Consider the following 57,671-nt stretch of genomic DNA (forward strand, 5'->3'; position numbering starts at 1 on the left):
TTATTGCGGTGTTTTTCAAATGTCAAGTGTTTTCTTGAATTCATTTAATTATTTTAATTACCAGTTTGTGTTATCTTAGCTTGATGACATTGGCCACGTGGGTGGCACTATTTCTTATTTATAAAACTAAATTCAGATTGTCTTTATGGATAAATTTTGATATAATTCTAAATAGAGAAAAGCAAAAGACATTAATATTGAATTTTAGACAATAATTGCGGTTTTTCAATAGAATATTTAGTTTTTAATTATACTAATATCTTTAGAAATCAACAATATTTTTGCTTTAATAAAGGGGGAGATATATTTGGATTTAATATCAATTATTGGGATTGTTGTAATTACATTCTTCATGTTATTCGGAATATTAACAACTGGATCTATTTTCACTTTCATTGATATACCTTCCATACTTATAGTTGTAGGTGGAACAGCTGGAGCATTAATGTTAAGTGCTCGAAAGAAAAATGTTCTACAGTTAACGAAATGTATAGGAATCGTATTCAAGGAAAAGACATCAAATGAAAGTGAAATTATTAACAATTTGGTTGGTTGGGCTACAAAAGCTAGAAAGGGCGGTCTTCTAGCGTTAGAAGAAGAAATACCTAAAGTAAATGATGATTTTCTTAAAACAGGGTTAATGATGATTATTGACGGTTCAGAACCAGAAGTTATTAAGCGGGTTCTTTATATAAAGCTGAAAGGAACCGCTGAAAGACATGGTAATAATAGGGGGTTAATGGATACAGGAGCATCATTAGCACCAGCATTTGGTATGGTAGGTACACTTATTGGACTTGTAAATATGCTTAAAAGTTTATCTGATCCATCTACTATAGGACCACAAATGTCTGTTGCATTAATTACAACATTTTATGGTTCATTAATAGCAAATGTATTCTTTATGCCTATGTCAAAAAAGCTAAAGTCGAAAACATCAGCTGAGATATATCAGAAGGAAATGATAATTGAAGGACTTATGAGTATTCAAGCTGGAGAAAATCCTAATGTTATAAAGCAAAAATTAATGGCCTTTTATAATGAAAAAGAAAATAAGGGTATAGAGATAGTAAGTAGCAACTAAGAATAAAACATAGTAATAAAAATCTGTATATAAAGGAGTCTAAATATGGATGAAGAAAATAATTTTTCCACAGAGGACGATCCAATATCAAATGAGTGGCTTGCAACCTATGGAGATTTAGTTACACTTTTAATGTGCTTCTTTGTACTCTTATATTCTATGGCTGTTATTGACGAAGGTAAGGCAAAACAAGCTATATCTTCTCTGAATAAGATGGGAATATTATCCCAACAAGGAGATATTAATTCATCATTAAGTGACTCAATACTAGAAGGCACGGCGATTATTAGTGAAGAGCAGCAACAAATGGATAGCATACATTCTGAAGTTAAAAAAATTATAGAACAAAAAAATTTGCAAAATGAGGTCGAGGTTATAAATGAAGCTAAAGGCGTTTTAATTAGATTTAAGGATGATGTAATTTATGACGTGGGAAGTGCGGATTTAAAACCTGGCGCTAAAGTTATTTTGGCACAGATTTCAGATGTATTGAAAAAATATAATAAAAATATAAGAGTAGAAGGTCATTCGGATAATCTACCTATACAAAGTGGTAAGTACGAAAGTAATTGGGAACTTTCATCAGCTAGAGCGATAAGCGTAGTAAAGTTCTTAACTAGTGAGCTTCCATTGGACAAGCGTATAAAAGAACAAAGCTTTGAAGTTTCTGGTTATGGAGAGTTTAAACCCATAGTGCCAAATGACACAGATCAAAACAGACAAAAGAACAGGAGGATAGAAATGCTTATAATTAAGTAGTGCTATCACTTAATTAATAAATTTGATCAAGTATTTAGAAAATTGAAACAATACTTGTAATTCACGTAAAAGTGAAGTATAATTAAATTTAATATTTACTGTTTTATTAATAAGATATATTAAAACATTAATGCATTTTAGCTCAATATGATGAATAATCACATTGGGCTTTTTTATAACCTTTTTCCAAACTAGCAAAACAAATATTGTAAAATAATCGTGAAATTATAAGGAGTATGAAGATATGGTTATTCATGGTAAGGTTTTAATTGCACAAGGTGGAGGACCAACTGCTGTTATTAATCAATCGCTAGTTGGAGCTGTGCTTGAGGCAAGAAGATTTGAACAAGTAACAAAAGTATATGGTGCTATAAATGGAGTAAATGGTATGGTTAATGAAAATTTTTACGATTTAAGTCGTGAAACAACTCATAACCTAGAACAGGTAGCTATGACTCCATCATCGGCGCTATTAGCTACAAGAGATAAGCCAGATGAAAAATATTGTAAGGAAATACTACGTGTGCTTAAGGCACATGATATAAGATATTTCTTTTATATTGGAGGAAATGATTCATCGGATACTGTTAGAATAGTAAATCAGCAAGCTAAAATTTCAGATTATGAACTTAGAGCCATTCATATACCGAAAACTATAGATAATGACTTAATGATTAATGATCATACTCCTGGATATGGATCTGCAGCTAAATATATAACAAATGCATTTATTGGAGCAAATCTTGATAATAGAGCATTACCAGGAATCTATATAGGTGTTGTAATGGGGCGTAATGCAGGGTTTTTAGCAGCTTCATCAGCACTAGCTAAGAAGTTCGAAGATGATGGTCCACATTTAATATATTTGCCAGAAAGGGTTTTTAGGATAGAACAATTTTTGGTTGATGTTAAAAATGTTTATGACAAATATGGTAGATGTGTAATAGCTGTTTCAGAGGGAATTCAAGATGAAAAGGGTATACCGATTATTTCAAAACTCATGGAAAAAGTAGAAAAAGATGCTCATGGAAATATACAACTTTCAGGTTCAGGAGCACTAGGGGATCTTTTATCTAAGTACATCAGAGATAATCTAAATATTAATAGAGTTAGATCCGATACTTTTGGTTATTCTCAAAGATCTTTTATGGGATGTGTTTCAGATGTAGATAGAAATGAAGCTAGAGAAGTGGGAGAAAAAGCTGCACAGTTTGCACTGTGGGATAATGTTGATGGATCAATTACTATACATAGAACGGGTAATTATTCGGTAGATTATAGACTTACTCCACTAGAAGCAGTGGCAGGAAAGACAAAAGTAATGCCAGATAATTTTATTAATAGTACATGCAATAATGTAACTGAAGCATTCTTGTCTTATGCTAGACCTTTATTAGGTACAGATATGCATTATGCTCACAGACTTAGAGCTCCAAAGGTGCCAAAAATTCTAGATAAATAGGTAAAGTATTTAAATTTAATATTAAAAGTAATAAGGGCTGTCTCAAACTGAGTTTTCGAGACAGCCCTTTAAAGTGGATTAAAGACTATTTAAATTTTTGAACTAGAGATTATATTAGCTTTAACCTTGTTATATGCATAATCTAAGGAGGAATCTAAATTATTGTTATTCTTTCCTGGTTCTAAAAATCTGTACAAATGTACTCAATTAGATAATTCGCACTTATTCTATCTTATGATAGTTTTAAGCCTTGGTTGTACCAGTGATATTTCATAGGCACTTCTTCCATGCAAATATTACTATACTTCCTACAACCGTATTTTAAAATTTTATAACTAAAAGATTTATTCAACCCTCATTTCTAATAAAATATACGCTTCCTGTTTTCACAAAAGATACATACATTTGTGATTAAATATTCCTTTTAAAATCACTAATTTGCTTTTAATCTATTTTCTAAAACTTCTTTAACCTTCTTATAATTTGTATATAACGTAATTTCCTTATCATATTTTCTTTTTAATATATTTTTACTTGCATTAGTATCCGAATGACTTTTCCCACATTTAGAACAAGTAAATACATTATCATTTCTCACGCCAAACTCGCCACTGGATACTGCAAATAAATATTTATATCCTTTATCTATTCCTATAACATTGTCTTGATTATTATTCTCTTTAGATTTTACTTTTAAAGGACAATGAATTTCTACCTTATTCTCTATTATTTTAACTGTTAATGTATTATTTCTAATATTACTATCAGTTAATCTAACAGGTAATCTTTTTCCTTTCTTTACGCAGGTTATATTTATATGTCCATTTTTATATGAATATAAACCTGTATCTATTGAAAACGTAGCATCTTTTTTAGAATAAGGTATATTTCCTTTATATTTTCTTGTATATCTTTTAATCAAGTTGTTAAGATATTCAAAACTTAATTCTTTGTTTTGAAATATTTTAGGAATATTGAAAATTTGATTAGCTAATACTTTATAATAATAATTATCAAACTTTAAAATGTAGTTAATATAATGTCTATCTTCATTTGATAAATTATCATTTACTTTAATTTGTTCTCTAATTCTTCTTTTAATATTAGACCATTGAGATTTTATATTTCCCATAGCTTCACTTAAAGCTAACTTCCAATATCTCGCAGGTAACTTCCACTGCTCTGCAAGGTTAGTTTTTACCCATTCATCTCTTATTTATCTTTCCTTACCCAATAATGGAATACTATTGATTCCACTAAATCTTGAATAAACATAGTTTTTAACATTCTTATATTGATTTGCTATGAATTTTAATTCTTTTAAAGTAACTTCGTCTAATTCATAGGAATATTGTTTAACAGTTTTTATTATAGTACCCATTATCTTCACCTCTTTATATTTTATTATTATCATAATGCACCTATTTTATAGATACTTTTTTTATGATATAAAATATTTTAGTGAGGTCATATAAATGGCTATAAGCAAAATTTATATAAGTATTAAAACTACTATCCTAAGAGTGATAAATAAAAAACCTAAAATTAAAAGCCGATAAAGATCATTGTTCTGTAAGTAATTACGTTTATACTTTAATTGTTAAAGATTTAGAAAATAGTTGATTATTATAAAACTTTAAAATACGGTTGTCTAAATTATCTAATCTACATTTATACATTATTTTAGAGTGTTCACATAAATTCGTTAATTCTATGCAGTTCTCTTATGAACTTCTTATACTTTCATATAAGCACAGACTATATCACAATCCTATTTCTCTATTGCACAGTAGGCTACTATTGCAACATAAACATCTATTGTAAAATAGGGATAATAGGATCCTCCCCATTTCCCCACACTTGCAGGTACGAGATTTCTCTCTAGTCGTTGAACTTTACTCTATTCGAGTCTTAGCTGCTGATTACCCATTATTACAACTTTTACAAAATTGTTTAATGTTTAGGATTTAACCTTGCACCATACTAATTATTTTTTCTACTTTCGTCACCATCACGCTTGATTTTGTTTCATATCTACGTTGTGGTTAATTAGTCTTTAGGGACTTCCAGCAATTAAAGGAGTTTTGGCGTTTATACAAACGCACTCTACGCTCTTTACGAACGTAGGGAGCTTAGTTTAAATAAAATATTACATTTGTACATGTTTGAGTACATTTGTGTATATTTTATACAACTATTGAGTTGCTCCACCTTGTGCAGAAAAGGCACTACCGCCACCATTGCCATCTATTAGGGTTATGGCATCTTTTAAAAGTGAGTCCATGCTAATTATACTCAAATCTTTTGAGCACATAAATAAAAGATTTGATTTATCCTCAGATTTTACCCCAAATAAAACTACAACCTTTGGAAATGAAACTAATTTTGTTGCTAGGGTATTAGTGTATTTTAAATCTCCATTATCATAAATATCTTTAAGAACCTTAATGCCTCCTAGTTCTTTTGCAGACCCTAACATATTTTGAACCTCATAATCAGCAACTTCTGCCTGTAAAGCTCTTTTTTGAGTAAGAGCTTTATTAAGGTCTCCTGAAAGTCTTTCAACTTCGGATAAAACTACAGTATTATTGCAACCTAGTAGTTTACACATTTTCTCCATAGACTCATGTTTTAAAGCATAATCTGAAACAGCCCTTGAACCACACATAAATTCAATTCTTATGCCAGTTTTATATTTTTCAAACTTTGTAATTTTAATTAACTGTACCTCAATAGTAGAACGGGGATGTATACCACAGCAAGGATTTAAGTCAATATCAGCTATCTTAACTATTCTAATTTTTTCACCAGCTTTTACAGGGATTTTTTTAAGCGATAATTTTTTAAGCTCAGAACTAGTAGGATACAATATTTCTATGTTAATATTATCTAAAATTATTTTATTAGCTTTTTTTTCAGCAAGCTTTAAGTCTTCACGTGAAATAGCTTTATCTATATCGATGCTTGAAGATTCCATGCCAAGGTGAAACCCAATGGTAGTAGCATTAAACAAATCAGAAAGGCAAGCAGAAAGTATATGTTGTCCCAAATGGTGTTGCATATACTCGTATCTTTTTTCAAAGTCTATAGTGCATTTAACCCTGTGAATTTTTAATGGTTTAACGGAAACTACATGATATATCTTTTCATCTTCTTCATACACGTAACTTACTACAGAACCATTTATGTGTCCAGTATCACTTGGTTGTCCGCCACCTTCAGGATAAAAATAAGTTTTATCCAGTTCAACATGATATTCATTTTCTTTTTCAATTACATTTACAACTTCAGCTGTAAACTCTTTTTCATATGGATTTTCGTAATATAATTTTTCCAACTTTAAGCAACTCCTTTTACTACAAATACTATCATTTACGTAGTTTTTGTCTTAATCTATATATTGTAGCATAAAAGTATTGTTGCAGAATATAAAAATATGGATGTACTCCTATTAAAAGATTCTACTCCTTTTGAACATTATCCATAGTTACATCTGTAATGTGTGCATTTTTAAGTTTCTGCTGCTTAACAAAGAATATTCTAAAGACAAGCCACGCAACTAAGGTACTACCAGCTGCAAATATTGTAGGAAGATTTAAACTTATAGAAGTTATGAAACCTGCAATAATTGGAGGTATAGCTTGAGCAAGAGACATAATAGATTGATTTATGCCAAGGATTTCGCCTTGCTTATCCGTGTCTGCTAAATTAGAAATAATAGCTGTGCTGTTTGGTTGAGTAAGTCCTTGAAATATAGCTATAAAGGGAATTATAAAATAAATACCGATAGCTTTACTAGGTATTAATAGCATAGGGAACATTAAAGCCAATAATATTATTGAAACACTTAAAATGCTCATAGGGGTAAATTTTTTAGACAAAGGGCGTAAGAATATACCTTGAGACAATGCAATCCATATACCCATGTAAGCAAATAAATCACCTATTTTTGACTGGTTAAAATGAAATTTACCTATTAAGAATACTTGAAAAAACTGGGTAAAAAAATTAAAACCTACAGTTAAAAGAAATCCAACTAAAAACATTGTTCTTAAATCTTTATAAGTAAAGGCTTTTTTAATATTTTTAAAACCTGTTAATGCACTAACTTTAGCTGATTTTGTTGCATTAACTAAAGTTTCTGGAAAATATAATAAAACTAATAATATGTTTATTGAAGTTAATATTACTGAAAGCCAAAATGGTGTAGCATAAGTGAACCAACTCACAATAGTCGGATCTGCAAGCTTACCACCAATATAAGGTCCAATAATAAATCCTAAGCCAAAAGCCATACCAATAAGGCCGAAATTTCTAGATTTTGTTTCGGGAGTACTAATGTCAGCTATGGCAGATTGTGCAATAGATATATTACCACCAGTAAAACCATCTAAGATTCTACCAATAAATAAAAGGTAAATGTTATTATAGATTATTCCAAGAGCAAATAAAATATAGCCAAGTAAGGTTCCAAGCAAGGAAACAGTTAATAGCTTCTTCCTTCCCTTTTGATCGGCTAAACTACCTAAGATAGGTGCTCCGAAAAATTGAGCTAATGGAAAAGAGGCTATTAAAAATCCGTATATTAAAGTTCTTGTTGAAAAATCATAGCTAAAAGGTAATACCGCAGATCTTGGATCTAAGAGAACCGCAGGTAATATGGGAATTACAATTCCAAGACCTAGCAAGTCTAAAAATACTGTAAAAAAAATAGGTATAATAGTTAAGTTTTTATTTTTCAAATTTGTCACTCCTTTATAAAATATTTGTTATTAAATAAGAGATTTTATTTATATATAGTATAATGAACAATGTTCATAAATGCAATATATATTTAGAATTATTTTAAAGTTTCTTACATTATAGAAGTAGTAATTATTTAATAGTATAATTATTATATTATCATTAAATATAATAAAAGTTTCCATTATTGATTAAGATAATACATGAAAATTATAAAATAAAACCACAGTCTGTTATACAAAAATTAAAGAAAGAAGAGTGAAATATGAGTATTTTAAGTAGAATTTATGGTGAAACAAAGGAGCAGGTTTCTGTTAATATTTTTACTCTTAAGAATATAAATGGGGTAGAGGTTACCATAACAAATTTTGGTGGGATAGTTGTATCTATTAAGGTTCCAGATAGAAAGGGAATTTTTAAAGACGTTGTTTTGGGTTATGATAAATTAGAAGATTACCTAAGTAATGATTGTTACTTTGGTGCAATAATTGGACGTTATGCTAATAGAATTGAAGATGCAAGGTTTCTTTTAAACGAAATAGAATATAAGGTAGGAAAAAATAGTGGAAAACACCAATTGCATGGTGGTTTTGTTGGTTTTGATAAAGTAGTGTGGCAGTGGAAAGTCATTGAGGTAGATAGGGGAGAAGCACTACAGCTCACCTATACTAGTAAGGATTGGGAAGAGGGTTTTCCTGGAGAACTTAAAGTTCAGGTTACATACATGTTAACAGAAGATAATGCACTTGAAATCGAATATTTAGCAGTTTCAGATAAAGATACAGTAGTGAGCTTAACAAATCACTCTTACTTTAATCTTTTAGGAGAAGATACTGGAGATATCTTATCTCACGAACTGATGATAGATGCTGATAGTTTTACTTTAATAAATGAGGACTGTATTCCAACTGGACAAATTTCAGCTGTGGCGGGTACTCCTTTTGACTTTACAAGGTTAAAGGCTATAGGTAAAGATATAGAGGTGGAAGATGAGCAGCTTAAAAATGGGTTCGGATACGACCATAATTTTGTATTAAAGGTTAGTGGTAAGATTCCCGAGAAATTTGCAGAATTATATGAAGAAAGAAATGGAAGACTTATGGAGGCATACACCACAATGCCTGGCGTACAGTTGTATTCCGGTAACTACTTAGAATCGTCTAGAGCTTATACTAATAGAAGTGGTGTGTGTTTAGAAACTCAATATTTTCCAAGTTCAATGAATCATATAAATTTTCCGTCACCTATACTTAAGGCAAAAGAGCAGTACAAGCATAGAACTATTTATAAGTTTTCAGTAAAGTAATCTTATCGAAGTGAAGGGTGCAATTATAAGTTCATACAATATTAGGAAGGTATTTTATAATTAGTGTAGAATATATTTACATGTGGGGGTTATATTGTTAATGATAATTTTAAAAAGATGAAAATTAAGGGGGTTGTAACTTGAAAATTACTATATTAAAAATATTAGACATGTTAAAAGAAAAAGGTGTTGATTATGCAGATATAAGAATGGTAGATAGAATATCTGAGAATATTTCAACAGAGGATTTAAAAGTTCAAAGTATTTCTAATACAAGAAGTAAAGGGGTAGGTATTAGGGTTATATTGGATGGTTCTTTGGGGTTCGCTAGTACTCAAGATTTAACTAAACTAGAGGAAGTAGCATTGTATGCACTTGAACTTGCAAAGGCTAGTAGAATGATACAGACAGAAAAGATAAGAATGGCAGAGAAAGATATGGTAATAGATAATTATGTAACTCCAATAGAAATTGATCCATTTACAGTTTCAAAAGCAGAAAAAATAGAACTTCTTTTAAAAGCTGAAGAGGAAATGAGAAAAGGCGCTAATTTATCTAGAACAGTAGCTTCAATGGATTTTCAAAAGGAAGAAAAGATTTATGCAGATACAGAAGGTAGCTATATAACTCAAACTCTTTATGAATCAGGTGCAGGTATTGAAGCTATGGCTTCAAATAAGGAAGATGTCCAAGGAAGAAGTTATCCTAATTCATTTAGGGGAAATCATGCTACTGCAGGATATGAATATGTTAAATCCTTGAATTTGGTTGAAAATGCTGAGCGTATTGGTAAAGAGGCAGAAAGCATTATAAATGCAGAGGAATGTCCAAGTGGTCATTTTGATATAGTAATTGATGGTTCACAATTAGCACTGCAAGTACATGAGAGTATAGGACATCCTGTGGAACTAGACAGAGTTTTTGGTTCAGAAGCTGCTTATGCAGGTATGAGCTTTGTAACTGTGGATAAATTAACTGAAAACTTTAAGTATGGCTCAGAGTTTGTAACTGTAGTTGCAGATGGAACTATGCCTAGGGGACTAGGTTCTTATGGATATGATGATGATGGGGTAAAAGCTCAAAGAACTGTAATTATAGACAAGGGTATATTTAAGAACTTTATTACTTCAAGAGATACAGCAGTGAAGATTAATCAAAGATCTAATGGCACAAACAGGGCTGATGGATGGCAAAACATGCCTATAGTAAGAATGACTAATATAAGCTTAATGCCTGGAACTTTTGAACTTGAAGAACTTTTTGCAGGTATAGAAAATGGCTTGTACTTATGTACAAATAAAAGCTGGAGTATAGATGATAAGAGGGTTAATTTCCAATTTGCAACGGAGCTTGCTTATGAAATAAAAGCAGGAAAACTTACAGGTAAGATTTATAAAAATGCTATCTATACAGGGATAACACCTGAGTTTTGGGGAAGTTGTGATGGAGTTTGCAATGAAAAATACTGGACTCTTTATGGAACGCCAAACTGTGGTAAAGGTCAACCGGGACAAGTGGCCCATGTAGGTCATGGAACAGCTCCTGCAAGATTTAGAAATGTAAAGGTAGGTGTTAAAGATGTTAAATAAAAAACAAGCCTATGAAGTGATAGATAAGGTATTAAGCAAATGTAAATACTATACTATGGTATCAATAATGTGCAAAGAGGAAGGACTTACTCGTTTTGCAAATTCACAAATTCATCAAAACGTATATAATTCAGAGGACAGTGTAACTATTACAATTCTTCATGATAAAAAGATATCTACAGTTTCAACAAATCTTTTATCGGAGGAGGAATTAACAAAAGCAGTTTTGGAGGCAGAAGAAAATTTAAAGTTCTTACCAGAAGGCGATGTAGAACTTCCACAGCTTGAACTACCGGTAGAAATTGCTTCCGAAGAATATGATTCTAAGCTAGGGGACAAATTCAACATTTTAAATAGAGCAAAACTAATAAAAGAAGGCGTAGATTTATTAGAGGAAGGTTATATTGCAGCGGGGGCATTATCCCTTACGAGTTTAGCTATATGTATGGGAAATAGTAAAGATGTTAGAAGATATACAAGAGTAGACACAATAAGTTTTAATGCAGTAGTTATGCATACAGATGGTGCTTCAGGTTATGCAGAATATGTTACAAATAAATCTGAAGAATTAAATGTAGTAGAGCAATTTAAATATGCATATAATAAATGCAAAATGGGTGTTAATCCAATATCCATTGAGCCAGGTAGCTATGATGTAATTTTAGAACCACTAGCTGTAGGAGATTTATTACTATACATGAGCTTTATAGGATTTAGTGCAAAGGATGTACGAACAGGAACAAGCTTCTTAACTGGAAAACTCGGGGAGAAAGTTTTTGGAGAAAATATAACTATAAAAGATGATGTTAAAAATGAAAACACTATGCCTCTTTACTTTGACCTTGAAGGCTATGAAAGAACCAGTTTAAATCTAATTGAAAAGGGTGTAGCTAAAGAACTTTCCTATGATGCTCGGACTGCTATTGCAGACAATGTACCACCAACAGGACATTCCTTTGGTTATGGAGGAGATGGTGGTATACCTATAAACATTGTTATGGATGGTGGAGATGATACCGTAGATGGACTTATAAAATCTACGAAGAAAGGTCTTCTTGTATCAAGATTCCACTATATGAATATTGTTGACCCAAGACAAGGCTTATTAACAGCACTCACAAGAGATGGATTATTTTTAATCGAAGATGGAAAAATCAAAGGTGCTGTTAAAAACATGAGATTTACAGAAAGTATGCTACATGCATTTAACAAAGTCACAGGAATAAGCTCTGAAAGAACTAAGGTTCCGGGTGCAATGGGCTTTAGTTATGTTCCTACATTAAAGATAGAAGATTTTCATTTTACAAGTAAAACAGAATAAAAAAAGACCCCTAGCGGGTCTTTTTTTAGGATAAAGGGTGGGGACGGTTCACAACCTATGGTATAATCTTAATAAAATAACTTGCATTTAAGTGAGTTAATAATTGTGAAAGTATATCATTAAGTGTAAAAGTGAGTTTAAAATCGGAGGTATTATTATGAAATTTGAAAAATCCTGTGGAGCAGTAATTTATAGAAGAGAAAATAAGAATTTAGAGTTTTTAATCATTAGTCACAATAGTGATGGACATTGGGGATTTCCAAAGGGTCATGTTGAAAAAGGCGAGAACGAGGAAGAAACAGCACTTAGGGAAATATATGAAGAAGCTGGGCTTAAAGTTGAGCTTACAAGTGGGTTTAGAGTATCAATAGAGTATCCAATAAAACAAGAAACTATGAAAGAAGTTGTATTCTTTTTAGCTAAAACAAATCAGGAGACCGTGAATATTCAATTAGAGGAAGTACAGGATTATAAGTGGTTAAATTTTAAGGAGGCAAAAGAAATAGTTACGTATGAAACTAGTGAGATGGTTTTGGAAAGGGCCTATAAATTTATTTCTAATTTGAGAGATTAGGAATAAGAATGTAGTTAGAGGGCGAAAGTGCAATATATGATTTGAATATCTAATAAGTAGGGGGCTGCAATGGAAAGAATAAGTAATTACTTTAAGCCATATAAGGGCTTACCACTAAGCATATACATAATATTTTTAGCTTCTATAGTTAATAACATGGGGAACTTTGTTGGGCCTTTTTTAACAATGTTTTTGACTGTTAGGATTGGAATTAACATTGGGATCGTTGGAATTATAGTTGCAGTAAATGCAGGTCTAGGACTTATAGGTACAATGATAGGTGGCAAGCTTATAGATAGTATAGGAAGAAAAAAAGTACTTGTAGTGTTTGGAATTGCATCAGGGGTGGGATATGCCCTTTGTGCATTTACAAATAATCCAGTGATAATTACAGGAATACTAATGGTGTCAAGCTTTGTAGGGGGCTTTTCACATCCGGTGTACGGTACAATAACTACAGACCTAACAGAAGGAGAGCAAAGAACTGCAGCGTTTTCACTAAGTTACATGGCAATGAATATTGGATTTTCGGTAGGACCACTTTTAGCAGGTTTTTTATATAAGAATTATTTAATGTGGTTCTTTTTAGGCGATGCAATTACCACATTTATATCTATAGCACTGGTATTTATATTCGTTCCTGAGACTAAACCAACTAAAAAAGAGATAGAAAAATCAGAAATTAAAACTTTCGAAAGTGCTGAAGAGGGAAGCTTAATTAATGCTCTTGTGAAAAGACCTACATTATTAATATTTTCATTTATTATAGTTATATATTTTATAGTTTTTTCACAGTTTACCTTTGGACTATCAATTCAAGTGGTAGATATTTTTAAAGAAAATGGGGCAACTATATTTGGGAGCCTTATGACAGTAAATGCAGTAATGTGTAGTTTATTAACAGTATTTATTACCTCTATAACGAAAGATATTAAGGCAGCTTTATGTATATCTATTGGAGGCATATTATATGCAGTAGGGTTTGGAATGATGTTTTTTATAGATTCTTACTATATGTTTATTTTATCAACGGCTACATGGACTGTGGGTGAAATACTTGTTGCAACTAATACAAGCGTATACATTGCAAATCATACCCCAATTACTCATAGGGGAAGATTTAATTCTGTATTTCCTATAATAAGAAAACTAGGATTTATGATTGGACCAATGATGGCAGGTTTTTATGTAAAGTACACAAGCATAAGAAACCTATGGGTTTTAGTGGCTGCGTTAGCTTTGATTGGTTCATTAATGATGTATAAGCTATATAATGTAGACAAGGTAAAAAGTAAGGTAATTCAAACATAGTTTTATAATTAACTGAAATTCTCCATGAGATAAAAAAATAGCATTATTGGTTAAGGATTATTATTAGTTAAGGCTTTAGTAGAAATGCATGGAGGGAAAATATTTTTGATTATCTAAAAGAGTTTTTCACCCTATTATGGGCATTATAATAGTGCAACAGTAAAAAATGCAACTTGAAAGCTTTGCATTTACCACATTTGCCATACTGACAGGAGGAATTATTATGATATTAATTAAAAATGCGGAAGTCTATGCACCGGAGTATTTAGGAAAAAAGGATATATTAGTAGCTGGTGGAGAAATTGAAGCTATTGAAGAAAATATTGAAGTGCCAAATACCTGGGGTTATATTAAGATTATCCATGCTGATGGAAAAAAACTTCTACCAGGGTTTATTGATTCCCACGTCCATATTTGCGGCGGAGGAGGAGAGGGTGGCTATAAAACAAGGACACCAGAAATTCAGCTTTCAGAACTTATTGAAGGTGGGATTACAACTGTTGTTGGGTGTATTGGAACAGATGGAGTATGCAGGGATATGAAATCATTACTAGCTAAAGCTAGAGCACTCGAGGAAGAGGGCATCACTACATATGTTTACACAGGCTCTTATAGAATACCTGTGAAAACCTTAATGGATAATATTCAAGAGGATATATTGTTAATAGATAAAATTATAGGTGTAGGAGAAATTGCCATATCTGACCACAGATCAAGTCATGTTACCTTTGAAGAATTTATTAAAGTAGTGACAGATGCTAGAGTTGCAGGAATGCTATCTGGTAAAGCTGGAGTTGTAAATGTTCACTTAGGAGATGGAAAATTAGAACTTAGTTATTTGGATAGGATGGAAAAAGAAACGGATATTCCTTTAACACAACTTGTTCCAACACATATAAACAGAAGCTCCTCTTTATTTAAAAAATCTATAGAATATGCTAGAAAGGGTGGGTTTGTTGACTTTACAACAAGTACTACAGGAAGATTTTTAGAAAGTGGAGAGATGAAATGTAGTAAGGGCCTTAAAATCATGATGGATGAAGGTATTGATATTGGAAATATATCTTTTACATCAGATGGGCAAGGTAGTCTACCTGAATTTGATAATAGTGGAAAGTTTATTGGTCTTGGAATTGGATCAGTTAAATCGCTATATCATGAAGTAAAGGATGCAGTACTTCATGAAGGGGTTGACCTCGAGCATGCAATAAAAGTAATTACTTCAAATGTGGCAGATCATTTAAAGCTTAAGAGTAAAGGAAGAATTTCTGTAGGAATGGATGCTGATATTGTAATTGTGGATAGTAAAAGCTTAGATATAACCTCTGTTATAGCAAAGGGAAGAGAAGTTATGTTTGAGGGTAAAGTATTAGTAAAAGGAACCTTTGAAAAGTAACATTACTTTAGACTATATTGAAGAATTATGAAGGAAACTTGCCACTTGCTATGTGGGTGGCAGGATTTTATCACACATTGCAGATGGCGATTTAAAGGAGAAAATTTATGAAAAATAAAAGAGTATTATTAGCCAATAGTTTATTGGTACTAGCCTTATCCTTATTTGTTTTAATACCTATTCTAGCAAATCACATATTTAAATTAAATGGCATTATAAGCGGGAATGTTTCATTGCTACTTTCTGGAGGCGCTAGTGTTCTAGTTTTTGGTGGTATTTCCTTATTATATTGTAAGATTACTAAGAGAAAATTTGTACTTGTAATGAATCTGAAGAAAATTTCTATTAGACAAGCTATTTTAGTTGTTTTTGTTGCAATTGGTACCTATATTTTTGCGGTGGGTGTTAACGCTATAAGTATGCAGTTATTTCCTATAGCAGTAAAGGATAGCCAGGCAATATCTAAATTGCTAAATAGTAGCTCTACGCTATTAGGTTTAATAGTGGTAGTTTTGATCCCAGCATTCTTTGAAGAAGTATTTTTTAGGGGAGTTCTTTTAGATGCCTATGAAGGACTAAATAAAAAGTTAAAGTATTTTATATTAACCTTAATATTTGCAACTTTCCATGGAAATGTAATGCAAATTATCTATGTAATGTTTTTGGGTCTTATTTTATTAAAGGTTAGAGAATATACAGGTTCATTACTCGGGAGCATAACACTTCACGCAGTAAATAATGCAATATCTTTTACTTTAAGTAAGGTGGCAATGTATGTGGCTAAACTTCAAGCATCTGGAATAAAAGGTGTTGCTGTAGAACCTAAAAAAACAGCTGAGGCAATGAATATTAGCCTACGTCAGGCGTTAATTACAGCTATAATATTTTTTCTTATAGGTGGCAGTATACTATATATAAATCTAAGAAAGCTTAAGGAATATAAAGAGGCAAAGGAAGCCTTAGAATTTATTGAAGAAGAATCTGTAGTAATTAAAGATGGGAATTTAATAAATGTAGGTGAATATATACCACTAATCATATATTTTGTAGCTATAACTGTAGTAGTTGTTTTGAGCTATTAAATCATCATCTGCGATGCTGCAATATTAACAACTTTGGAAGCAGATTTAGATTGCCACCAAAGTAACCTTTCTGGGCTAGCTAACTTCCACTTATAGAAGAAGGTAGACTTGAAGCTTCCAAAATGTTGTTAAAGTGTTTATAAAAAACATAAATTTTAACGCTAGCATTGTGGATTAACAATAACTGATGTATAATTATAAAAATAAATAATTATTTTAAATTCGTATAACCCTAAGAATATGGTTTAGGGGTCTCTACCAGGAACCTATAATTCCTGATTACGAAGAAGATACTATTGTGTGTATCTTCTTTGTGGTCAGGATTTTTTGTTTTTTTGATAATTAATAATAAAATAAAAAGACTTACAAGGAGGGAATTATGAAGTTTGAGAATTTACCGAAAATTGAATTGCATTGTCATTTAGATGGGAGTGTAAGACCAGAATCAATAATTGATATAGCGAAAGAAGAGGGTATAAGCATTCCCTATTACGATACTGAAAATATTAGAAAAGAAGTCACTGCACCGTCAGAATGTAAGAGCCTTGATGAATACTTAAAAAGGTTTGAAATCCCCATTTTAGTAATGCAATCAAAGGGCAGTTTAAGAAGAATTACCCTTGAACTTCTTGAAGATGCTGCAAAAGAGAATGTAAAATATATCGAGGTTAGATTTGCACCACTACTTCACATAAAAAAGGGGTTAACCCTTGAAGATGTTATAGAAAGTGTACTAGCTGGTATTAACGAGGCAGAGATGAGGTATGATATAAAAGGAAATATAATACTTTCATGTATGAGATTTATGAGCGTGGATAAAGCCTTTGAGGTTGTGGAAGCTGGAAGGAAGTATTTAGATAGTGGTGTAGTTGCAATAGACTTATGTGGATCTGAAGGTGAGGGGTTTTGTGAAAAATTCATAGAACCTATAGCGCTTGCTAGGGATTATGGATATAGAGTGACTATTCATGCGGGCGAAACAGGAATTGGTAAAAATGTTCTTGAGGCAGTAGAACTTTTAGGAGCTGAAAGAATTGGCCATGGAGTATTTATTAAAGACTGTGCCAATGCCTATAATATTGTAAGAGATAAAGGAATTACACTTGAAATGTGTCCAACAAGTAACATCCAGACTAAAGCAATAGATACTTTTAAAAACCACCCAATTTATGATTTTCATAAGGCTGGAATAAGAGTAAGTGTTAATACTGATAATAGAACGGTATCAGATACAAATATGACTAAGGAGTGCCAGGTGCTACTAAGAGAGTTTAGCATTACATTTGAAGAGTATAAACAGATTTATCTTAATAGTGTTGATGCAGCTTTTGCTCCTAATGAAATTAAGGAATGGTTAAGGCAATATATTTAGACAATATAGGTGCTGTCTATAGATGATTACTAATCTATAGATAGCATCTATTTTTAAAAAACAAGTATTTGTTATATAATTATTGATGGTATTCCATAGATTTTAATAAAGTATCATTAAATAGCACAAAACATGCAATTTCAATTATATGTAAAAACAATTTACATAAAGGTAATACAGAAGAACAAAACAATCAATAATTGTTTTGAACTCTAGATAATAAATGAGGGGGAAGTAAATTATGAATAAAACATCAAAAAAATTCTTATCTTTATTAATATCAACAATGCTTGTGGGGTCATTATTAGTGGGTTGTACCGCAAGTAAAACTGAGGAGAAGAAGGAAGGCACAGTAATTACTGAAACTGAAACAAAAAAAGCTGAATCGGCTTATGTTGACGGTAGTTATATAACTGATGCAAAATGGTTATCTGAAAATTTAAAAAGCAACGACATATTGATTTTAGATGCTAGAAGTGATAAAGAATATGCAAAGGGACATATTCCAGGAGCGATAAATGTAGCTTGGCAGGGGTTTGCAAACATGGAAGGGAAGCCTGGCGACAAAGGTTGGGGAGTTGTTCTTTCTGATGATAAGCTTTCAGAAAAGTTATCTGCTATAGGAGTAGACAAAACTAAAACCATAGTTATTTACTGTGACAATAAAAATGGCTGGGGTGAAGATGGAAGATTTGTATGGATGCTTAAAATGGCTGGTATTGAAAATGCAAAAATGCTAAATGGTGGATTTAAGTTCTGGGAAAGTAGCAAATATGAGGTTTCAACAGAAGTAGTTTCCCCAGTGGCCAGTAGTTTTATAATTGAAAATTTAAATAAAGGTGGGTCTATTAATACTGAAGAGTTAAATGCTAAACTTGGCAAGGTTAAAATTTTGGATAGCAGAGAAAAAGATGAGTACGAAGGTGCAGTTAAGTTTGGTGAAGCAAGAGGAGGACATATTCCAGGGGCTATAAACCTAACTTTTAATACACTTTTCAATGAAAATGAAACATTTAAAAGTGCAGATGAATTAGAGGCAATATTTAAAGCTGCTGGCTTAAATAAAGAAGATGAAATAGTTACATATTGTACTGCAGGCATAAGATCAGCACATTTATCTTTAGCACTCAGAATGATGGGATATAATAATGTTAAGAACTACGATGAGTCCTTTTATACTTGGGCTAAGGATGAAAGTCTAAAGCTAGAAAAATAATAGCTTATATTAAAGGATGGTGAAAAACTAGTGAAACAATTTAAAAAATCAACTTATATAAAAATTGCTCTACTTATAGCTTTTGGATGTTTGTTTTTTCTTAAGCCTGTAAAAGAAATGATTTTTATGCTAAGTATGATAAATGTTGAGGCTATAAAGGGATATATTTTATCTTTTGGAGTTTGGGCTCCGGCTATATCATTTATCCTAATGATCCTTCAGTCTGTTGTTGCACCACTACCAGCTTTTATAATAACCTTTGCTAACGCAGGTTTGTTTGGCTGGATAAATGGAGCAATACTATCTTGGAGTAGTGCTATGGTTGGAGCAATGTTATGCTTTTTCATAGCCAGGTTACTGGGAAGAGATGTAGTTGAAAAACTAACAAGTAAATTTGCCTTAAAAAGTATTGACGATTTTTTTAAAAAACACGGCAAATATGCAATATTGATTGCTAGGTTGCTTCCATTCATATCCTTTGATATTGTAAGTTATGCAGCAGGGTTAACATCTATGAGTTTTTGGTCTTTTGTTGTAGCTACTGGGATTGGACAGCTCCCTGCAACAATTATTTACTCATATGTTGGGGGTATGCTAGCTGCTGGAACTAAAATGATGGTTTTTGGACTGCTAACGCTATTTGCTGTAAGCATATTGATAATATTGGTTAAAAGAATATATAATGAGAAAAATAAAGGCAATCAATATTATGAATAGCATTAAGCTATCAAAGGATATATTAGAAAGAGTAGATGCCATGTCAAAGGAATGCATTAGTTGCAAAAGATGTATGAGAAATTGTATAATGTTATATAACTACTGCGATTCACCTAAAGAACTTTTAAGTGAAATAAAAAGCTCAGGTGAAGTAAATATAGAAATACCTTATTCGTGTAACCTTTGCAATCTGTGCACTGAGGTGTGTCCAAAGGATATTAATCAAAAGGAGCTTTATTTAGAATTAAGAAGGTATACCTTTAAAAATCATAAAAAAGCAATTATGCCCTTAGGTTATAAGGTAGTTAAGTTTCATCAGAAAAATAGTTTTTCAAAAATATTTTCAGCTTCTTCAAAAAAACCAGAGGATAAATGCACTACGGCATTTATCCCAGGTTGTGCTTTGATGTCCTATAGCCCTGAAATTGTTATGAAAACCTATGAATATCTTCAAAGTGTTATTCCGGGAATAATGATTATTTCGAAATGTTGTGGGAATCCAACTCATACAATGGGGGATAAGCAGGGTTTCAAAAAGTATTATTCACAACTAGAGGATGCGATGCAAAGATTAAATGTAACTAAGATGATTACAACTTGTCCTAACTGTTTTATAAGTATAAAAAGGAATAATCCTAACTTGGAAATTACAACTTTGTGGGAAGAAATTCTTGAAAAAGGCCTCCCAGAAGGCCTAAATAATAAATACAAAGATATACATATTGCATTTAGTCTTCATGACCCATGCCCAACAAGGTATGAAACAAGCACCCATGAAGCAGTTAGGGAAGTCGCAAAAAACATGGGTATAATAATTGAGGAGTTTAAATTTTCTAAAGAGCAGACCGTATGTTGTGGAGCAGGTGCAATGGTAGGAGTAACAAATAATAATCTTGCTGTAGCGCATATGAGCAAAAGAGCAACGCAAGCGCCAACAAAGAATATATTAACATACTGCCAATCTTGTGTGGAGTCTTTGTCAAGAGGAGAAAAAAACACTTTGCATTTATTAGATTTGATGTTTAACGAGAAGGCGTATAAGGACTTTAGATTTCATCAGAAAAAAAATAATACTGCATTTAAGTGGATCAATAGATATAAAGGTAAAAGAAGAATTGAAAGGTTTGATAAATATGTTAGACACACACGGTAGGAAATATATAAGTCCGCTTTTAAAAGCTATGGCTAATTTTTTCTTAAGATTAAAAATGACACCTAATAATATAACTGTTATAGGTTTTCTAATAGGGTTATTACCATTTGTATTTATTTATTTTGACAAGTATTTAATGGCAGTTTTATTTTTATGGGTTTCAGGTTTTTTTGATGCTGTAGATGGCGAGATGGCAAGGATTAGCAATAATTCAACTCCTTTCGGAACACTTATGGATGTAACCTTTGATAGGATAGTTGAAATAGGAGTTATTTTAGCAATAGCCTTAAAACATCCACAATATAGATTGGGACTATTATTTTTGACATCTGTAATAATACTTTCCATGACTATTTTCTTAACGGTTGGTGCACTTTCTGAGAATAGGGGGAGTAAATCCTTCTATTATCAAGCGGGAGTAGCGGAAAGAACCGAAGGATTTTTACTTTTCACCCTAATGATTTTAATACCTAAGCATATTGCATTAATATCTAATGTATTCTCAATTTTAATTTTAATAACTGCTATTCAGAGAATGATAGAAGCTAGAAAGATTCTAAAATAATTTATCCATTGAGATATTACTTGACAAATAAAAGATTTAATTAATATCTTAATGGATAATAATTTAACTATTGCATTATAAAAAGAATTAGTTTATAATTAGGTCAAGTTATTGTTAACGTTAACAATAATCTATACTTGAAAAAAAGGGTGGAATTTATGAGAAAATTTATGGATGAAAACTTTTTATTAGCAAACAATACAGCGATAGATTTATACAATAATTATGCAAAAGATATGCCTATTATTGACTATCATTGCCATTTGAACCCAAAAGAAATTTTTGAAAACAAGAAATTTAAAAATATAACAGAGGCATGGTTATATGGAGATCATTATAAATGGAGAGCTATGAGAAGTAATGGCATTGATGAAGAATTCATTACTGGAAGTGCTAGCGATTATGATAAGTTTATGGCATGGGCAAGGACAATGCCAATGACTATAGGCAATCCACTATATCACTGGACACATTTAGAACTTCAAAGATACTTTGGAATTAAGGATGTTTTAAATGAAAAAACTGCTCCTGCTATTTGGGAAAAGATAAATGAATTACTAAATGGGGAAGGCTTCGGTGCAAGAGATCTAATAAAAAAATCTAATGTTAAAGCCTTGTGCACAACAGACGACCCAACAGATTCTCTAGAATATCATATAAAAATTAATAAGGACACAGAGTTTGATGTAAAGGTTTTACCGACTTTTAGACCGGACAAAGGACTTCAAATAAACAAAGATATTTTTATTACATGGGTAGCAAACCTTGAAAAAGTATCTAATATGAATATTAAAAATTATGACGAATTCCTAAAGGCACTAGAATCAAGAGTAGAATTTTTTAACCAGGTTGGATGTAGAATATCAGACCATGGTTTGGATAGCATAGCATATATGGAGGCTTCAAAAGAAGAAGTAGCTGAAATATTTGCAAAGGCATTAAAAGGACAAGTTGCATCAAGTGATGAAGAAAGCAAATACAGAACATATACATTACAATTCTTAGGTAGATTATACTCAAAATTAGGATGGACAATGCAACTTCACATTGCAGCACTAAGAAATAACAATACAAGAATGCTTAAACAATTAGGACCAGACACTGGATTTGATTCTATTAACGATGAAAAAGTAGCTTATTCTCTTTCAAAACTATTAGATTCACTAGAAGTAGATAACTTACTTCCTAAAACTATATTGTATTCTTTAAATCCAAAAGATAATTATGTTCTTAGTACTATGCTTGGAAACTTTCAAGGTTCACAGGTTCCAGGAAAGATACAGTTTGGAGCCGCTTGGTGGGTTCTAGACAGTAAAGAAGGAATGATAGAACAAATGAAAATCTTAGCTAATACTGGGTTACTAAGCAGGTTTGTAGGTATGCTAACGGATTCAAGAAGTTTCTTATCATACACAAGGCATGAATACTTTAGAAGAATATTATGTAACTTACTAGGGGAATGGGTAGAGAATGGTGAAGTACCAGATGATATGGAGCTACTAGGAAATATGGTTCAAGGAATATGTTACAACAATGCTAAGGAGTATTTTGGCATAAGTTGTTAACGTGAACAATACATAAATACAACTTGTTGTTTTTTAGGTGATCTAGTTTACATTCCATTTTTAACTTATTCGAATACTTAATAATTACTAAATATAAAATGTGTTAGTTAAGTTGTTTCCTATATGGTATTATATAAGTATTTACTAGTAGGATAGGAGTGTTTAAGAATGGTAGCAACAATAAAGGACATAGCTAAAATTGCAAAGGTTTCACATACTACAGTTTCAAGGGCGCTTAATGATAGCCCATTTATAAAGGAAGACACAAAGATTAAAATTATGGCAATAGCAAAGGAGCTTAACTATGTACCAAATTATAACGCTAAGAGTTTGGTACTAGATAGATCCTATAACATAGGCCTTCTTTTTACCACTATCAGCGATGTAACTTCATCAAGTTTCTTTTATGAAACAGTACGTGGTGTAAGTAGTGTCATAAAAGGAAGTTACAATCTAGTGGTTAGAGGAATTGATGATTATAAAGACTTCACATTAGTTAATAGCAAAAGGTTTGATGGCATTATATTGATGAGTCAAAGTAGTAGTGATGATTTATTTATAGATTATTTGATAGAGAAAAAGATTCCAGTAGTTGTACTTAATAGAGACATATATGAAAGTTCTATTATTAATATATTATCTTCAGATAAAAAAGGGAGTTATGATGCAGTAACGCACCTGATACAAAATGGACATAAAGATATAGCCATAATAGAAGGTAAAAAGGGATTTAACTCTACTGTTGAAAGAAAAAATGGATTTTTAATGGCATTAAGTGAACATAAACTTGAAATAAATAGTGAATATATGGTTGGAGGAGATTATACCATTGGAAGTGGATATAATGCCATGAAGGAGCTATTAAGTTTGAGGAAGATTCCAACAGCAGTATTTTGCTCAAACGATGATATGGCAGTGGGAGCAATGAAAGCTGTAGTTGAATCACGGCTAAGTGTTCCAGTTGATATTTCTATTATGGGGTTTGATGGTAGTCAGTTAGGTGCCTTTTTAACACCGGCTTTAACTACAGTAAAAAGACCTATTATGGAAGTAAGCAAAAAAGGTGCAGAGAAGCTTTTGAGCATTATAAAAAATAATAGTGCTGAGGGAGAAAAGATATACATTAATACAGAGCTTGTTGAAAGAGAATCAGTGGCAAGAATAACATAAGTTTGTCACTGAGCTACAAGCAAACTTAACAAATTTATGTTAACGTTAACAAAAATATACTAATGTTACTTATAAAGAATCATATTTTTAAATTATATAGTTAAAATTTTAAAAGATAAAAAGGAGGAAAAAACATGTTGAAATCTACGAAAAAAATTATGGCACTTCTATTATCTTCAACTTTGGCTTTTGGTCTAATTGGGTGTAGCAGTGTTACTAAGGGAAAGAGAATTATTCGTATATCTCACTCTCAATCATCATCTCATCCTGACCACTTAGGACTTATGGCATTTGAGCAGTATATAGAGTCTAAATTAGGGGATAAGTACGATGTACAGATTTTCCCGAATGAGCTATTAGGGCCATCTGTAAAGGCAATAGAATTAGTTCAAACAGGAGCAATAGATTTTGCTGTTGCAAGTACTGGTAATCTTGAAACCTTTGATAAGGTTTATCAAATATTTAGCATGCCCTATTTATTTGACAGTGTAGATAGCTATCATAAAGTAATGGGAGATAAGGAATTGATTACTAGTATCTTTAAATCTACAGGAATAGCTGGTTTTGAAGCAGTTACATGGTTTGAGGCAGGTACAAGAAATTTCTACGCTACAACACCCATCAGAACTCCTGATGATTTAAAAGGTAAAAAGATCCGTGTTCAACAAAGTCCTGCAAATGTAAGAATGATGCAATTGTTTGGTGCAGCTGCAGCACCAATGAGCTTTGGGGAAGTATACACAGCTATACAATCAGGAGTAATTAATGGTGCTGAAAACAATGAATTGGCACTAACGAATAATAAGCATGGAGAAATTGCTAAATTCTACACCTACAATCAACATCAAATGGTTCCTGATCTGTTGATAGGAAATCTTAAGTTTTTAAATGGTTTATCACCTGAAGATAGAAAAATATTTGATGAAGCAGCCATAGAATGTACAAAAGTTGAACGTGAAGAGTGGGATTCAAAGACAGAGGAAGCTAAAAAACAAGCAGAAGGCATGGGTGTTGAATTTATACAGACTGATGTAGAATTATTTAAAGAAAAGGTACTTCCATTACACAAAGAGTTACTTACAAAGAATGAAAAATTACAACCTATATATGATAAAATCCAAGAAATAAACAAACAAGTAAAGGGGGAGAAATAATATGGGAAGTCTCAAAATAAAGCTAACTAAAGCATTAGAAGTAGTATGCATTTCACTCTTTATATTTATAACAATTATAGGATTATATCAGATTATAACAAGATATGTATTTAATGCCCCGAGTACAATTTCAGAAGAATTGTTAACATTTTCATTTACATGGATGGCATTATTATCAGCAGCTTTAGTGTTTGGAAAACGTGAACATATGAGAATGGAGTTTGTTGCAAATCTATTTAAGGGAAAGGCTAGTATTGCTTTGGGTATCATTTCCGAGGTATTGATTTTAATATTTGCTGCTCTAGTACTTATTTATGGAGGAATGTCAATTACAAAGCTTACAGCATTACAGGTTACAGCGTCCCTAGGGGTTCCCATGTCTTATATATATGTAATAGTTCCTGTAAGTGGAGTTTTAATTGTTCTTTATAATATTCTTAATATAAATGAATTAGTTTTACAATTAAAAGCAAAGAATTCTAAATAAAAGAGGAGGCAAATAAATGGGCATAGCATTAACATCAGGACTAATAATAGCAATAGCTTTAATTATATTGTTGCTGGGAGGTATTCCAATTTCAATTGCATTGGGTATATCTTCATTACTAGCTATATTACCAGTATTAAATTTTGATGCTGCGGTTTTAACAGCTGCGCAAAGAACCTTTTCAGGAATATCTGTATTTACATTAATAGCAATACCTTTCTTTATTCTAGCAGGTAACATTATGAATAAGGGAGGAATAGCTATCCGTTTAATAAACTTTGCAAAAATACTATCAGGTAGAATACCAGGTGCAATGGCACATACAAATGCAGCAGCAAATATGATGTTCGGTGCAATTTCAGGTTCAGGTGTTGCAGCAGCATCAGCAATGGGTTCTATTATAGGACCTATTGCAGAAAAAGATGGTTATGATCGTGATTTTATGGCAACTGTAAACATAGCAACTGCGCCAACAGGACTATTAATACCTCCAAGTAATGTATTAATAACATTTTCACTTGTAAGTGGCGGAACATCAGTAGCAGCACTATTTATGGCAGGTTATGTTCCGGGAATTCTATGGGGACTTAGTTGTATGTTAGTTGCTTACTTTATAGCGAAAAAACAAGGGTATCGTAGTTCAGAGCGTGTTACTTTAAAACAAGCATTAAAAACAACAGTTGAAGCTATTCCAAGTTTATTGTTAATAATAATTGTTATCGGTGGAATTATCAGTGGTGTATTTACAGCTACGGAGGGCTCAGTAGTAGCCGTTGCTTATAGTTTAATATTATCTTTGTTCTTTTATAAAACAATAAAGGTTAAAGATTTATATACTATTTATAAAGAGAGTGCTGAAATGACAGGTATCATAGTGTTTCTAATTGGGATATCAAGTGTTATGGCATGGGTTATGGCCTTCACTGGAATTCCTGGTGCGATTTCAGCTGCACTATTAACTCTTAGTAGTAATAAAATAGTAATACTATTAATTATTAACTTGGTATTGTTATTTGTAGGAACATTTATGGATATTACTCCTGCAATACTTATTTTCACACCTATTTTCTTACCAATCTGTGTTGGTTTTGGAATGTCACCAATTCAGTTTGGTATAATGGTAACATTTAATCTATGTATAGGAACAATTACACCACCAGTAGGAAACATACTTTTTGTTGGTGTTAAGGTTGCTAAGACAACAATTGAAAATGTAATGCTAAAGTTAATACCATATTATGTAGCAATTTTTGCGGTGCTATTACTCACAACATATGTACCAAAGGTTTCAATGTGGTTACCTACACTAATGGGATATAAATAATAATAGAATTTTAAATGGTAGATAAGAGGAGGTAAATGTAATGAAAATGACATTAAGATGGTTTGGTAGCAAACATGATTCAGTTACTTTAAAACAAATAAAACAGATTCCTGGGGTTACAGGTGTTATTACAACACTTTATGATATTCCAGCAGGAAAAGCATGGCCTTTAGAGAGCATTTTAAAATTAAAAGAAGAAGTTGAAGCTAGTGGGCTTAAAATAGAAGGAATAGAAAGTGTAAACATTCACGATTCCATTAAAATAGGATTACCTGAAAGAGAACAATATATAGAAAATTATATAGAAACCTTAGAAAACTTAGGAAAAGCGGGTATTAATATGGTTTGTTATAACTTTATGCCTGTATTTGACTGGACTCGTTCAGATTTAGCAAAGATGAGATCAGATGGATCTACTGTTTTATCTTATGATCAGGACTTAATAGATAAAATTGATCCTCAAACAATGTTTGAACAAATTGATAAAAATAGCAATGGCTTTGTAATGCCAGGTTGGGAACCAGAAAGACTTGAATATGTAAAAGAGTTATTTGAAAAATACAAAGATGTTAATGAAGAAAAATTATTTGATAATCTTGTATACTTTTTAAATAAAATTCGTCCAGTTTGTGAAAAATATAATATCATGATGGCAATTCATCCAGATGATCCTGCATGGCCTGTATTTGATTTGCCAAGAATTATAAATAATAAAGAAAATATTTTAAAACTTTTAAATGCAATAGATGCAAAATTTAATGGACTTACTTTATGTACAGGATCCCTAGGTTCAAATCCTAGTAACGATATTTGCGATATAATCCGTAGCGCAAAAGGAAGAATTCATTTTGCACATGTACGTAATTTAATTCATCATGCACCAGGGAAATTTGATGAAGCAGCTCACTTATCAAAGGATGGTTCAATGGATATGTATGAAATAATGAAAGCTTTCCATGACATTGGATTTGAAGGAGCAATGCGTCCTGATCATGGTCGTGCTATTTGGGGTGAAATTGCAATGCCTGGATATGGATTATATGACCGTGCACTAGGAGTTACTTATTTAAATGGACTTGCAGAAGCAATTGAAAAGTCAACAAAGTAAAATAATAAGAAAAATTAAATACTAAGGAGGGAAACTACTTGAAATTAAGCCAAAATGAAATAAATAATAGAAAGCTTTGGGAAGGTCAAGGGTTTGAATTACCTAAGTTTGACCGAATTAAAATGATAAAAGATACTAAAGAAAATCCGGAATGGGTGCATTTCGGAGCAGGGAATATATTCCGTGCATTCCCTGCAGCTGTTTGTCAGGAACTTTTAAATAAGGGAATAATGAATACAGGTATAATAGTTGCCGAGGGATATGATTACGAGATAATTGAAAAAGGGTATAAAAAATTTGATGATTTAAATGTTTTAGTAACATTAAAAGCTGATGGAAGTTTAGAAAAAAAAGTAATAGGAAGTATTGCAGAGTCTTTATGTGTTGATACAACTAATTCAAATGACTGGAATAGACTAAAAGAAATCTTTAAAAATAAGACTTTAAAAATGGTTTCTTTTACAATTACAGAAAAAGGATATAGTTTAATAAACGGAAATAATGAGTTCTTAAAAGACGTAGCAATAGATTTCAATAATGGACCTTCAAAGGCAACAAGTTATATTGGTAAACTAGCAGCATTATGTTATGAAAGATTTAAAAATGGAAGATTACCACTAACTCTAGTAAGTATGGATAACTGCTCTCATAACGGCACTAAGTTAGAAAATGCTATTACTACATTTGCAAAGCATTGGACAGAGAACAAACTAGCAGAAGCAGAATTTTTAGCTTATGTAACAGAAGATATGTCTTATCCTTGGACTATGATAGATAAAATTACACCGAGACCAGCAGAATCTGTTATAAATATGCTAGAGGAAGTTGGATTTGAAGATACGGAATTAGTTATGACCTCAAAAAATACATTTATTGCAGCTTTTGTTAATGCTGAAGAACCTCAATATTTAGTTATTGAAGATGATTTTAAAAATGGTCGTCTTCCACTTGATAAGGGCGGGGTTATGTTTGCAGACAAAGAAACTGTAGATAAAGTGGAAAAGATGAAGGTTTGTACTTGCTTAAATCCTCTTCATACAGCTTTGGCTATTTATGGATGTTTATTATCCTACAATAAAATATCAGAGGAAATGAAAGATAAAGAGCTTGTAACATTAATAAAAAATATAGGTTATATAGAAGGATTACCTGTGGTTGTAAATCCAGGGATTATAGCACCTAAGGAATTTATAGATGAGGTAATGCAGGTGCGTTTACCAAATCCATTTATGCCTGATACACCACAAAGAATTGCTTGTGATACTTCACAGAAACTAGGTATACGTTTTGGTGAAACAATCAAAGCTTATGCACAAAGCAGTGATCTTAATGTTAAAGACCTAACATTTATACCTCTTGCTATAGCAGGATGGTGCCGTTATTTAATGGCTATAGATGATGAAGGAAATACCTTTGAATTAAGTCCTGACCCTATGCTTTCATCATTAACTAAAATAATTGATGATATTAAGCTTGGTAAAACTGAAAATGTTCATGATGTTTTGATTAAGATTTTAACTAATAAATCAATCTTTGGTGTTGATTTGTATGAAGTAGGCCTAGGTGAAAAAATCGAAACTTACTTAAGAGAATTAATAGCTGGAAAAGGCGCTATTCGTTCTACTTTAAAAAAATACTGTAACTCTTAAACATTAGAAAAGAGTTAATTTCCAGTTATAAACTTGGTGAAAGCCAGACATGGGAACTGCTGGAAGACATTTTAGCAGTTCTTTGTGGTTAATTATGAAATATATAATTACGAGGTGTAAGAATGCGTAAAATTAGGTGGGGGATTATAGGACTAGGGAACATGGCTCATAAATTTGCAGATGCGCTTAGAATACTTCAAGATGGCGAACTTTGCGCTGTAGCATCACGTTCAAAGGGGAAAGCAGAAGAATTTGGAGAAGAATATAGTGTTTCAAAATATAAATGTTACGGTAGTTATGAAGAACTGTCAAAAGATAAGGACATAGATGCAGTATATGTGGCAGTGCCAAATGTATTTCATAAAGAAATATCTATATTGCTTTTAAAAAGCGGTAAAGCAGTGCTCTGTGAAAAACCTATAGCAATGAATGAGCAGGAAACAAGAGAAGTTATAAAAGTTGCACAAGATAATAAGATGTTCTTTATGGAAGCTATGTGGACTAGATTTTTACCTGTTTATGAAAAAGTTGACTCTTGGATTAAGCATGGATTAATAGGTGAAGTACGCATGATTCAAGGTGATTTTGGAATTAGCAGATATTTAAGTCCTGAAGGGATTAAGTTAAATAAAAAATTAGGTGGAGGTGCTCTATTAGATATAGGAGTATATCCTGTATCAATGTGCCATTTTTTATTTGATTCAGTTCCAAGTGTGGTTAAGAGTATTGCACATATTGGAGAAACTGGTGTAGATATTCAGGTTACAGTTAATTTTGGATTTTCTAAGGGGAGAGTTGCCGCTTTCTGCTGTTCATTAAATGCCGAAACATCAGGAGTTTTGCATATCATGGGAACTAAGGGCAGAATAGAGCTTCCACAATATTGGAAGGGTGAAGGTGCAGTGATATTTTGTGATGGAAAATCGGAAAAAGAAGTGAACATACCACATAAATGCAATGGCTATGAATTTGAAATTCAAGAAGTTATGAATTGTATTAAAAGTGGAAAGCTTGAAAGCGATAGAATGAGTTGGAATAAATCCATTGAAGTAATGCACATAATGGATTTAATAAAAGCTCAATGGGATGTTTAAAATATAAGCAAGGGGTGTAACTATGAAAAGATTAGAAATGATTAGAAAAATAAGCGATGCAGGCATAGTAGCAGTTATAAGAGCAACTTCAAAGGAAGAAGGCATTAAAGTTGTTGAGGCAGTTAAAAAAGGTGGAATTACAGCGCTTGAAATAACAATGACTGTACCAGGTGCAGTTGAAATAATAAAAGAATTATCAGAAATATATAAAGATGATGAAAATATGCTTATTGGAGCTGGGACTGTACTAGATCCTGAAACAGCAAGAGCCTGCATTTTAGCTGGCGCAAAGTATATAGTAAGTCCTAGTTTAAATGTAGAAACAGTAAAACTGTGCAATAGATACAGAATAGCGGTAATGCCAGGTGTAATGACAGTAAAAGAAGCAATAGAAGCCCTAGAACTTGGCGTTGAAATTATAAAGGTTTTCCCAGGAAATGCTTTTGGACCATCAATTATTAGTTCCTTTAAAGGACCTCTTCCACAAGCTAATTTTATGCCAACAGGCGGAGTGTCTCTAGATAACGTTAAGGATTGGATTAATGCAGGTGCCGTAGCTGTAGGAACTGGCGGAGATTTAACAAAGGGTGCAAAAACCGGAAATTATGAATTAGTTACAGAAACTGCCGCTAAATTTGTTGAAGCAGTTAGAAAAGCAAGGGAGGAAAAATAACATGGGAAAATTTATTACTTTTGGTGAGATAATGCTTAGACTTGCTCCAGTAGGCTATGAGAGATTTTTACAATCAAAAGAATTTGGTGCTGTTTATGGTGGAGGAGAAGCAAATGTTGCTGTGTCACTTGCAAACTATGGTAAGGACGCATATTTCGTAACAAAGCTTCCAAAACATGAAATAGGTCAATCCGCAGTTAATGAACTTAGAAAATATGGTGTAAGCGCTGATATGATAGTAAGAGGCGGAGATAGAGTAGGAATTTACTTCTGCGAAAAGGGAGCGTCACAAAGACCTTCAAAAGTAATTTACGATAGAGCACACTCATCTATTGCAGAAGCAAAGAGAGAGGACTTTAATTGGAAAGAGATTTTTACAGATGCAGAGTGGTTCCACTTTACAGGAATAACTCCAGCACTTTCAGATGAATGTGCTGCCATTACTTTAGATGCAGTTAAAGCAGCTAAGGAAGCTGGGGTAACAGTAAGCGTAGACTTAAACTTCAGGAAAAAATTATGGAGTAGCGAAAAAGCTGGCAGAGTTATGGGCGAAATCGTAAAGTATTGCGATTTAGTTATAGCAAATGAAGAAGATGCAGAAATGGTATTTGGTATTAAAGCAGAAGAAACTGATATAACAGGAGGGTCTTTAAGTAATGAAGGGTACAAGAATGTTGCAAAAACACTTGTAGAAAGATTCGGTTTAAAATATGTGGCAATTACTTTAAGGGAAAGCTTTTCAGCCTCTGATAATGGTTGGTCTGCAATGTTCTATGACGGAAAAGAATTTTATAGCTCTAAAAAATATAAAATGCATATAGTAGATAGAGTTGGTGGTGGAGATTCCTTTGGAGCGGGGTTAATTTATGGTTTGACTTCAGGTCTTAATAGCCAAGATTCCCTAGAATTTGCGGTTGCTGCTTCATGCCTTAAACATACTGTAGAGGGTGACTTCAATCTTGTTTCTAAAGAAGAAGTAGAAACCCTTATGAATGGAGATGCCTCAGGTAGGGTGCAAAGATAACTATGGATGTAGTAACTTTTGGAGAATCTATGGTTTTATTTGGTCCAGATTCCTCAGGCCCTCTAAGATATGTCCAAAATTTTAATAAATCTATTGCAGGGGCAGAGTCTAATGTTGCAATTGCCCTTGCAAAACTTGGACATCAAGTAGGTTGGTTTTCAAAGCTTGGGGATGATGAGTTTGGAAGGTATATACAAACTACAATTCGAGGAGAAGGTGTAGATATATCTAGAATAATTGTGGAGCCCTTAAAGAGTACTGGTATACTATTTAAGGAAAGATTTATGCATTCTAATCCAAATGTATATTATTATAGAACAGATTCAGCAGCTAGTAATCTAAAACCAGAGGAACTAGATGAAACCTATATTAAAGCGGCAAAAATACTTCATATTACAGGAATTACACCTGCGCTTTCTAAGGGATGTAAGGAAACGGTATTTAAGGCTATAGAGGTTGCAAAAGCAAATAATGTACTAGTTTCTTTTGATCCTAATATTAGATTAAAGTTATGGACAAAGGAAGAGGCAATACCCACATTACTAGAAATTGCGAAACAAGCAGATATAGTTTTTCCAGGTATAGATGAAGCTGAAATGCTCCTTGGACTTACAAAACCAGAGGAGATTGCAAAGGGTTTTATGAATATGGGTTGTAGCACAGTAGCTGTTAAGCTTGGAAAAGAAGGTTGCTTTGTAGCTAATAAAACCAAGGGCTTATATATAGATTCATATAAATTAGAAAATCCACAAGATACAGTGGGTGCAGGAGATGGATTTGCCGCAGGTTTTCTTTCAGGAATGTTAAGGAAATTAGATTTTAAAGAATGCGGCGAGTATGCAAATGGAGTTGGGGCAATGGCGGTGCTTGTAAAGGGCGATATGGAAGGTTATCCGAATTTTGAACAATTGATGGCCTTTATTGGTAAGAAGAAAACAATTGAAAGATAAGGAGGACTAGGAATGAAGTTAAATAAAGAAACATATGCAGAATATAAACAGTACCCTGAAAAGGTACTTCAATTTGGAGAAGGTAACTTTTTAAGAGCATTTGTAGATTGGCAAATTGATGAAATGAATAAAAAGGCAGGATTTAATGGTAGTGTAGTAGTGGTACAGCCTATTGAATTTGGCTTAGTAGATAAATTAAATGAGCAAGATGGTTTGTATACTCTTTATTTGCAAGGAATAAATGAAGGAAAAGCAATAGAAGAGCACTCAGTAATTAATAGCATAAGTCGAGGAATAAACCCTTACACGAACCATGAAGAATACTTAAAGATAGCTGAAAATCCAGAACTTAGATTTGTATTTTCAAACACTACAGAAGCAGGAATTTTATATGACGAGAATGATAAGTTAGAAGATAAGCCTCAGAAAAGCTTTCCAGGAAAATTCACAGCACTTTTATATCATAGATTTAAAGCATTTAGTGGACAAAAGGATAAGGGATTAGTAATAATTCCTTGTGAACTTATTGACAGAAATGGTGATAAGCTTAAAGAAGTAGTTCTTAAGTTTGCTAAAGCTTGGAATTTAGAAGAAAGTTTTGTTTCTTGGATAAATGAAGCTAATACTTTTTGCTCTACACTTGTAGATAGGATAGTTCCTGGTTATCCAAGAGATACAATAAAGGAAATAACAGATGAATTAGGATACGTTGATAACTTGGTTAATGTTGGAGAGCATTTTCACCTTTTTATTATTGAAGGACCAAAGTGGATTGAAGATGAGTTCCCAGTAAGTAAAGCAGGACTTAATGTTAAATTTGTAGAGGACATGTCTCCTTACAGAACAAGAAAAGTAAGAATACTTAATGGTTCACATACATCATTTGTACCAGTAGCTTACCTTTATGGATTGGAAACTGTTGCACAATCTGTAGAGCATGAAGTTATAGGAAAATTTATTAAAAATACGATATATGAAGAAATAATTCCTACACTAGACCTTCCAGAAGAAGAACTAAAATACTATGCAGAGGTTGTTCTTGAAAGGTTTATGAATCCTTTTGTCAAACATTATTTAATGAGCATATCTTTAAACTCAATGTCAAAGTTTGAAACGAGAGATTTACCTTCATTATTGGAATATGTGAAAACAAAGGGAGAATTACCTAAAAGGTTAGTATTCTCTCTAGCAGCACTTATTGAATTCTATAAAGGTAAAAGAGGGGAAGAAACAATTAACTTATCCGATGATGCAGATGTTTTAGAACTTTACAAAACTGCATGGGATAATTGTGATGGGTCAGAAGTAAATTTAAGAGAAGTAGTAACTTCAGTCCTTGCGTATCAAAAATTATGGAAGATGGATTTAAACGAAGTCAAAGGCTTAACACAAGCAGTAACAGATTATTTGATAAACATTGAGAAACTTGGAATTCAAGAAGCACTTAAAGAAGTTCTTTAAGGAAGGTGAGGTATACTCATGAAAAATTTAATACAGATAAATGAAAAAGATAATATAGTGGTAGCATTAACAGATTTATCAAAGGGTGAAGTAATCTCCATAGGAGATAAAAATATAACACTAAAAGAAGATGTTAAAAGAGGACACAAAGTAGCGATTGAAGACATTAAAATAGATGAAAACATTATAAAATATGGGTTTCCTATAGGACATTCAATTATGGATGTTTTAAAAGGACAATGGGTACACACTCACAATTCAAAAACAAATTTAGATGGAATAAAGGAATATACTTTTAATCAAAAACTTATAGAAAATACTTATGAAAACAGAAATCTAACCTTTAATGGATATAAAAGAGAAGACGGAAACGTAGGTATTAGAAATGAACTTTGGATAGTTCCTACGGTAGGCTGTGTAAATGGTATAGCAGATAGAATAATTGCTAGGTTCAAAGAAATAGTAGGAAATCTAAACATAGATAATATAGAAGTATTAAAGCATAATTATGGTTGCTCACAGCTTGGCGAAGATCATATAAGTACAAGAACCATATTAGGAGATGTAGTTAAACATCCAAATAGCGGCGGAGTTTTAGTGTTAGGACTTGGATGTGAAAATAATAATATGCTTGATTTTAAAAAGTCTTTAGGAAAGTTCAATGAAGAAAGAGTGAGGTTCCTAATTTCTCAAGAGGTTTCAGATGAAGTAGAAGAAGGTGCGAAGTTACTTGTAGAGCTTTATGAAAAGATGAAATCAGATAAAAGAGAAGCTTGTAGCTTAGCGGAGCTTAAAATAGGTTTAAAATGTGGAGGCTCTGATGGATTTTCAGGTATAACTGCAAATCCTCTTGTGGGGAGATTTTCAGATTTTATTGTAGCTCAAGGTGGAACTACAATATTAACAGAAGTCCCTGAAATGTTTGGAGCAGAAACTCTTCTAATGGCAAGATCAGAAAACGAAGAGGTATTTGGAAAAACAGTTCATTTAATTAATGACTTCAAAGAATACTTTATGCAATATGATCAGCCAGTGTATGAGAATCCTTCACCGGGAAATAAAGCAGGGGGCATAACTACCCTTGAAGATAAATCATTAGGTTGTACACAAAAAGCAGGCACCGCTACAGTGATGGATGTGCTTGAATATGGGGAAGTCTTAAAGAAAAAAGGACTTAATCTTTTAAGTGCTCCAGGAAATGATTTAGTAGCAGCCTCTGCACTAGCAGCGTCAGGGTGTCAAATGGTTCTTTTCACAACAGGGAGAGGCACTCCCTTTGGAAGTTTTGTACCTACAATGAAAATTTCCACAAACACTCAAATATACAAATTAAAACCTCATTGGATTGATTTTAATGCTGGTAGCTTAGTTGAGGATATGTCCCTAGAAGTTTTAATCGAGGAGTTTATAGAATATATAATAGAAGTAGCTAGCGGAAAATTAGTTAACAATGAAAAGAATAATTTTAGAGAACTTGCTATTTTTAAAAATGGAGTAACACTTTAAAAAAGGGAGAGATTTAATATGAGTTTTAATAATGATTGTTTCTATTGTGTAAAGGATGAAAGGCTTACTGATTTAATGATTGAAATATGCGAGTTAGAGTCTTCAACATTATATCTATTTAAAGAACAAACTTATAGAGGTAGATGCATTGTTGCATACAATGGACATAAAAGTGAGCTTTTTGACCTAAGTGATGAGGAGTGTTCGCTTTATATGAAAGATGTTGCAAGAGTTGCAGGTGCTTTAAGCAAAGCATTTTCACCTGATAAGATTAATTATGGTGCTTATGCTGATAAGATGACTCATCTTCACTTTCATATAGTTCCTAAATATGAAAACGGACCTTCATGGGGAACAACCTTTGAGATGTCTCCTGAAAACAAAGTTTTGCTTAAAACTGAAGAATATGATCAGTTAATAAATAAAATTAAAGGGAATTTATAGGTATTACTAAAAGGTCTATAGCTCCCCAATGATTATATTTACGATATAAGGAGGACTTTTTTATATGAAAAAGCCATTGTTTTATTCGGAGCTTGATAAACGAAAGAGGTACATTCTAAATTGCTGCTTTTTTGTTTTTGCAGTAAATGGTCTATATGCCATGATATTAGGTTCCTTATTGCCAATGATTAGCAATGAATATGGTTTAAATAATACAGTAAGTGGGGCATTACTCTCTGCTCATCAAGCTGGTAACTTGATAGCTGGTTTTTTGGCAGGTGTTTTGCCTCTTTATTTGGGAAGAAAAAAATCAATAATGTTTTTATGTAGCTTTGTTGTTATGGGATTTTCAATAATGATTTTAACAGGAAATCCTGTTCTATTGATTTTAGGGTTTTTATTTACAGGATTAAGTAGAGGAAGCATCTCAAACTTTAACAACACCGTTGTAAATGAGGAGTCTAATGGGAGCTCAGCAGCACTTAATTTTTTACATAGTATTTTTGCTGTTGGAGCTTTAATTGCGCCATTTTTAATTATTTTCTGTACAAAAATGTTTGGTGACAAGGGATGGAAGGCAGCTGCTGGAGTTATTATTATTCTTGCAATTATATCTATTTTTCTCTTTTCAAAAATGGAAATCGATGATGCTGCGAAAAACAAGTCAAGGGTGAAGATATCCTATGGATTTTTGAAAGATAAGTTCTTTTTGGTTAGCGCTGGAGTTTTATTTTTTTATCTGTGTGCGGAATCAGCTATAAATGGATGGCTAGTTAAATATTTTATAGATTCAAAGATTATGACTATAGAATATGCACAAATCCTTGCATCTTTATTATGGGCTGTTATTCTTATTGGTAGATTAACCTGCGTCTTTTTAGGAGATAAAGTATCTAAAAAAACATTGCTGTTGGCAGCAAGTTTTGGAACCGGAGCTTTTTACTTGCTATTACTTTCAACACAAAATTTAAGTGTTATTACTATAGCTATAATGGGATTAGGATTTTCTATGGCAGGCATCTATCCTACAACAATTTCCACTGTTGGTGACACAATTAAGGCTTATCCTATGTCAATGGGCGTGTTGCTTATGATAGGGGGTGTTGGTGCTATCATAATGCCAAGTATAACTGGTGCATTATCAGATGCTTTTGGAATTATGGCTGGCATGAGTGCTATTGTAGTTGCTATTGTTTTGATGATATTTTGTGTGGTTTTAAATGTGCTAAGTAAAAAAAGAACATTTGAGAAATTACCACATTAACGGCAAAAGCTTCAGTAAGGAAACCTAAGAAATAACAATAAACATTAGCTATAATAAAAAGCATTTACTTAGGTAAGTGCTTTTTATTATTTTAATATAAACTCGCTAACCACCTGGTGTAACGGCTAAAAGATAGTGCATTTAACATATAGCATTAACAGTTTATTTAGTGATATAATAATAGTAATAAATATAATTAATTAAAGGGAGGGTTATTTCATGGATGTAGAAAAACTAACAATAAAGGTTCAACAATCATTAAATGAGGCTCAGTTAATAGCTGTAAAAAATAGTCATCAACAGATAGACACACTTCACTTATTTGCAGCATTAATAACCCAAGAGGATGGTCTCATCCCCAATATATTTAGTAAAATGGGAGTGGATATAAGGGAACTTAATGAGGATATAAACAAAGCTTTGGCCAAAATTCCAAGAGTCACAGGAAGTGGTGCAGATACTAGTTCTATTCGCGCTACTAGAAGGTTTGAAGAGGTTTTTATAAAGGCAGAGGATGAAGCTAAAAAATTTAAAGATTCATATATAAGTGTAGAGCATGTAATGCTTGGATTAATAGATGTAAATTCTAAAGAAATTGCGGATATCTTAAAGAAATTTAATATATCTAAAGAAAAATTCTTAAGCGCACTTTCACAAGTTAGGGGAAATCAGAGAGTAGATAATGTAGATCCCGAAGGTACTTATGAGGCATTAGTTAAATATGGTTCAAATCTTGTGGAGGAAGCTAAAAAACATAAATTAGATCCTGTCATAGGGCGTGATGAAGAAATAAGACGGGTTATAAGAATACTATCTAGAAGAACTAAAAATAATCCTGTACTTATCGGAGAGCCTGGAGTTGGTAAAACTGCCATAGTGGAGGGGCTTGCCCAGAGAATTGTGAAAGGCGACGTACCAGAAGGACTAAAAAATAAAATAGTATTTTCCTTAGATATGGGGGCACTTATTGCTGGTGCCAAATTTAAAGGTGAGTTTGAAGAAAGACTTAAAGCTGTGCTTAAAGAAGTAGAAAATAGTGAAGGTAGGATAATTCTATTTATAGACGAAATCCATAACATTGTAGGAGCAGGAAAATCAGAGGGCTCCATGGATGCAGGAAATATGATAAAACCATTACTAGCAAGAGGGAGCCTTCATTGCATAGGAGCAACTACTTTTGATGAATATAGAAAATATTTAGAGAAAGATAAGGCCCTAGAACGAAGATTCCAACCCGTAACTGTAGAAGAGCCAACGGTTGAAGATGCTGTATCAATACTTAGAGGACTTAAAGAAAAGTTTGAAATATATCATGGACTTAGAATTCATGATTCAGCTATTGTTGCAGCAGCAAAATTATCCGATAGATATATAACTGCAAGATTCCTTCCTGATAAGGCAATAGACCTTATAGATGAAGCTTGTGCAATGATAAGAACTGAAATCGACAGCATGCCTACAGAGATGGATATGACCAAACGTAAAATTTTTCAGCTAGAAATTGAAAAAAATGCATTATCTAAAGAAAATGATGAGGCTTCAAAGAAAAGGCTGGCAATACTTGAAAAAGAACTAAGTAATTTAAAAGATAAAGATAATGAAATGACTGCAAAATATGATAAAGAAAAATTTAAAATTGTTGAAATTAGAAATTTAAAAGAGCAGTTAGATGTTGCTCGTGGGGAAATAGAAAAGTCAGAAAGGGAATATGATTTAAATAAAGTTGCAGAGCTTAAATATGGCGTAATTCCAAAGCTAGAAGCTCAGATAAAAGAAAAAGAAGAAAATATTCATGAAAACAATGAAACAGCTATGCTTAAAGAAGAGGTAACGGAGAAGGAGATTTCACAGATAGTATCAAAATGGACTGGAATACCTGTAGAAAGTCTGGTGGAAAGTGAACGGAAAAAACTTTTAAGGCTTGAAGAGGAGCTTGAAAAGAGGGTAATTGGTCAAAAGGAAGCGGTAACCGCAGTTTCAAATGCTGTTATCCGTGCAAGAGCCGGCATGAAGGACCCAAGAAGGCCTATTGGTTCATTCATATTCCTTGGACCAACAGGTGTTGGGAAAACGGAACTTGCTAAAACTTTGGCTAAAACTTTGTTTGACAGTAAGGAAAGTATAATAAGAATAGACATGTCGGAGTATATGGAAAAATATTCAGTTTCTAGACTTATAGGAGCACCACCAGGATATGTAGGTTATGAAGAAGGCGGTCAACTTACGGAAGCTGTTAGGAGAAAGCCTTATAGCGTGTTACTATTTGATGAAATAGAAAAGGCTCATGAAGATGTGTTTAACATATTCCTTCAGATATTAGATGACGGAAGGCTAACAGATAACCAAGGCAAAATTGTAAACTTTAAAAACTGCATCATTATCATGACTTCAAATATCGGAAGTAACTACTTGCTAGAGAATAGTGGAAGTGGAGGTATTGATGAGCATATTCGTGATAGAGTTATGAGGGAACTAAAGTCAAAATTCAAACCTGAATTTCTAAATAGGTTAGATGATATTATATTATTTAAGCCTTTAGAAACAAGAGAAATAAAGGGTATAGTTGATATATTCCTTGAAGACATTCAAAATAGACTTAAGGATAAAAATATATCTATGAAAGTAACGGAGGCTGCTAAAGAACTTATGGCAGAGGAAGGTTATGACCCAACATACGGTGCAAGGCCATTAAAGAGATATATTGAAAATGTCTTAGAAACATCTATTGCTAAAAAGATTATTCGTGGAGACATAAATGATGGTTCTATCATAGGGGTGGACGCTAAAGAAGAACAAATTATAATAGAAAAGATTCAGTAAGTTAATTTAATATAAAAAGATTGTAAAAAGTATTTTAATAAGCATCAATAGCTGTAATAGCAGCTATTGATGCTTATTTTTTAGCTGTAAATACCATGAACTGATATCGCATATTCAGTAAAATTAATACATATATATTAATTGAAAAGCTCTAAATTTGGAAGTCTTTAAGGTAGGAAGGTTTGAATATTAAAATAATGAATTGTAATTAACTTAATGTGTAAAAGATTTTTTAATATAATATAATTTAATTTGTTTTAAATGAATAATTAAATTTATAGTTTACTATAGCATTGATAACTAAGGGTGAAACTCTCAATCGTAGGACTTTCAATAGTTTAATAATTAGGTCTATTAATTATATGCTATTCACATTATTAAATTCTTATATAGGCCATGTAGTACACGTAAAGAACACAATATGCTAAATTTTCACATATTACATCTTGACAAAGAATATTAAAGGTTGTACTATTATAAATATTAATGTTCCCAACATATAAAATATTCTAACAATTGAAGTTATTACAATTGTTAAACTTTATTCAATGAATTCGACAAAAAAATACTTTGGTTTGCCTGTGAGGATAAAGTTATTTCAGTAACGATCAAAATTAGACAAAATATTCAATTGGATGGTACTTTTACTCTTTAAATTATTTTAAATTTCTACAAATCTGAAACTTATATTTTGAATGCTAAATTCTTCGTAAAATAAAACCTTTCATAGATGTAAATATTTATTAGAACTAATTATTTTATAGTATTAGTTTTTTATGAATGGAACTATTATGCTTAGAATTTTTGTATTATAAATGAGCTTAGCTCGAAAAAGGGGGATTCTAGATGTTAAAAAAATCATTAGCAATTGGTTTAAGTTTAATGCTTACGGTTGGTTTAGTAGGATGTGGTCCAAAAGCAGCTTCTACGGATAAAAAGATGCATATTGGTATCGTTACTGGTACTGTATCTCAAGGTGAGGATGAACTGCGTGGTGCTGAGGCAATGATTGCAAAGTATGGAGATGCTAATTCTGGTGGAATGATAAAGCATGTTACTTATCCCGACAACTTTACACAAGAACTAGAAACTACTATTGGAACAATTACTGGTCTTGCAGATGACCCGGAAATGAAAGTAATTGTTGTAAATCAAGCAATACCAGGTACTGTGGCAGCATTTACACAAATTCGTGAAAAAAGACCTGATATAGTTCTTCTAGCTAACTCCTCTCAAGAAGATACTGCTATGATAGAAGCAGTTTCAGATTTGGTTGTTGACCCTGACAACGTAAACCGTGGATATCTTATGATTCTTGCCGCTAAGAAAATGGGAGCAAAAAAATTCGTTCACATTTCTTTCCCAAGACATATGAGTATAGAACTTCTTTCTTTAAGAAAAACCATTATGGAAGAAGCTTGTAAAGACTTAGGACTTGAATTTATATTTGAAACAGCTCCAGACCCAACTAGTGACGTAGGAGTTCCAGGGGCACAACAATTTATACTTGAAAAAATGCCTGCATGGGTTGAAAAATATGGAAAAGATACAGCATTCTTCTGTACTAATGATGCTCAAACAGAGCCTCTATTAAAACGTGTTGCAGAACTTGGTGCTATATTTGTAGAACCAGATCTACCTTCACCAATAATGGGATACCCTGGTGCATTTGGTATAGATTTAAAAGCAGAAGCTGGAAATTGGCCTGCTATACTTAAAAAAGTTGAAGAAACTGTAGTTGCTAAAGGCGGAGCTAAAAGAATGGGTACATGGGCATTCTCTTATGGCTTCACAGCTACTGAAGGTTTAGTTGAATATGGTAAGAATGTAGTAGAAGGTAAAATGGAAAAAGGAAATCTTGCTGATGTGCTTAAAGCCTTTGAGCAATACACACCAGGAGCAGAGTGGAATGGCTCATTGTATACAGATAGAGCAAGTGGTACAGAAATTAAGAACCATGTAATGGTTTATCAAGATACTTATGTATTTGGTCAAGGATTCATAGGAAACACTAAAGAAAAGGTTCCAGAAAAATTTAAAACTATAAAATAAGTTATATTATAAAAATGGCATTGAGCACTAGGGGCAGTCCTTTTGATTGCTTTAGGTGTATTATAACCAAATGAGTTAAAATTGCTTTGCTGGCATATTTATGCAAAGCAATTTTAATTATGTTGGAACATAAGAGGTGAATTTATTGTCCACAGAAAATATATTACTTAAAGTAGAAAATGTTGGTAAAGAGTATAATGGGAATAGAGTGTTAAAGGATATAAATTTTACACTTGAAAAAGGAAAGATATTGGGACTGGTTGGCGAGAACGGGGCAGGTAAGTCTACACTAATGAATATTTTATTTGGCATGAGTGTAATTGCTGAAACTGGTGGCTTTGAAGGTTCTATTTATCTCGATGGCGAGAAAATGAAATTCAAAAGTCCAGTGGATGCCTTAAAAGCAGGGATTGGAATGGTGCACCAAGAATTTTCATTAATTCCAGGGTTCACAGTAGGAGAAAATGTATTACTTAATATGGAAAAGACTAAGAGCAGCTTAATTTCAAAGGTCCTAGGAAAGAGAGTTGAAACTATAGATTTACCGGAAATTAGAAAAAGTGCTCAAAAGGCAATTGATACATTAGGAGTAAAGCTGGATACAGAGACCTTGGTATCAGAAATGCCAGTAGGTCATAAGCAATTCATAGAAATAGCTCGTGAAATTGATCGTAGCCTAGTTAAACTTATTGTTTTGGACGAGCCAACTGCGGTACTTACGGAATCTGAAGCAGAAGTTTTACTTAAATCCATGAGGCTTTTAGCTGATTTGGGCATTTCTATTGTATTTATATCTCATAGGCTCCGTGAGATAACAGCTATCTGCGATACTATTGTTGTCCTTCGTGATGGTCTTGTAGTGATAGAACAACCAACCACAGGTGTTGACGTAAGACAAATTGCGCAGTGGATGGTGGGCAGAGATGTTGACACCGAACCTGGCAAGACTGAGAAGCATATAACTACAAGCACTAAGGAAGATATTATTTTTGAAACTAAAAATCTCTGGGTGGACATGCCTGGTGAAACAATAAGAAATGTATCCTTAAAGGTTCGTAGAGGTGAAATCCTTGGTATTGGTGGTCTTGCAGGTCAAGGAAAGCTTGGAATTCCTAATGGGATTATGGGACTCTTTGTCTCAGGTGGAGAGATGTTCTTTAACAATAAACCACTCGCTTTAAACAATACCGTAGAGGCCCTTAATAACGGTATAGCCTTTGTATCAGAAGATCGTAGAGGTGTTGGCTTACTTTTAGATGAACCTATTCACTGGAATATTGCTTTTAATGCTATGCAAATTCAAAATAAATTCCTTAAGAGTTATCTTGGGGGAATGATTAAATGGCGTGATGACAAGGCTATGAAAGAATGTGCTCTAGGATATATAAAATCACTAGAAATTAGATGTACTAGTGAGCGTCAGTTAGCACGAAATCTTTCAGGAGGGAACCAACAAAAGGTTTGCCTAGCAAAGGCCTTTGCTACCAGTCCAAAGTTACTCTTCGTGTCTGAGCCTACCCGTGGTATTGATGTTGGAGCAAAAAAATTGGTGCTAGATGCATTAAGAAAATATAATGAAGAAAATAATACAACTATAGTTATTATATCTTCAGAACTAGAAGAACTTAGGTCAATTAGTGATAGAGTTGCCATTGTTTGTGAAGGTGAAATATATGGAATTCTGCCGCCAGATGCTGAGGTAGCTGATTTTGGGTTATTAATGGCTGGAGAGTTTAAAGTAAACGAAGAAGGTGAAAAAGTATGGCAGCGATAAATAAGTTTATTGAAAACTTTGGATGGCCTCGTATCATTATTGCTTTATTTCTACTATTATTATTTATTGTAGCTCCTTTTTTCGGAGTAAGAGTAGATACATCAATAAGTGATGTTATTGGACGTTTCGGTATGAGTTCTATTATGGTTCTTTCCATGGTACCAATGATTCAATCAGGATGTGGTCTGAATTTTGGTATTCCAGTTGGCCTCATCGCAGGAATGATGGGTGCAGTTGTAAGTCTTGAATTTAACCTTGTAGGCGCTCCAGGTATTATAGTAGCCTTTTTAGTAGGAATAACCTTTGCAGCAATTTTTGGTTTTCTTTACGGTGTACTTTTAAATCGTGTAAAAGGTGATGAAATGATTATAGCCACCTATGTAGGCTTCTCATTTGTCTTTTTAATGAATATAATGTGGCTTATTCTTCCCTTTAAAAATCCAGCAAGTGTTCAAGGGTTCAAGGGTGAGGGCTTACGTACAACCATTAGTCTTCAAGACTATTGGGCTCATCAGCTTAGTGGTTTTCTTAAAATTAAAATTACAAGCCACCTAATTATACCAACAGGAATGATTTTGTTCTTTGCTCTTATTGCATTACTAGTATGGGCATTTTTCAAAACTAAGACTGGTACTGCAATGACTGCAGTAGGTTCTAATCCTGATTATGCAAGAGCTTCAGGAATTAGCATTGATAAAATGAGAATTATTTCTGTAATGTTATCCACAATGATAGCAGCAGTGGGTATGGTTGTCTATCAGCAAAGTTTTGGTTTTGTTCAAATGTTTAATGCTCCATTATCATTTGTATTTCCATCCGTTGCAGCTATCCTTCTAGGTGGCGCATCTGTTAACAAAGCATCAATTACAAATGTAATTATTGGAACATTTTTGTTTCAAGGTATTTTAACAATGACGCCGTCAGTTATAAACAGTGCGATAAACATTGACATATCTGAAACCCTCCGAGGAATAGTTTCTAACGGAATGATTGTATATGCTCTGACGCGGAAAGCGAGGTAGAACGGAATATGAAGATTATGAAATTTGATAAGAGAAAAATGGGACCACTGCTTACTGGTAGTGTTGTGCCACTAATGTTTTTAATCATAAGTATAATAGCTATACCTATTTCTCAGTTCTCTGGAGGGTACTTAATTGATCAAATTATAACCCGTTTAGTAAGGAACTCTTTCTTAGTATTAGCACTACTGCTACCTATTATGGCAGGTATGGGTATAAACTTTGGAATGATTTTAGGTGCTTTAGCCGGCCAAGTAGGACTTATATTTATTACTGATTGGGGTATTACAGGGGCGCCTGGGCTTTTGATGGCTGCGCTTGTAGCAACGCCTATCGCTATAGGACTAGGATACTTTGCTGGTTTAGTATTAAATAGAGCTAAAGGTCGCGAGATGATTACCTCTATGATACTAGGTTTTTTTATTGCTGGTATATACCAGTTCTTCCTATTATACCTTTGTGGTTCTATAATTCCATTTAAGACTGCTGGGCTTATTCTTTCTAAAGGATATGGCGTACGTAATGGAATAAACTTAAAGGTAGCAAAGGGATTTGATAATTTATTCTTACTAAAATTTGGAGATATTAGTATTCCAGTAGGAACGTTTATGATTGTTGGATTGATTTGTATCTTTACGGTTTGGTTTAGAAAAACAAAGCTTGGTCAAGATATGAGAGCTGTAGGACTTGACATGAAGGTTTCTGATACTGCAGGTATTGCAGTTGAAAAGACACGTATTCAATCCATTATTATTTCAACAGTGCTTGCTTGTTATGGACAAATAATTTATCTGCAAAATATAGGAACCTTGAATACTTATAATGGAGCAGATCAAGCAGCTCTTTTCGCAGCTGCATCCCTTTTAGTTGGAGGTGCAACAGTGGCAAAAGCTAGTATTCCTAATGCCCTTGTTGGTACTGCACTATTTCATTTAATGTTTATAGTAATGCCAATGGCAGGTAAATATATTACTGGATCAGCTATGATTGGGGAATACTTACGTATGTTTGTATCCTATGGTGTTATTACCCTGGCCCTAGTACTCCACTCGTGGAAGAGGCAAAAGGACAAGGATATGGAGCGGCTTAGATTTAGGTTAGACGTAGTAAAACCAGCTGAAAAACTATAAATGTAAAAATTTGCACCCGGGGGTCACAATGACCACTGGGTGCTTTTGAGTACTTTTAATAGATCTAAAATTGTACTGGTTTTTTAGACTAGGGACATTACCACTGTCTCGGTTTACAAACTATTTCTTTAATTTTAGTTTCAAGTATATTAGCACTATGAGCAGGTCTAATTATTACAGAAGTATCAGCTCCACGACCACTGCCAGCTATTGCTATAATATCCTCTCCATATGGTATTAGCCCACCATCAAGTGCCATTGTAGAAATTTCTACGCAAACCTTAACGCCTTGTCCAAACATTTTTAAGGATTGAGCCATAACTTCAATTGGAGATATTCCACCAAATTTACTGGAAAGACTTCTTTCTGCTCCCGAAAGTGCATGGCTTGATGTATAAACCTTAAATCCGTAGCTTTCTAATTTTGTTCTTGTTTCAGGAGGCATTTCTTGGGCGCCTGCTTCCCTAAATCCGTTTGCATGAGTAATTACAACTACCTGTGCCCCACAATTCTTTAAAAATTCTGCAGTTACACCTTCGTTAGAGGCTACTACTATATAATTAATACCATTTTGTGTTGCAGCTTTAATAGCAAGTTCTACTGAAATCTCTGTATTAATCCTTCCTGACTTTTCAAAATACATTTTACCACTCCTTTATACTTTTTTGCCGTTCCACACTTTTAAAACTTCTTTAATTGAACGTGTCATTTCAAGAGAAAAGTCTGCTCCTGTTTTAAAGGCATAATGCATTTGAGCATAATTTTCTGCATTATACTTATTACCAGCTATAGGGCGTTCATTTAATGTTTTGTACATATCTTGAATTTCTTCTGTGGATAACATCTTATATTCTTCATCAAAAATTATATATTCCTGTGCAAATCGTTCTCTTGGTTTAAGGTTATAATCCTCAGGGTAATGACCAAGACATAACATTGCTATTGGGAATGCAAATTCAGGAAGCTTTAAAAGATCCTTGTGGAACTCATATTTTTCCATTATATCTCCAATGTAACAAGAACCAATACCTAAAGATTCTGCGGCTATAACTGCATTTTGTGCAGCTATCAAAGCATCTTCTATGGATAGGAAAAGGCTTGCCTCTGTAGGAGCTAAAAATTCTAAATTATTTTTATCGCAATATTCCTTTACTCCATTTATTTTATAGTATTCAAACCATTTTTGATAATCTGCTATAAAAATTAAGGATATTGGTGCTTTTGCGATAAAGGGCTGATTGTCACAGCTTTTACTAAGTATGTCTTTCTTTTGCTGATCACGAACTACGATTATAGAGTAAGGCATCATATTTCCAGCAGTAGGTGCTCTCATTGCACCATTTAAAATACATTGTAAGTCCTCGTTGCTTATTGATTTATCAGCATATTTTCTTAAAGAGGTCCTATCATCTAATAGCTTTAGAGTTTCATTCATAAAAAATAACCTCACTTTATTTAGTATTTTATTTAATTTAATCTAGTAATAGTATAACATTTTAGGTTATATATTAACATAGAGATTTCTTATGTAGAATATTTCTGATGCAAAAATACCAGTTATTAAGTACTAGATTTTAAATAACATCCACTTACAAGTCTGTAGTTCATATTTAATTTCAAACAACCTTTGAATATTATCAATTAAACTTTGACACTTGAATACTAGCATGTAGTTACCTGCAAGTTTTTCAGTTTCCTTGGTAATAACTTTATCTATTTTTACTACTTTAGTTGTTTGATCTTCATTTTGAATCCTAAACCTAAGGGGTCTTATATCTCCCTTATCATCAGTGTAGGAAACTACTTCTATTGATTTTGCTACAATTTTCATTATTATATCCCCCCAATTCTTATATGATTTATAAATTAGAACTCATTAAAGGATAGTCTTCCTCACCTATGCCACCACACATAGCGCTTATGCCTGAATGAAGAAAACAAGATCTACTAATAGCTTTATGTCCAAACTTTAGTCTAATTTCATCAACTGCTTTATTAAGCTTCATATCTTTTTCATAATCAAAGGTATCTAGGTAAGAATTTTGATAAAAATCATTACCGCAAAAATCAGTAATATGAACACCAAGGTGCCTCACTGGATTTCCTTTCCATACATTATCAAAAAGGTAGCAAACTATCTCATAGATTTTTCTAGTAGAATCTGTAGCTACTATTAGCTTCTTTTGACGTGAATAAGAAATTAAATCACTTCCTCTTATGCTTACAGAAATTACAGTGCAGCAGTTCTGTGAATCTCTTAGTCGCATAGACACTGTTTCACACAAGGATAACAATACCTTATGTGCGGTATCTTTATCCTCAACATCAAAAGCTATGGTTGTAGAATTTCCTATTCCCTTAACCTCCATGTAGTTACTCTTTCTTACCTCTGAGCTATCTATTCCATTGGCGTAATTATAAATTACCAGACCATGACTTTTAAACTTATTTTTTAAGATTTTCAAATCATAATTTGCTAGGTCGCCAATAGTATTGATATTTAGATTGTGCAGTTTTGGGGCGGTAGCTCTACCTACCATAAACAAATCCTCCACAGGTAACTTCCACATCTTTTGTTTTATTTCATGAGGAAATAGTGTATGAATCATATTTGGCTTTTTAAAATCAGAAGCTACCTTGGCCAGAAGTTTGTTAGTGGATATGCCTATGTTAACGGTAAAACCAAGTTCAGTCTTTATTCTTTGACTTATGGTTTCAGCAAGAACCATATAGTCTGGATATAAATGCTCCATGTTAGAAAAGTTTAGAAAACTTTCGTCTACGCTAAACCTTTGGATTTGTGGGGTATATTCTATTAATATTTGATACATAGCATTACTGCACTTTATATATAACCAATATCTTGGGGGCACTATTATAAGTCCAGGGCATTTCTGACGTGCATTATGAAGAGTTTCTCCCGTTTGTATATTGAATTTCTTTGCAGGAATTGATTTGGTTAAAACTATTCCATGTCTACTTTCTTCATCTCCACCTACTACAGAAGGGATCAATCTAAGATCCAATTCTTCTCCATGTTGAAGCCTATAAGCTGCCTCCCAACTGAGATAGGCACTGTTAACATCAATATGAAAGATTAGATTACCCATCACCATCACCTCTTTCCGGTAATTTTACATTCAAGCTAGGAACATTTGTTCGTATATATTATTATATACTACTTTATCATATTTTATAAGTGGTTTTTAAATATTTTTTCCGACAAATATATCATTATAATAACACATGCGATGTGTTATAATTTCCCCATAGAGTAAAGCAACATTGATAGGACATAGAACTGTGACTTATGGTAAAAATAATAAGATTAACTAAAAGAAAGAAGGTTTTATTTATGGAAAAGACAACACCTAAAAGAGAGCAGGCTTTTGAACTACTAAAAAGATACAATAAGAGTGATAGTCTGATAAAGCATGCATTATCTGTTGAGGCAGTTATGAGGCATTTTGCAGAGATAAACAATGAAGAATTAGAAAAATGGAGCATAGTTGGACTTCTTCATGATGTAGATTATGAGATGTATCCCAAAGAACATTGCGTTAAGGTAAGGGAGATATTAGAGGCAGAGGGATATCCTGAGGAGTACATACATGCAGTGCAGAGCCATGGATGGGGTCTTTGTATAGATATAGAACCAATACATAAGATGGAAAACATTTTGTTTACAATAGACGAACTTACAGGTCTTATTACAACAACGGTACTTGTGAGACCAAGTAAAAGTATTCTAGATTTAGAAGTAAAGTCAGTTAAAAAGAAATGGAATCAGAAGGGTTTTGCAGCAGGGGTAGATAGAGATGTTATTCTTTCAGGAGCAAAAAGAATGAATATGGATATTAATGATATAATTGCTGAAACTATAAAAGGGATGCAAAGTGTTGCTGAAGAAATAGGATTAAAGGGAGAACTATAAGAGGGGTTTTTTATGTTAGATATAGATTGGAAGATAGATAAATCTTCTTCAAAACCATTATACAAACAAATTGTAGAATATTTCAAAACAAAGATAAATAGTGGTGATTGGCCAGTTGGTCTTATAATTCCACCTCAAAGAAAACTTGCAGACATGCTTTGCGTTAATAGGAGCACCATTGTTACAGCTTTAGATGAATTAAAAGCTGAAGGCATATTGGAAGGCAATGGGAAAGCAGGAACAAGAATAGTTGATAATACCCTAGTAGCTATAGCAAAACTTCAACCTAAATGGCAGTCTTATATAGAAGAAGGAATCCACATACCCAATTTAAATACTATTAAGCAAATAAACAAGTTAGATTTTGATAAAAATATAATAAGGCTAAGTTCTGGAGAAGCATCTCCTGATTTATTACCAGGGGATACTATGTCAACTATTTTAAAAGAAGTATCAAAGGATATACCAAATTTGGGCTATGAAGAGCCAAAGGGGATGCTATATCTAAGAGAGCAAGTAAGCAAGTATTTAAAAAAATATGGAATAGAAGCATCACCAAATTCGATTTTAATTGTTTCAGGGGCCTTGCAAGCAGTACAACTAGTAACAATGGGACTTATGCAGCCTGGGGCCACTGTTTTCTTGGAAAAACCATCATATTTGTATTCCCTTCAAATGTTTCAATCTATGGGAATGCGAAGAAGTGGATTGCCCATGGATAAGGAAGGAATACGTGCAGATTTGATTTCCAAAGACAAAAGGAAACACGGCTTATCAATTCTGTATACAATACCTAGTTTTCAAAACCCAACAGGCATAGTAATGTCTGAAGCTAGAAGGCGTCAGTTAATTGAAGTGTGCCAAAAGGAAAAGCTCCCCATTATTGAAGATGATGTATATAGAGAGCTATGGCTTGATGCTCCAACACCAAATCCAATAAAAAGCCTTGATAAAACTGGCTTAGTGCTTTATGTAGGTAGCGTTTCTAAAACCTTAAGTCCAGGGCTTAGAATTGGATGGATCGTTGGACCAGAACCAGTAATTGAAAGGCTAAGTGATATAAAGATGCAAACAGATTATGGATCAAGCTCACTATCACAGTTAGCTGTAGCAAAATGGTTTGAAACTGGTCTTTACGCGGAAAACTTAGAATATTTAAGGAAACAATTATACAAAAGAAGAGAAGTTACCATTTACGCACTGCAAAAATATTTTGGTGATATTGCTAGCTTTGACATACCTTTAGGTGGATACTTTATGTGGCTAGAGATAAAATATCCAATAAATATGTATAAGCTATTTGAGGAGGCCTGCAAAATAGGTATTTTAATGTATCCAGGACACATTTATGATACAAATCTTAATCAATACCTACGAATATCCTACTCCTATGCATGCATTCCAGATTTACAAAAGGGAATTTATGAGTTATCAAAACTTGTTAGAAAACTTATTTTAGAGAAAAGCTAATCATGAGCAAAATATGGTTGGCTTTTTTGCGTTTATGGTTGGTAAGCAAATGTTTTATATGGATGGAGATAAAAAGTGTTTTATCCTTTATGATAATAATTAGTAAGTATATTCTAAAGATATAGATTATTATAGGGGGATGGATAGTATGCAAAATATTAATTCAGAGTTGAAATACCCAGTACTTGAAATAAACTTAAAGAAGGTACAGGAAAATATAAAATCAATGGTTGATTTATGTAAATCACAGGGCATAAGCATTGCAGGGGTAGTTAAGGGATTTAATGGACTACCAGAGGTTGTGAAGCAGTTTGAGCAGGCAGGATGTAGCCATATAGCAAGTTCAAGAATGGATCAAATAATTAAGTTAAAAGAAAGTGGACTTGAAGCTCCTTTTATGATGATTAGAATTCCAATGTTTAGTGAAATAAAAGAATTGGTACAGTTTGTAGAGATTAGTCTAAACTCAGAGCTAGAAACATTAAATATGATCCAAAAGGAATGTGAATTGCAAGGAAAGAAACATAAGGTAATTTTAATGCTTGATCTTGGGGATTTGAGGGAAGGTATTATTGATGAGGAAGAATTTATTAGTTTAGCAGAATATGTGGAAAGTCATCTTGAAAATGTTGAGTTGTATGGTGTGGGAACTAATTTAGGCTGTTATGGTTCGATAATGCCAACGGAGGAGAATCTAGGAAGACTTTGTAGTATAGCTGAAATAATTGAAGGTAAAATAAACAGGAGACTAGAAATGATTTCTGGAGGAGCTACAAGTTCGTTACCTTTAGTAATAGATGGTAAAATACCTAAAAGAGTAAATAATTTAAGGATAGGAGAGGGTATACTATTAGCGGCAGATCTAGAGGATTTCTGGGGATATGATATGAAACACATGCATAAAGATAGTTTTGTGCTAAAAGCTCAAGTTGTGGAAATAAAAAATAAACCTACACATCCTATCGGGGAAATATTTATTGATGCTTTTGGAGGCAAACCAACCTATGAGGATTACGGAATACGTAAAAGAGCACTGCTTGCGGTGGGGAAACAGGATTTTGGATTACACGACAAGTTAATTCCACAAAGAGCTGGTGTGAAAATTGTTGGAAGTAGCTCTGATCATTTAATTATAGATATTGAAGATTGTGATACTTGCGTTAAATTAGGCGACATTCTTGACTTTATAATGTACTATCCACCAATGATGTATCTAAGTGGATACTCAGCGGTGCCAAAGATTTTAATATAGGAATATTTAGAAAATAATAAGTAGGCAGAGAAACTTTATGGGTTTAAACTGGCAAGAGCCCTAGAAGTACAGTGTTATATTTTAGTTGTAAACATTTACTGTATAGGATATAATTTATTTAATATAAAAAACTATATACTATATAGGGCTCAGTAGGTAAAAAACATGTAAAGGAGAAAAAGATGGAAAAGGATATGAAGATTGCAGTTTTGATTGATGCTGATAATGTATCTGATAAATATATAAAATACATAATTGACGAAATTTCAAACCATGGAACACCCACTTATAAAAGAATATATGGTGATTGGACAAAGCCTCAACTAGCCTCATGGAAGAATGTATTGCTCAATTATTCTATTACACCAATACAACAATATAGCTATACTACAGGCAAAAACTCAACGGATGCAGCACTTATAATTGATGCTATGGACATACTTTATTCACACAATGTGGATGGCTTTTGTATAGTTTCTAGTGATAGTGATTTTACTAAACTAGCAGCTCGCCTTCGTGAAGCTGGCATGTACGTTATCGGTATGGGAGAAAAGAAAACACCTACACCTTTCATTTCAGCTTGTGAGAAATTTAAATACCTTGAAGTACTAGCTTCCATGGCTCCGGAACATGCTGAAACTTTGCCTATTAAAGGTGCGCAAGTTCAGGGAGAATCAAAGCTTAGTATGACAACTACGGATAAATTAATCGAAGCTATTAAAACTATTATAACTGAGATTTCAGACGAAGATGGCTGGGCATTCTTAGGTGAACTAGGTAGTACTCTTAACAAGAGGTATCCAGATTTCGATACTAGAAACTATGGATATACAAAACTTACACCTTTTGTAGCATCTTTAAATCATTTTGAGATTAGATCAACAAGAACTAGTAACCCAAGTATTAGCCTTAAGTATATTAGAAATAAAGTATAATATTTAAATAGCAACCGGTATGCTGCATTAGGTATAGAGGCAATACTAGTAATTGAGTTATTGTTGTTTAGTGCAATTTAAAGATCATATATAGCGGTTCTATTTTCCTAAGTTTTTCTTGTATTCCTTAGGAGAAACGCCTGCATATTTCTTGAAGGTGGTGGAAAAATGGCTTTGACTATTAAATCCACACTGAGAAGAAATTATATCCAAAGCATTTGAGGAGTTAATAAGGAACTTTTTTGCTGCGTTTATTCTGCAAATATTTATATATTCACAAAATTTAAAACCAGTGCTTTCTTTAAAAAGATAACATAGATAGTTGCTACTTATATGAATATGAGCTGCAACCTTTTCTAAGGTTATTTTTTTTTCGATATTTGAGTGGATATAGGTTAAAGCACGGTTTATAATCTCATTTTCCGGCGCTTGTTTAGAAGTATTAATGGCTTTAATATAACTTTTAATAATTCCTTCGCCAAGGATAATTAAACCTTCTCTAGAATGACAAGTTTCTATAAAAGCAATATTTTCATTGCATAAATCCTCCAAAGTTAAGGATGTACTAATACATAAATAGGTATATACAAAGATGTTAATTGAATACAGCAGTTTTTTAAGTTCCTTATCGCTATTGCTTAAGGATAAAAGCATATTTATCTTATTTATATACAGGTCATTGGCATTTTCTAAGTTGTTATTTTTAATATTTAAGGCAAGTTCAGTGTGATTAAGTAAAGTTTTCATAATATCTCCTTAATATTCCTAAAAAATATAGTAATAATCTTAAAAAAATTATAGCATAAACATATTATAATATAAACAAGAATGATAATCAATATCATTCAGTATTCAAAACATATAATATAAAGAATGTGCAAAATGGAAGAATAATAAAATAGATAATTAAGAAAAGGAGTGTTTTCAATGAGTATTTTGGTTATAGGCGGAGATGGAATAGAAAGTATATCACAAAAATTAACGGATACAGGATTTTCAGACATACAACATGTAAGTGGAAGAAAACCAAGCGATAGAAAACTTAAAATATCTTCTGAAACGGATTTAGTATTAGTTCTAGTAGATTTCATAGGCCATTCATTAATGAATAATATCAAAAAAGAATCTAAAAAACATGGTGTGAAAATAACTTTTTCTAAGCGTTCATGGACACATATAGAAAACAATATCTGTAGCTGTCTTAAGGAGATGTAGAATGCTTGGGAAGCTCTTTGCTCGATTTAGAGAGAAAGGAATGTACCATGACATAATTGAAAGCTTAGTGGCAGCCCTTGAAGCTAAAGATAATTATACAAGTGGTCATTCGGAGCGAGTGGCATTTATGACTTATGAGCTTTCAAAGGGACTTGGAATTAAGGGCTTAGAGCTTGAGAATATGCATATAGCAGCGCATCTCCATGACATAGGCAAAATAGGAGTTCCAGATATTATTTTAAATAAGAATGGAAAACTACTACCTCATGAATGGCAGTACATAGAAATGCATCCAAAGATCGGATTTGACATTTTAAGCAAATCGAAAAGATTGAAATATATAAGTAAAATTGTTCTTTATCATCATGAAAGATGGGATGGAAAGGGTTATCCGCAAGGACTATCTGGAACTTCTATACCAATTGGGTCAAGAATAATTGCAGTATGTGATTCTATGGATGCTATGACATCTGATAGACCTTATAGAAAAGCTATGAGTTTCGAATCGTGCATGAATGAATTAGTTATTAATTCAGGATTAATGTTTGACCCTGTGATAGTTCAATATATTGTAGACAATATGAGTAAGGTAAAAAAGCAATATCAATTTAATATGTAGATAATGTAAAAAAACAGCAAAGCTAATGGATATACAAGTAAGCACATTAGATATTTAGAGGAGGAAAAGAAAATGAAAGAAGTTGTAATTATTTATTGGAGTGGAACTGGAAACACAGAAGTTATGGCAAAAGGAATTATGGAAGGTACAATGAAAGAAGATGTAAATGTTAGACTGATTAATGTAGGGGATGCAAGTACTACGGATATTTTGAATGCAGATGCCATAGCTTTAGGATGTCCATCTATGGGGTCAGAGGTGCTTGAAGAATCAGAAATGGAGCCGTTTATTGAATCCATTGAAAGTGCCATAAGGGGTAAGAATACTATATTGTTTGGATCTTATGGATGGGGCAATGGAGAATGGATGGAAGATTGGCAAGAAAGAATGGAAAGATATGGTGCAAACCTTCTTCAAGATGGTCTTATAGTAAACTATGAACCAGATGGGGAAAGCATTGTAAAGTGCAAGGAACTTGGTGAGTTGTTATCAAAATCTTAAAAGTAAATTAGTATGAATTGGAGGGTGTTTTATGAGTATAGAAGAGGTAAGAAAATTTTTAAAGATAACAAATAGTTACGATGATATAGAGTATTTACTTTCAGTAATAATGTGTAATGCAGCACCAACAATAAAAAACCATAAAACATCCTCATTAATTAATTTTAGAAATAATAATAGAAATTTAAAGGATGTATGGGAAAAGTATAAGAATGAAGTAAAAGAAAAACTAGATGTGGATTTTTTTGAATTAAAAAAAGATGAAACAAGCACTCTGGTACTATTTTATAATAAAGAAAAAATTAAGCTAGGTATAAGAGATAGTAGAAGCATGGAATTTTTAAAACGATTCGGGTATAATGAAAGCATGGATATTCATGAGTGTTTATCATTTTTAGGAAAAAGATTTGAGAATCTGTGTCCT

Annotated in this window: 52 protein-coding genes and 1 riboswitch (1 of these 53 running past the window's edge); of the genes, 43 read left to right on the forward strand and 9 right to left on the reverse strand. The window is 32.7% G+C overall.

Annotated features, from left to right (window positions below; translation table 11 throughout):
• Window positions 1-307: 307 nt before the first annotated feature.
• The 3 genes from LGK97_RS12320 (at window position 308) to LGK97_RS12330 (ending at window position 3,305) form a co-directional block, all read left to right on the forward strand.
• On the forward strand, window positions 308-1,084 hold the full coding sequence (locus LGK97_RS12320) for a motility protein A (protein WP_226260074.1): 777 nt from the start codon (window positions 308-310) through the stop codon (window positions 1,082-1,084).
• A 45-nt stretch (window positions 1,085-1,129) separates the two neighbouring features.
• Window positions 1,130-1,843, forward strand: coding sequence for a flagellar motor protein MotB (locus LGK97_RS12325; protein WP_226260075.1), 714 nt, complete (start codon window positions 1,130-1,132; stop codon window positions 1,841-1,843).
• Window positions 1,844-2,087: 244 nt separating this feature from the next.
• Window positions 2,088-3,305: a 6-phosphofructokinase gene (locus LGK97_RS12330; protein WP_226260076.1), complete on the forward strand. Its 1,218-nt coding sequence runs from the start codon at window positions 2,088-2,090 to the stop codon at window positions 3,303-3,305.
• A gap of 433 nt (window positions 3,306-3,738) precedes the next feature.
• Here the strand turns inward: LGK97_RS12330 and LGK97_RS12335 are convergent, their stop codons facing one another.
• From LGK97_RS12335 to LGK97_RS12350, 4 genes are all read right to left on the reverse strand, one after another.
• Complete coding sequence (locus LGK97_RS12335) at window positions 3,739-4,437, reverse strand: transposase (RefSeq protein WP_226260077.1); 699 nt, start codon at window positions 4,435-4,437, stop codon at window positions 3,739-3,741.
• A gap of 84 nt (window positions 4,438-4,521) precedes the next feature.
• A complete protein-coding gene (locus LGK97_RS12340) occupies window positions 4,522-4,686 on the reverse strand; it encodes a hypothetical protein (RefSeq protein ID WP_226260078.1) in 165 nt (54 codons plus the stop codon).
• 813 nt (window positions 4,687-5,499) lie between these two features.
• Window positions 5,500-6,642: an alanyl-tRNA editing protein gene (locus LGK97_RS12345; protein WP_226260079.1), complete on the reverse strand. Its 1,143-nt coding sequence runs from the start codon at window positions 6,640-6,642 to the stop codon at window positions 5,500-5,502.
• Window positions 6,643-6,766: 124 nt separating this feature from the next.
• On the reverse strand, window positions 6,767-8,047 hold the full coding sequence (locus tag LGK97_RS12350; RefSeq protein ID WP_226260080.1) for an MFS transporter: 1,281 nt from the start codon (window positions 8,045-8,047) through the stop codon (window positions 6,767-6,769).
• 266 nt (window positions 8,048-8,313) lie between these two features.
• Between LGK97_RS12350 and LGK97_RS12355 the strand changes: the two genes are divergently transcribed.
• From LGK97_RS12355 to LGK97_RS12510, 32 genes are all read left to right on the forward strand, one after another.
• The gene (locus tag LGK97_RS12355) at window positions 8,314-9,354 is read left to right on the forward strand and encodes an aldose epimerase family protein (protein ID WP_226260081.1); all 1,041 of its coding nucleotides are present in this window, start codon (window positions 8,314-8,316) and stop codon (window positions 9,352-9,354) included.
• Window positions 9,355-9,494: 140 nt separating this feature from the next.
• Complete coding sequence (locus LGK97_RS12360; protein WP_226260082.1) at window positions 9,495-10,943, forward strand: TldD/PmbA family protein; 1,449 nt, start codon at window positions 9,495-9,497, stop codon at window positions 10,941-10,943.
• On the forward strand, window positions 10,933-12,264 hold the full coding sequence (locus LGK97_RS12365; protein ID WP_226260083.1) for a TldD/PmbA family protein: 1,332 nt from the start codon (window positions 10,933-10,935) through the stop codon (window positions 12,262-12,264). Before LGK97_RS12360 ends, LGK97_RS12365 begins: the two co-directional genes overlap by 11 nt.
• Window positions 12,265-12,421: 157 nt before the next feature.
• The gene (locus tag LGK97_RS12370) at window positions 12,422-12,838 is read left to right on the forward strand and encodes a bis(5'-nucleosyl)-tetraphosphatase (RefSeq protein WP_226260084.1); all 417 of its coding nucleotides are present in this window, start codon (window positions 12,422-12,424) and stop codon (window positions 12,836-12,838) included.
• Between the two features lie 69 nt (window positions 12,839-12,907).
• Window positions 12,908-14,149: an MFS transporter gene (locus tag LGK97_RS12375; RefSeq protein WP_226260085.1), complete on the forward strand. Its 1,242-nt coding sequence runs from the start codon at window positions 12,908-12,910 to the stop codon at window positions 14,147-14,149.
• Window positions 14,150-14,369: 220 nt separating this feature from the next.
• Window positions 14,370-15,545 carry a beta-aspartyl-peptidase gene (gene iadA / locus LGK97_RS12380; RefSeq protein WP_226260141.1) on the forward strand — a complete coding sequence of 392 codons (1,176 nt, stop codon included), beginning with the start codon at window positions 14,370-14,372 and terminating at the stop codon, window positions 15,543-15,545.
• Between the two features lie 107 nt (window positions 15,546-15,652).
• Window positions 15,653-16,627, forward strand: a complete 975-nt coding sequence (locus LGK97_RS12385) for a CPBP family intramembrane glutamic endopeptidase (RefSeq protein WP_226260086.1) — start codon at window positions 15,653-15,655, stop codon at window positions 16,625-16,627.
• Between the two features lie 202 nt (window positions 16,628-16,829).
• Window positions 16,830-16,929: riboswitch (purine riboswitch) on the forward strand.
• 77 nt (window positions 16,930-17,006) lie between these two features.
• Window positions 17,007-17,999 (forward strand): adenosine deaminase, encoded by a 993-nt coding sequence (gene add, locus LGK97_RS12390; protein ID WP_226260087.1) that lies wholly within the window; start codon window positions 17,007-17,009, stop codon window positions 17,997-17,999.
• 241 nt (window positions 18,000-18,240) lie between these two features.
• On the forward strand, window positions 18,241-19,215 hold the full coding sequence (locus LGK97_RS12395; protein WP_226260088.1) for a sulfurtransferase: 975 nt from the start codon (window positions 18,241-18,243) through the stop codon (window positions 19,213-19,215).
• 30 nt (window positions 19,216-19,245) lie between these two features.
• A complete protein-coding gene (locus tag LGK97_RS12400) occupies window positions 19,246-19,932 on the forward strand; it encodes a TVP38/TMEM64 family protein (RefSeq protein ID WP_226260089.1) in 687 nt (228 codons plus the stop codon).
• Window positions 19,898-21,085 (forward strand): (Fe-S)-binding protein, encoded by a 1,188-nt coding sequence (locus LGK97_RS12405; RefSeq protein WP_226260090.1) that lies wholly within the window; start codon window positions 19,898-19,900, stop codon window positions 21,083-21,085. The genes LGK97_RS12400 and LGK97_RS12405 overlap by 35 nt, the downstream gene beginning before the upstream one ends.
• Window positions 21,066-21,650: a CDP-alcohol phosphatidyltransferase family protein gene (locus tag LGK97_RS12410; protein ID WP_226260091.1), complete on the forward strand. Its 585-nt coding sequence runs from the start codon at window positions 21,066-21,068 to the stop codon at window positions 21,648-21,650. The genes LGK97_RS12405 and LGK97_RS12410 overlap by 20 nt, the downstream gene beginning before the upstream one ends.
• A 158-nt stretch (window positions 21,651-21,808) precedes the next feature.
• Complete coding sequence (gene uxaC / locus LGK97_RS12415; RefSeq protein WP_226260092.1) at window positions 21,809-23,215, forward strand: glucuronate isomerase; 1,407 nt, start codon at window positions 21,809-21,811, stop codon at window positions 23,213-23,215.
• A gap of 168 nt (window positions 23,216-23,383) precedes the next feature.
• Window positions 23,384-24,385 carry a LacI family DNA-binding transcriptional regulator gene (locus tag LGK97_RS12420; RefSeq protein ID WP_226260093.1) on the forward strand — a complete coding sequence of 334 codons (1,002 nt, stop codon included), beginning with the start codon at window positions 23,384-23,386 and terminating at the stop codon, window positions 24,383-24,385.
• Window positions 24,386-24,519: 134 nt separating this feature from the next.
• Window positions 24,520-25,539, forward strand: coding sequence for a TRAP transporter substrate-binding protein (locus LGK97_RS12425; protein WP_413228434.1), 1,020 nt, complete (start codon window positions 24,520-24,522; stop codon window positions 25,537-25,539).
• Between the two features lies 1 nt (window position 25,540).
• Complete coding sequence (locus LGK97_RS12430) at window positions 25,541-26,026, forward strand: TRAP transporter small permease (protein ID WP_226260094.1); 486 nt, start codon at window positions 25,541-25,543, stop codon at window positions 26,024-26,026.
• Window positions 26,027-26,042: 16 nt separating this feature from the next.
• Window positions 26,043-27,350, forward strand: a complete 1,308-nt coding sequence (locus tag LGK97_RS12435) for a TRAP transporter large permease (RefSeq protein ID WP_226260095.1) — start codon at window positions 26,043-26,045, stop codon at window positions 27,348-27,350.
• Between the two features lie 40 nt (window positions 27,351-27,390).
• Complete coding sequence (gene uxuA, locus LGK97_RS12440) at window positions 27,391-28,458, forward strand: mannonate dehydratase (RefSeq protein ID WP_226260096.1); 1,068 nt, start codon at window positions 27,391-27,393, stop codon at window positions 28,456-28,458.
• Window positions 28,459-28,496: 38 nt separating this feature from the next.
• Window positions 28,497-30,107: a mannitol dehydrogenase family protein gene (locus LGK97_RS12445; protein WP_226260097.1), complete on the forward strand. Its 1,611-nt coding sequence runs from the start codon at window positions 28,497-28,499 to the stop codon at window positions 30,105-30,107.
• A 122-nt stretch (window positions 30,108-30,229) separates the two neighbouring features.
• The gene (locus LGK97_RS12450; RefSeq protein WP_226260098.1) at window positions 30,230-31,201 is read left to right on the forward strand and encodes a Gfo/Idh/MocA family protein; all 972 of its coding nucleotides are present in this window, start codon (window positions 30,230-30,232) and stop codon (window positions 31,199-31,201) included.
• Between the two features lie 22 nt (window positions 31,202-31,223).
• Window positions 31,224-31,874, forward strand: a complete 651-nt coding sequence (locus LGK97_RS12455; RefSeq protein WP_226260099.1) for a bifunctional 4-hydroxy-2-oxoglutarate aldolase/2-dehydro-3-deoxy-phosphogluconate aldolase — start codon at window positions 31,224-31,226, stop codon at window positions 31,872-31,874.
• A gap of 1 nt (window position 31,875) precedes the next feature.
• A complete protein-coding gene (locus LGK97_RS12460) occupies window positions 31,876-32,898 on the forward strand; it encodes a sugar kinase (protein ID WP_226260100.1) in 1,023 nt (340 codons plus the stop codon).
• 2 nt (window positions 32,899-32,900) lie between these two features.
• Window positions 32,901-33,848, forward strand: a complete 948-nt coding sequence (locus LGK97_RS12465; RefSeq protein WP_226260101.1) for a sugar kinase — start codon at window positions 32,901-32,903, stop codon at window positions 33,846-33,848.
• Window positions 33,849-33,860: 12 nt separating this feature from the next.
• Window positions 33,861-35,309 carry a tagaturonate reductase gene (locus LGK97_RS12470; protein WP_226260102.1) on the forward strand — a complete coding sequence of 483 codons (1,449 nt, stop codon included), beginning with the start codon at window positions 33,861-33,863 and terminating at the stop codon, window positions 35,307-35,309.
• A gap of 18 nt (window positions 35,310-35,327) precedes the next feature.
• Window positions 35,328-36,815, forward strand: a complete 1,488-nt coding sequence (locus LGK97_RS12475; protein WP_226260103.1) for a UxaA family hydrolase — start codon at window positions 35,328-35,330, stop codon at window positions 36,813-36,815.
• An 18-nt stretch (window positions 36,816-36,833) separates the two neighbouring features.
• A complete protein-coding gene (locus tag LGK97_RS12480) occupies window positions 36,834-37,259 on the forward strand; it encodes an HIT family protein (protein ID WP_226260104.1) in 426 nt (141 codons plus the stop codon).
• Between the two features lie 64 nt (window positions 37,260-37,323).
• On the forward strand, window positions 37,324-38,523 hold the full coding sequence (locus LGK97_RS12485; RefSeq protein WP_226260105.1) for an MFS transporter: 1,200 nt from the start codon (window positions 37,324-37,326) through the stop codon (window positions 38,521-38,523).
• 219 nt (window positions 38,524-38,742) lie between these two features.
• Window positions 38,743-41,343 carry an ATP-dependent chaperone ClpB gene (gene clpB, locus LGK97_RS12490; RefSeq protein ID WP_226260106.1) on the forward strand — a complete coding sequence of 867 codons (2,601 nt, stop codon included), beginning with the start codon at window positions 38,743-38,745 and terminating at the stop codon, window positions 41,341-41,343.
• Window positions 41,344-42,189: 846 nt separating this feature from the next.
• Window positions 42,190-43,395: a DUF3798 domain-containing protein gene (locus tag LGK97_RS12495; protein ID WP_226260107.1), complete on the forward strand. Its 1,206-nt coding sequence runs from the start codon at window positions 42,190-42,192 to the stop codon at window positions 43,393-43,395.
• A gap of 145 nt (window positions 43,396-43,540) precedes the next feature.
• Complete coding sequence (locus LGK97_RS12500) at window positions 43,541-45,169, forward strand: sugar ABC transporter ATP-binding protein (RefSeq protein ID WP_226260108.1); 1,629 nt, start codon at window positions 43,541-43,543, stop codon at window positions 45,167-45,169.
• A complete protein-coding gene (locus LGK97_RS12505; RefSeq protein WP_226260109.1) occupies window positions 45,157-46,191 on the forward strand; it encodes an ABC transporter permease subunit in 1,035 nt (344 codons plus the stop codon). The genes LGK97_RS12500 and LGK97_RS12505 overlap by 13 nt, the downstream gene beginning before the upstream one ends.
• Before the next feature lie 8 nt (window positions 46,192-46,199).
• Window positions 46,200-47,321 (forward strand): ABC transporter permease subunit, encoded by a 1,122-nt coding sequence (locus LGK97_RS12510; RefSeq protein WP_226260110.1) that lies wholly within the window; start codon window positions 46,200-46,202, stop codon window positions 47,319-47,321.
• Between the two features lie 97 nt (window positions 47,322-47,418).
• Here LGK97_RS12510 and LGK97_RS12515 read toward each other — a convergent pair whose 3' ends face one another.
• The 4 genes from LGK97_RS12515 to LGK97_RS12530 form a co-directional block, all read right to left on the reverse strand.
• Complete coding sequence (locus LGK97_RS12515) at window positions 47,419-47,964, reverse strand: pyruvate kinase alpha/beta domain-containing protein (protein WP_226260111.1); 546 nt, start codon at window positions 47,962-47,964, stop codon at window positions 47,419-47,421.
• 12 nt (window positions 47,965-47,976) lie between these two features.
• Window positions 47,977-48,756, reverse strand: a complete 780-nt coding sequence (locus LGK97_RS12520; RefSeq protein ID WP_226260112.1) for a nitroreductase family protein — start codon at window positions 48,754-48,756, stop codon at window positions 47,977-47,979.
• Between the two features lie 132 nt (window positions 48,757-48,888).
• Window positions 48,889-49,152: a hypothetical protein gene (locus LGK97_RS12525; RefSeq protein WP_226260113.1), complete on the reverse strand. Its 264-nt coding sequence runs from the start codon at window positions 49,150-49,152 to the stop codon at window positions 48,889-48,891.
• Between the two features lie 28 nt (window positions 49,153-49,180).
• The gene (locus LGK97_RS12530) at window positions 49,181-50,434 is read right to left on the reverse strand and encodes a DNA polymerase thumb domain-containing protein (RefSeq protein ID WP_226260114.1); all 1,254 of its coding nucleotides are present in this window, start codon (window positions 50,432-50,434) and stop codon (window positions 49,181-49,183) included.
• A 242-nt stretch (window positions 50,435-50,676) separates the two neighbouring features.
• Here LGK97_RS12530 and LGK97_RS12535 point away from each other — a divergent pair, with 242 nt between their 5' ends.
• From LGK97_RS12535 to LGK97_RS12550, 4 genes are all read left to right on the forward strand, one after another.
• Window positions 50,677-51,255: an HD domain-containing protein gene (locus LGK97_RS12535; RefSeq protein ID WP_226260115.1), complete on the forward strand. Its 579-nt coding sequence runs from the start codon at window positions 50,677-50,679 to the stop codon at window positions 51,253-51,255.
• Between the two features lie 12 nt (window positions 51,256-51,267).
• On the forward strand, window positions 51,268-52,725 hold the full coding sequence (locus LGK97_RS12540; protein WP_226260116.1) for a PLP-dependent aminotransferase family protein: 1,458 nt from the start codon (window positions 51,268-51,270) through the stop codon (window positions 52,723-52,725).
• A 148-nt stretch (window positions 52,726-52,873) separates the two neighbouring features.
• Complete coding sequence (locus LGK97_RS12545; protein ID WP_226260117.1) at window positions 52,874-53,977, forward strand: alanine/ornithine racemase family PLP-dependent enzyme; 1,104 nt, start codon at window positions 52,874-52,876, stop codon at window positions 53,975-53,977.
• A 182-nt stretch (window positions 53,978-54,159) separates the two neighbouring features.
• On the forward strand, window positions 54,160-54,912 hold the full coding sequence (locus LGK97_RS12550; RefSeq protein ID WP_226260118.1) for an NYN domain-containing protein: 753 nt from the start codon (window positions 54,160-54,162) through the stop codon (window positions 54,910-54,912).
• Window positions 54,913-55,011: 99 nt separating this feature from the next.
• Here LGK97_RS12550 and LGK97_RS12555 read toward each other — a convergent pair whose 3' ends face one another.
• Entirely contained in the window at window positions 55,012-55,659 is a 648-nt protein-coding gene (locus LGK97_RS12555) for a helix-turn-helix transcriptional regulator (RefSeq protein ID WP_226260119.1), read from the reverse strand.
• A gap of 180 nt (window positions 55,660-55,839) precedes the next feature.
• Here LGK97_RS12555 and LGK97_RS12560 point away from each other — a divergent pair, with 180 nt between their 5' ends.
• The 4 genes from LGK97_RS12560 to LGK97_RS12575 form a co-directional block, all read left to right on the forward strand.
• Complete coding sequence (locus LGK97_RS12560; RefSeq protein ID WP_226260120.1) at window positions 55,840-56,127, forward strand: DUF2325 domain-containing protein; 288 nt, start codon at window positions 55,840-55,842, stop codon at window positions 56,125-56,127.
• 1 nt (window position 56,128) lies between these two features.
• The gene (locus LGK97_RS12565) at window positions 56,129-56,746 is read left to right on the forward strand and encodes an HD-GYP domain-containing protein (RefSeq protein WP_226260121.1); all 618 of its coding nucleotides are present in this window, start codon (window positions 56,129-56,131) and stop codon (window positions 56,744-56,746) included.
• Window positions 56,747-56,818: 72 nt separating this feature from the next.
• The gene (locus tag LGK97_RS12570; protein WP_226260122.1) at window positions 56,819-57,247 is read left to right on the forward strand and encodes a flavodoxin; all 429 of its coding nucleotides are present in this window, start codon (window positions 56,819-56,821) and stop codon (window positions 57,245-57,247) included.
• A gap of 31 nt (window positions 57,248-57,278) precedes the next feature.
• Window positions 57,279-57,671: the 5' portion of a DUF3793 family protein gene (locus LGK97_RS12575; protein WP_226260123.1), read on the forward strand. The gene runs 240 nt beyond the window's last position; 393 of the gene's 633 nt are visible here — the first part of the coding sequence; the start codon lies at window positions 57,279-57,281; its stop codon lies off the right edge, out of view.

The sequence above is a fragment of the Clostridium sp. CS001 genome, assembly GCF_020443565.1.
Classification (GTDB): Bacteria; Bacillota; Clostridia; order Clostridiales; family Clostridiaceae; genus Clostridium_AD.

Excerpts from the sequence above, each read along its gene's own strand:
- LGK97_RS12495 (WP_226260107.1), top strand. The coding sequence starts at position 42,190 with ATGTTAAAAAAATCATTAGCAATTGGTTTAAGTTTAATGCTTACGGTT.
- LGK97_RS12545 (WP_226260117.1), top strand. The coding sequence starts at position 52,874 with ATGCAAAATATTAATTCAGAGTTGAAATACCCAGTACTTGAAATAAAC.
- LGK97_RS12510 (WP_226260110.1), top strand. The coding sequence starts at position 46,200 with ATGAAGATTATGAAATTTGATAAGAGAAAAATGGGACCACTGCTTACT.
- LGK97_RS12420 (WP_226260093.1), top strand. The coding sequence starts at position 23,384 with ATGGTAGCAACAATAAAGGACATAGCTAAAATTGCAAAGGTTTCACAT.
- LGK97_RS12505 (WP_226260109.1), top strand. The coding sequence starts at position 45,157 with ATGGCAGCGATAAATAAGTTTATTGAAAACTTTGGATGGCCTCGTATC.
- LGK97_RS12370 (WP_226260084.1), top strand. The coding sequence starts at position 12,422 with ATGAAATTTGAAAAATCCTGTGGAGCAGTAATTTATAGAAGAGAAAAT.
- LGK97_RS12465 (WP_226260101.1), top strand. The coding sequence starts at position 32,901 with ATGGATGTAGTAACTTTTGGAGAATCTATGGTTTTATTTGGTCCAGAT.
- LGK97_RS12405 (WP_226260090.1), top strand. The coding sequence starts at position 19,898 with ATGAGAAAAATAAAGGCAATCAATATTATGAATAGCATTAAGCTATCA.
- LGK97_RS12435 (WP_226260095.1), top strand. The coding sequence starts at position 26,043 with ATGGGCATAGCATTAACATCAGGACTAATAATAGCAATAGCTTTAATT.
- LGK97_RS12355 (WP_226260081.1), top strand. The coding sequence starts at position 8,314 with ATGAGTATTTTAAGTAGAATTTATGGTGAAACAAAGGAGCAGGTTTCT.
- LGK97_RS12515 (WP_226260111.1), bottom strand. The coding sequence starts at position 47,964 with ATGTATTTTGAAAAGTCAGGAAGGATTAATACAGAGATTTCAGTAGAA.
- LGK97_RS12560 (WP_226260120.1), top strand. The coding sequence starts at position 55,840 with ATGAGTATTTTGGTTATAGGCGGAGATGGAATAGAAAGTATATCACAA.
- LGK97_RS12480 (WP_226260104.1), top strand. The coding sequence starts at position 36,834 with ATGAGTTTTAATAATGATTGTTTCTATTGTGTAAAGGATGAAAGGCTT.
- LGK97_RS12365 (WP_226260083.1), top strand. The coding sequence starts at position 10,933 with ATGTTAAATAAAAAACAAGCCTATGAAGTGATAGATAAGGTATTAAGC.
- LGK97_RS12385 (WP_226260086.1), top strand. The coding sequence starts at position 15,653 with ATGAAAAATAAAAGAGTATTATTAGCCAATAGTTTATTGGTACTAGCC.
- LGK97_RS12330 (WP_226260076.1), top strand. The coding sequence starts at position 2,088 with ATGGTTATTCATGGTAAGGTTTTAATTGCACAAGGTGGAGGACCAACT.
- LGK97_RS12335 (WP_226260077.1), bottom strand. The coding sequence starts at position 4,437 with ATGGGAAATATAAAATCTCAATGGTCTAATATTAAAAGAAGAATTAGA.
- LGK97_RS12525 (WP_226260113.1), bottom strand. The coding sequence starts at position 49,152 with ATGAAAATTGTAGCAAAATCAATAGAAGTAGTTTCCTACACTGATGAT.
- LGK97_RS12455 (WP_226260099.1), top strand. The coding sequence starts at position 31,224 with ATGAAAAGATTAGAAATGATTAGAAAAATAAGCGATGCAGGCATAGTA.
- LGK97_RS12395 (WP_226260088.1), top strand. The coding sequence starts at position 18,241 with ATGAATAAAACATCAAAAAAATTCTTATCTTTATTAATATCAACAATG.
- LGK97_RS12550 (WP_226260118.1), top strand. The coding sequence starts at position 54,160 with ATGGAAAAGGATATGAAGATTGCAGTTTTGATTGATGCTGATAATGTA.
- LGK97_RS12520 (WP_226260112.1), bottom strand. The coding sequence starts at position 48,756 with ATGAATGAAACTCTAAAGCTATTAGATGATAGGACCTCTTTAAGAAAA.
- LGK97_RS12430 (WP_226260094.1), top strand. The coding sequence starts at position 25,541 with ATGGGAAGTCTCAAAATAAAGCTAACTAAAGCATTAGAAGTAGTATGC.
- LGK97_RS12565 (WP_226260121.1), top strand. The coding sequence starts at position 56,129 with ATGCTTGGGAAGCTCTTTGCTCGATTTAGAGAGAAAGGAATGTACCAT.
- LGK97_RS12540 (WP_226260116.1), top strand. The coding sequence starts at position 51,268 with ATGTTAGATATAGATTGGAAGATAGATAAATCTTCTTCAAAACCATTA.
- LGK97_RS12425 (WP_413228434.1), top strand. The coding sequence starts at position 24,520 with ATGTTGAAATCTACGAAAAAAATTATGGCACTTCTATTATCTTCAACT.
- LGK97_RS12375 (WP_226260085.1), top strand. The coding sequence starts at position 12,908 with ATGGAAAGAATAAGTAATTACTTTAAGCCATATAAGGGCTTACCACTA.
- LGK97_RS12460 (WP_226260100.1), top strand. The coding sequence starts at position 31,876 with ATGGGAAAATTTATTACTTTTGGTGAGATAATGCTTAGACTTGCTCCA.
- clpB (WP_226260106.1), top strand. The coding sequence starts at position 38,743 with ATGGATGTAGAAAAACTAACAATAAAGGTTCAACAATCATTAAATGAG.
- LGK97_RS12485 (WP_226260105.1), top strand. The coding sequence starts at position 37,324 with ATGAAAAAGCCATTGTTTTATTCGGAGCTTGATAAACGAAAGAGGTAC.
- LGK97_RS12470 (WP_226260102.1), top strand. The coding sequence starts at position 33,861 with ATGAAGTTAAATAAAGAAACATATGCAGAATATAAACAGTACCCTGAA.
- LGK97_RS12450 (WP_226260098.1), top strand. The coding sequence starts at position 30,230 with ATGCGTAAAATTAGGTGGGGGATTATAGGACTAGGGAACATGGCTCAT.
- LGK97_RS12340 (WP_226260078.1), bottom strand. The coding sequence starts at position 4,686 with ATGGGTACTATAATAAAAACTGTTAAACAATATTCCTATGAATTAGAC.
- uxaC (WP_226260092.1), top strand. The coding sequence starts at position 21,809 with ATGAGAAAATTTATGGATGAAAACTTTTTATTAGCAAACAATACAGCG.
- uxuA (WP_226260096.1), top strand. The coding sequence starts at position 27,391 with ATGAAAATGACATTAAGATGGTTTGGTAGCAAACATGATTCAGTTACT.
- LGK97_RS12570 (WP_226260122.1), top strand. The coding sequence starts at position 56,819 with ATGAAAGAAGTTGTAATTATTTATTGGAGTGGAACTGGAAACACAGAA.
- LGK97_RS12535 (WP_226260115.1), top strand. The coding sequence starts at position 50,677 with ATGGAAAAGACAACACCTAAAAGAGAGCAGGCTTTTGAACTACTAAAA.
- LGK97_RS12325 (WP_226260075.1), top strand. The coding sequence starts at position 1,130 with ATGGATGAAGAAAATAATTTTTCCACAGAGGACGATCCAATATCAAAT.
- add (WP_226260087.1), top strand. The coding sequence starts at position 17,007 with ATGAAGTTTGAGAATTTACCGAAAATTGAATTGCATTGTCATTTAGAT.
- LGK97_RS12555 (WP_226260119.1), bottom strand. The coding sequence starts at position 55,659 with ATGAAAACTTTACTTAATCACACTGAACTTGCCTTAAATATTAAAAAT.
- LGK97_RS12410 (WP_226260091.1), top strand. The coding sequence starts at position 21,066 with ATGTTAGACACACACGGTAGGAAATATATAAGTCCGCTTTTAAAAGCT.
- LGK97_RS12475 (WP_226260103.1), top strand. The coding sequence starts at position 35,328 with ATGAAAAATTTAATACAGATAAATGAAAAAGATAATATAGTGGTAGCA.